The organism is Exiguobacterium sp. E4787, from assembly GCF_018618375.1.
Taxonomy (GTDB): Bacteria; Bacillota; Bacilli; order Exiguobacteriales; family Exiguobacteriaceae; genus Exiguobacterium; species Exiguobacterium chiriqhucha.
The window spans coordinates 1-56,339 of sequence record NZ_JACSLY010000001.1 but is presented as its reverse complement, the minus strand read 5'-3'; the positions used below and the strand labels follow the sequence as shown (position 1 = coordinate 56,339).

The 56,339-nt window shown below is 52.8% G+C and carries 60 protein-coding genes, 1 tRNA gene, 1 other RNA gene and 2 riboswitches (1 of these 64 running past the window's edge); of the genes, 33 read left to right on the top strand and 29 right to left on the bottom strand.

Going from position 1 to position 56,339, the window contains the following annotated elements; genetic code table 11:
- From plsY to KNP80_RS00295, 4 genes are all read left to right on the top strand, one after another.
- On the top strand, positions 1–35 hold the end of the coding sequence (plsY, locus tag KNP80_RS00310; RefSeq protein ID WP_214720214.1) for a glycerol-3-phosphate 1-O-acyltransferase PlsY. Its footprint begins 580 nt before the window's first position; only the last 35 of its 615 coding nucleotides appear in the window; the start codon falls outside the window, past its left edge; its stop codon occupies positions 33–35.
- A gap of 240 nt (positions 36–275) precedes the next feature.
- The gene (locus KNP80_RS00305) at positions 276–1,046 is read left to right on the top strand and encodes a DeoR/GlpR family DNA-binding transcription regulator (protein ID WP_214720213.1); all 771 of its coding nucleotides are present in this window, start codon (positions 276–278) and stop codon (positions 1,044–1,046) included.
- Positions 1,047–1,060: 14 nt separating this feature from the next.
- A complete protein-coding gene (locus tag KNP80_RS00300) occupies positions 1,061–1,723 on the top strand; it encodes a copper homeostasis protein CutC (protein ID WP_214720212.1) in 663 nt (220 codons plus the stop codon).
- A gap of 59 nt (positions 1,724–1,782) precedes the next feature.
- A complete protein-coding gene (locus tag KNP80_RS00295; RefSeq protein ID WP_214833398.1) occupies positions 1,783–2,433 on the top strand; it encodes a DUF975 family protein in 651 nt (216 codons plus the stop codon).
- Between the two features lie 15 nt (positions 2,434–2,448).
- Here KNP80_RS00295 and KNP80_RS00290 read toward each other — a convergent pair whose 3' ends face one another.
- Genes KNP80_RS00290 through KNP80_RS00280 form a run of 3 tightly spaced genes read right to left on the bottom strand, consistent with a single transcriptional unit; the run spans position 2,449 to position 5,331 of the window.
- Positions 2,449–2,682 carry a DUF2188 domain-containing protein gene (locus KNP80_RS00290; protein WP_021067563.1) on the bottom strand — a complete coding sequence of 78 codons (234 nt, stop codon included), beginning with the start codon at positions 2,680–2,682 and terminating at the stop codon, positions 2,449–2,451.
- A 46-nt stretch (positions 2,683–2,728) separates the two neighbouring features.
- Positions 2,729–3,601 carry an NAD(P)-dependent oxidoreductase gene (locus tag KNP80_RS00285; RefSeq protein ID WP_214720210.1) on the bottom strand — a complete coding sequence of 291 codons (873 nt, stop codon included), beginning with the start codon at positions 3,599–3,601 and terminating at the stop codon, positions 2,729–2,731.
- Positions 3,598–5,331: an ABC transporter ATP-binding protein gene (locus KNP80_RS00280; RefSeq protein ID WP_021067561.1), complete on the bottom strand. Its 1,734-nt coding sequence runs from the start codon at positions 5,329–5,331 to the stop codon at positions 3,598–3,600. Before KNP80_RS00280 ends, KNP80_RS00285 begins: the two co-directional genes overlap by 4 nt.
- Before the next feature lie 105 nt (positions 5,332–5,436).
- Here KNP80_RS00280 and KNP80_RS00275 point away from each other — a divergent pair, with 105 nt between their 5' ends.
- From KNP80_RS00275 to KNP80_RS00255, 5 genes are all read left to right on the top strand, one after another.
- Positions 5,437–6,543 (top strand): exonuclease SbcCD subunit D, encoded by a 1,107-nt coding sequence (locus KNP80_RS00275; protein WP_058763788.1) that lies wholly within the window; start codon positions 5,437–5,439, stop codon positions 6,541–6,543.
- The gene (locus KNP80_RS00270; RefSeq protein WP_214833395.1) at positions 6,540–9,551 is read left to right on the top strand and encodes an AAA family ATPase; all 3,012 of its coding nucleotides are present in this window, start codon (positions 6,540–6,542) and stop codon (positions 9,549–9,551) included. The genes KNP80_RS00275 and KNP80_RS00270 overlap by 4 nt, the downstream gene beginning before the upstream one ends.
- A gap of 5 nt (positions 9,552–9,556) precedes the next feature.
- Positions 9,557–10,339, top strand: coding sequence for an AAC(3) family N-acetyltransferase (locus KNP80_RS00265; protein ID WP_214833393.1), 783 nt, complete (start codon positions 9,557–9,559; stop codon positions 10,337–10,339).
- Positions 10,340–10,379: 40 nt separating this feature from the next.
- Positions 10,380–11,267 (top strand): alpha/beta hydrolase, encoded by an 888-nt coding sequence (locus KNP80_RS00260; RefSeq protein WP_214720205.1) that lies wholly within the window; start codon positions 10,380–10,382, stop codon positions 11,265–11,267.
- Between the two features lie 70 nt (positions 11,268–11,337).
- Positions 11,338–12,186 (top strand): sulfite exporter TauE/SafE family protein, encoded by an 849-nt coding sequence (locus KNP80_RS00255; RefSeq protein WP_214833390.1) that lies wholly within the window; start codon positions 11,338–11,340, stop codon positions 12,184–12,186.
- Positions 12,187–12,315: 129 nt separating this feature from the next.
- Here KNP80_RS00255 and KNP80_RS00250 read toward each other — a convergent pair whose 3' ends face one another.
- The 7 genes from KNP80_RS00250 to KNP80_RS00220 all read right to left on the bottom strand — a co-directional run bounded on the left by KNP80_RS00250 (position 12,316) and on the right by KNP80_RS00220 (position 19,364).
- Positions 12,316–12,504 carry a hypothetical protein gene (locus KNP80_RS00250; RefSeq protein ID WP_214833387.1) on the bottom strand — a complete coding sequence of 63 codons (189 nt, stop codon included), beginning with the start codon at positions 12,502–12,504 and terminating at the stop codon, positions 12,316–12,318.
- 63 nt (positions 12,505–12,567) lie between these two features.
- Positions 12,568–13,098 carry a biotin transporter BioY gene (locus KNP80_RS00245; protein ID WP_214833383.1) on the bottom strand — a complete coding sequence of 177 codons (531 nt, stop codon included), beginning with the start codon at positions 13,096–13,098 and terminating at the stop codon, positions 12,568–12,570.
- 111 nt (positions 13,099–13,209) lie between these two features.
- The gene (gene argH / locus KNP80_RS00240; protein ID WP_214833380.1) at positions 13,210–14,592 is read right to left on the bottom strand and encodes an argininosuccinate lyase; all 1,383 of its coding nucleotides are present in this window, start codon (positions 14,590–14,592) and stop codon (positions 13,210–13,212) included.
- Entirely contained in the window at positions 14,585–15,796 is a 1,212-nt protein-coding gene (locus KNP80_RS00235; RefSeq protein WP_214833377.1) for an argininosuccinate synthase, read from the bottom strand. The genes argH and KNP80_RS00235 overlap by 8 nt, the downstream gene beginning before the upstream one ends.
- 125 nt (positions 15,797–15,921) lie before the next feature.
- A complete protein-coding gene (locus KNP80_RS00230) occupies positions 15,922–17,070 on the bottom strand; it encodes a CapA family protein (protein ID WP_251132303.1) in 1,149 nt (382 codons plus the stop codon).
- Positions 17,071–17,195: 125 nt separating this feature from the next.
- A complete protein-coding gene (gene putP, locus KNP80_RS00225; protein ID WP_214720199.1) occupies positions 17,196–18,683 on the bottom strand; it encodes a sodium/proline symporter PutP in 1,488 nt (495 codons plus the stop codon).
- Between the two features lie 123 nt (positions 18,684–18,806).
- On the bottom strand, positions 18,807–19,364 hold the full coding sequence (locus tag KNP80_RS00220) for a DNA-3-methyladenine glycosylase I (protein ID WP_214720198.1): 558 nt from the start codon (positions 19,362–19,364) through the stop codon (positions 18,807–18,809).
- Between the two features lie 101 nt (positions 19,365–19,465).
- Between KNP80_RS00220 and KNP80_RS00215 the strand changes: the two genes are divergently transcribed.
- The gene (locus KNP80_RS00215; protein WP_214720197.1) at positions 19,466–20,095 is read left to right on the top strand and encodes a DedA family protein; all 630 of its coding nucleotides are present in this window, start codon (positions 19,466–19,468) and stop codon (positions 20,093–20,095) included.
- A gap of 48 nt (positions 20,096–20,143) precedes the next feature.
- Here KNP80_RS00215 and KNP80_RS00210 read toward each other — a convergent pair whose 3' ends face one another.
- Complete coding sequence (locus tag KNP80_RS00210; protein WP_214833374.1) at positions 20,144–21,319, bottom strand: cation:proton antiporter; 1,176 nt, start codon at positions 21,317–21,319, stop codon at positions 20,144–20,146.
- Positions 21,320–21,359: 40 nt separating this feature from the next.
- The gene (locus tag KNP80_RS00205; protein ID WP_214720195.1) at positions 21,360–21,779 is read right to left on the bottom strand and encodes a GNAT family N-acetyltransferase; all 420 of its coding nucleotides are present in this window, start codon (positions 21,777–21,779) and stop codon (positions 21,360–21,362) included.
- Between the two features lie 126 nt (positions 21,780–21,905).
- On the opposite strand from KNP80_RS00205, the gene KNP80_RS00200 reads away from it, so the two are divergent.
- From KNP80_RS00200 to KNP80_RS00180, 5 genes are all read left to right on the top strand, one after another.
- Positions 21,906–22,454, top strand: coding sequence for a glycerol-3-phosphate responsive antiterminator (locus tag KNP80_RS00200; protein ID WP_214720194.1), 549 nt, complete (start codon positions 21,906–21,908; stop codon positions 22,452–22,454).
- A 49-nt stretch (positions 22,455–22,503) separates the two neighbouring features.
- The gene (locus KNP80_RS00195) at positions 22,504–23,208 is read left to right on the top strand and encodes an SDR family NAD(P)-dependent oxidoreductase (protein ID WP_214720193.1); all 705 of its coding nucleotides are present in this window, start codon (positions 22,504–22,506) and stop codon (positions 23,206–23,208) included.
- A gap of 112 nt (positions 23,209–23,320) precedes the next feature.
- Positions 23,321–24,175, top strand: coding sequence for an HD domain-containing protein (locus tag KNP80_RS00190; protein ID WP_353047953.1), 855 nt, complete (start codon positions 23,321–23,323; stop codon positions 24,173–24,175).
- Between the two features lie 207 nt (positions 24,176–24,382).
- The gene (locus KNP80_RS00185) at positions 24,383–25,384 is read left to right on the top strand and encodes a sodium:calcium antiporter (protein WP_214833368.1); all 1,002 of its coding nucleotides are present in this window, start codon (positions 24,383–24,385) and stop codon (positions 25,382–25,384) included.
- A 102-nt stretch (positions 25,385–25,486) separates the two neighbouring features.
- Positions 25,487–26,548, top strand: a complete 1,062-nt coding sequence (locus KNP80_RS00180; RefSeq protein WP_214833365.1) for a bifunctional glycosyltransferase family 2/GtrA family protein — start codon at positions 25,487–25,489, stop codon at positions 26,546–26,548.
- A 43-nt stretch (positions 26,549–26,591) separates the two neighbouring features.
- On the opposite strand, the gene KNP80_RS00175 is transcribed toward KNP80_RS00180, so the two are convergent.
- From KNP80_RS00175 to KNP80_RS00165, 3 genes are all read right to left on the bottom strand, one after another.
- A complete protein-coding gene (locus KNP80_RS00175) occupies positions 26,592–27,158 on the bottom strand; it encodes a 3'-5' exonuclease (protein ID WP_214720189.1) in 567 nt (188 codons plus the stop codon).
- A 65-nt stretch (positions 27,159–27,223) separates the two neighbouring features.
- On the bottom strand, positions 27,224–27,556 hold the full coding sequence (locus KNP80_RS00170) for a four-helix bundle copper-binding protein (protein WP_021067537.1): 333 nt from the start codon (positions 27,554–27,556) through the stop codon (positions 27,224–27,226).
- A gap of 115 nt (positions 27,557–27,671) precedes the next feature.
- A tRNA-Ala gene (locus KNP80_RS00165) sits at positions 27,672–27,744 on the bottom strand.
- Positions 27,745–27,878: 134 nt separating this feature from the next.
- On the opposite strand from KNP80_RS00165, the gene KNP80_RS00160 reads away from it, so the two are divergent.
- Entirely contained in the window at positions 27,879–28,742 is an 864-nt protein-coding gene (locus KNP80_RS00160) for a GRP family sugar transporter (RefSeq protein ID WP_214720188.1), read from the top strand.
- Positions 28,743–28,771: 29 nt separating this feature from the next.
- On the opposite strand, the gene msrA is transcribed toward KNP80_RS00160, so the two are convergent.
- Complete coding sequence (gene msrA / locus KNP80_RS00155) at positions 28,772–29,284, bottom strand: peptide-methionine (S)-S-oxide reductase MsrA (RefSeq protein WP_034806547.1); 513 nt, start codon at positions 29,282–29,284, stop codon at positions 28,772–28,774.
- A 64-nt stretch (positions 29,285–29,348) separates the two neighbouring features.
- Positions 29,349–29,449: riboswitch (SAM riboswitch) on the bottom strand.
- Positions 29,450–29,493: 44 nt separating this feature from the next.
- Positions 29,494–29,655: a hypothetical protein gene (locus KNP80_RS00150; RefSeq protein WP_021067534.1), complete on the bottom strand. Its 162-nt coding sequence runs from the start codon at positions 29,653–29,655 to the stop codon at positions 29,494–29,496.
- Positions 29,656–29,766: 111 nt separating this feature from the next.
- Here KNP80_RS00150 and KNP80_RS00145 point away from each other — a divergent pair, with 111 nt between their 5' ends.
- The 9 genes from KNP80_RS00145 (at position 29,767) to KNP80_RS00105 (ending at position 38,393) form a co-directional block, all read left to right on the top strand.
- Positions 29,767–31,170 (top strand): amidase family protein, encoded by a 1,404-nt coding sequence (locus KNP80_RS00145; protein ID WP_214833362.1) that lies wholly within the window; start codon positions 29,767–29,769, stop codon positions 31,168–31,170.
- A 69-nt stretch (positions 31,171–31,239) separates the two neighbouring features.
- Positions 31,240–32,301, top strand: coding sequence for a dual-specificity RNA methyltransferase RlmN (gene rlmN, locus KNP80_RS00140; protein WP_214720186.1), 1,062 nt, complete (start codon positions 31,240–31,242; stop codon positions 32,299–32,301).
- 176 nt (positions 32,302–32,477) lie between these two features.
- Positions 32,478–33,359: an SMP-30/gluconolactonase/LRE family protein gene (locus tag KNP80_RS00135; RefSeq protein ID WP_214720185.1), complete on the top strand. Its 882-nt coding sequence runs from the start codon at positions 32,478–32,480 to the stop codon at positions 33,357–33,359.
- Positions 33,360–33,371: 12 nt separating this feature from the next.
- Positions 33,372–33,635, top strand: coding sequence for a hypothetical protein (locus tag KNP80_RS00130; protein ID WP_021067530.1), 264 nt, complete (start codon positions 33,372–33,374; stop codon positions 33,633–33,635).
- A 103-nt stretch (positions 33,636–33,738) separates the two neighbouring features.
- Positions 33,739–34,932 (top strand): GTP-binding protein, encoded by a 1,194-nt coding sequence (locus tag KNP80_RS00125; RefSeq protein WP_214833359.1) that lies wholly within the window; start codon positions 33,739–33,741, stop codon positions 34,930–34,932.
- A 61-nt stretch (positions 34,933–34,993) separates the two neighbouring features.
- Positions 34,994–35,094, top strand: a riboswitch (TPP riboswitch).
- An 82-nt stretch (positions 35,095–35,176) separates the two neighbouring features.
- On the top strand, positions 35,177–35,770 hold the full coding sequence (locus KNP80_RS00120) for a YkoF family thiamine/hydroxymethylpyrimidine-binding protein (protein WP_214720183.1): 594 nt from the start codon (positions 35,177–35,179) through the stop codon (positions 35,768–35,770).
- The gene (locus KNP80_RS00115) at positions 35,763–36,338 is read left to right on the top strand and encodes an ECF transporter S component (protein WP_214720182.1); all 576 of its coding nucleotides are present in this window, start codon (positions 35,763–35,765) and stop codon (positions 36,336–36,338) included. The genes KNP80_RS00120 and KNP80_RS00115 overlap by 8 nt, the downstream gene beginning before the upstream one ends.
- Positions 36,331–37,659 carry an ABC transporter ATP-binding protein gene (locus KNP80_RS00110; RefSeq protein WP_214720181.1) on the top strand — a complete coding sequence of 443 codons (1,329 nt, stop codon included), beginning with the start codon at positions 36,331–36,333 and terminating at the stop codon, positions 37,657–37,659. Before KNP80_RS00115 ends, KNP80_RS00110 begins: the two co-directional genes overlap by 8 nt.
- Positions 37,659–38,393: an energy-coupling factor transporter transmembrane component T family protein gene (locus tag KNP80_RS00105; protein WP_214720180.1), complete on the top strand. Its 735-nt coding sequence runs from the start codon at positions 37,659–37,661 to the stop codon at positions 38,391–38,393. The genes KNP80_RS00110 and KNP80_RS00105 overlap by 1 nt, the downstream gene beginning before the upstream one ends.
- Positions 38,394–38,408: 15 nt before the next feature.
- Here the strand turns inward: KNP80_RS00105 and KNP80_RS00100 are convergent, their stop codons facing one another.
- Positions 38,409–38,996: a DUF1643 domain-containing protein gene (locus tag KNP80_RS00100; RefSeq protein WP_021067524.1), complete on the bottom strand. Its 588-nt coding sequence runs from the start codon at positions 38,994–38,996 to the stop codon at positions 38,409–38,411.
- A 34-nt stretch (positions 38,997–39,030) separates the two neighbouring features.
- Positions 39,031–39,723, bottom strand: a complete 693-nt coding sequence (locus KNP80_RS00095; protein WP_251128793.1) for a lytic transglycosylase domain-containing protein — start codon at positions 39,721–39,723, stop codon at positions 39,031–39,033.
- Positions 39,724–39,801: 78 nt separating this feature from the next.
- Here KNP80_RS00095 and KNP80_RS00090 point away from each other — a divergent pair, with 78 nt between their 5' ends.
- Positions 39,802–40,500 (top strand): CPBP family intramembrane glutamic endopeptidase, encoded by a 699-nt coding sequence (locus KNP80_RS00090; RefSeq protein ID WP_214720179.1) that lies wholly within the window; start codon positions 39,802–39,804, stop codon positions 40,498–40,500.
- Here KNP80_RS00090 and KNP80_RS00085 read toward each other — a convergent pair.
- Complete coding sequence (locus KNP80_RS00085; RefSeq protein WP_021067521.1) at positions 40,457–41,356, bottom strand: alpha/beta hydrolase; 900 nt, start codon at positions 41,354–41,356, stop codon at positions 40,457–40,459. The two genes, KNP80_RS00090 and KNP80_RS00085, sit on opposite strands and share 44 nt — an antisense overlap.
- Positions 41,357–41,500: 144 nt before the next feature.
- Here KNP80_RS00085 and KNP80_RS00080 point away from each other — a divergent pair, with 144 nt between their 5' ends.
- On the top strand, positions 41,501–41,968 hold the full coding sequence (locus KNP80_RS00080) for a hypothetical protein (RefSeq protein WP_214833356.1): 468 nt from the start codon (positions 41,501–41,503) through the stop codon (positions 41,966–41,968).
- Between the two features lie 54 nt (positions 41,969–42,022).
- Here the strand turns inward: KNP80_RS00080 and KNP80_RS00075 are convergent, their stop codons facing one another.
- The 5 genes from KNP80_RS00075 to KNP80_RS00055 form a co-directional block, all read right to left on the bottom strand.
- The gene (locus tag KNP80_RS00075; protein ID WP_214720177.1) at positions 42,023–42,670 is read right to left on the bottom strand and encodes an ABC transporter ATP-binding protein; all 648 of its coding nucleotides are present in this window, start codon (positions 42,668–42,670) and stop codon (positions 42,023–42,025) included.
- Positions 42,667–43,674: an ABC transporter permease gene (locus KNP80_RS00070; protein ID WP_214831763.1), complete on the bottom strand. Its 1,008-nt coding sequence runs from the start codon at positions 43,672–43,674 to the stop codon at positions 42,667–42,669. Before KNP80_RS00070 ends, KNP80_RS00075 begins: the two co-directional genes overlap by 4 nt.
- A 67-nt stretch (positions 43,675–43,741) precedes the next feature.
- Positions 43,742–45,088: a sensor histidine kinase gene (locus tag KNP80_RS00065; protein ID WP_214720175.1), complete on the bottom strand. Its 1,347-nt coding sequence runs from the start codon at positions 45,086–45,088 to the stop codon at positions 43,742–43,744.
- Positions 45,085–45,750 carry a response regulator transcription factor gene (locus tag KNP80_RS00060; protein WP_214720174.1) on the bottom strand — a complete coding sequence of 222 codons (666 nt, stop codon included), beginning with the start codon at positions 45,748–45,750 and terminating at the stop codon, positions 45,085–45,087. Before KNP80_RS00060 ends, KNP80_RS00065 begins: the two co-directional genes overlap by 4 nt.
- 62 nt (positions 45,751–45,812) lie before the next feature.
- Entirely contained in the window at positions 45,813–46,703 is an 891-nt protein-coding gene (locus KNP80_RS00055; protein WP_214720173.1) for a hypothetical protein, read from the bottom strand.
- 169 nt (positions 46,704–46,872) lie between these two features.
- On the opposite strand from KNP80_RS00055, the gene KNP80_RS00050 reads away from it, so the two are divergent.
- Together KNP80_RS00050 and KNP80_RS00045 are read left to right on the top strand one after the other, a co-directional pair.
- Positions 46,873–47,280 (top strand): hypothetical protein, encoded by a 408-nt coding sequence (locus tag KNP80_RS00050; protein WP_214720172.1) that lies wholly within the window; start codon positions 46,873–46,875, stop codon positions 47,278–47,280.
- 107 nt (positions 47,281–47,387) lie between these two features.
- A complete protein-coding gene (locus KNP80_RS00045) occupies positions 47,388–48,842 on the top strand; it encodes a S8 family peptidase (protein WP_214720171.1) in 1,455 nt (484 codons plus the stop codon).
- 38 nt (positions 48,843–48,880) lie between these two features.
- Here the strand turns inward: KNP80_RS00045 and KNP80_RS00040 are convergent, their stop codons facing one another.
- A complete protein-coding gene (locus tag KNP80_RS00040; protein ID WP_214720170.1) occupies positions 48,881–49,285 on the bottom strand; it encodes a hypothetical protein in 405 nt (134 codons plus the stop codon).
- Between the two features lie 121 nt (positions 49,286–49,406).
- Between KNP80_RS00040 and rnpB the strand changes: the two genes are divergently transcribed.
- Together rnpB and KNP80_RS00030 are read left to right on the top strand one after the other, a co-directional pair.
- Positions 49,407–49,774: RNase P RNA component class B (gene rnpB, locus KNP80_RS00035), an RNA gene on the top strand.
- A gap of 106 nt (positions 49,775–49,880) precedes the next feature.
- Positions 49,881–51,047, top strand: coding sequence for a THUMP domain-containing class I SAM-dependent RNA methyltransferase (locus KNP80_RS00030; protein ID WP_214720169.1), 1,167 nt, complete (start codon positions 49,881–49,883; stop codon positions 51,045–51,047).
- A gap of 66 nt (positions 51,048–51,113) precedes the next feature.
- Here the strand turns inward: KNP80_RS00030 and KNP80_RS00025 are convergent, their stop codons facing one another.
- On the bottom strand, positions 51,114–52,049 hold the full coding sequence (locus KNP80_RS00025) for a tyrosine-type recombinase/integrase (RefSeq protein ID WP_214720168.1): 936 nt from the start codon (positions 52,047–52,049) through the stop codon (positions 51,114–51,116).
- A gap of 419 nt (positions 52,050–52,468) precedes the next feature.
- On the opposite strand from KNP80_RS00025, the gene KNP80_RS15755 reads away from it, so the two are divergent.
- Positions 52,469–52,816, top strand: a complete 348-nt coding sequence (locus KNP80_RS15755; RefSeq protein WP_251128792.1) for a helix-turn-helix domain-containing protein — start codon at positions 52,469–52,471, stop codon at positions 52,814–52,816.
- Between the two features lie 22 nt (positions 52,817–52,838).
- Positions 52,839–53,366: an ImmA/IrrE family metallo-endopeptidase gene (locus KNP80_RS00015; protein ID WP_214720167.1), complete on the top strand. Its 528-nt coding sequence runs from the start codon at positions 52,839–52,841 to the stop codon at positions 53,364–53,366.
- Positions 53,367–53,767: 401 nt separating this feature from the next.
- On the opposite strand, the gene KNP80_RS00010 is transcribed toward KNP80_RS00015, so the two are convergent.
- Together KNP80_RS00010 and KNP80_RS00005 are read right to left on the bottom strand one after the other, a co-directional pair.
- The gene (locus KNP80_RS00010) at positions 53,768–54,745 is read right to left on the bottom strand and encodes a hypothetical protein (RefSeq protein WP_214720166.1); all 978 of its coding nucleotides are present in this window, start codon (positions 54,743–54,745) and stop codon (positions 53,768–53,770) included.
- A 45-nt stretch (positions 54,746–54,790) separates the two neighbouring features.
- Positions 54,791–56,149: an SNIPE associated domain-containing protein gene (locus tag KNP80_RS00005; protein ID WP_214720165.1), complete on the bottom strand. Its 1,359-nt coding sequence runs from the start codon at positions 56,147–56,149 to the stop codon at positions 54,791–54,793.
- Positions 56,150–56,339 lie beyond the last annotated feature (190 nt).

Genomic DNA, 56,339 nt, shown 5'->3' with positions numbered 1-56,339 from the left:
AGCCTAAAGTGCCGCTGTTTCAAAAGCGAAAGTAACAATCGATGACCATCCTGCTCGATATACAGAGAAGGGATGGTCGTTTTTTCATTAAATAACGAGAAGGTGAAACTTCAACCATTTTGATGAGGCTGTCTTTTTGTGGATTTCCGTTGATTTTTGCCGAAAAGTTCGAAAAAACTGTTGGATTTGCCCGTTCTTTACTTTCTGTTTACGTTAAATTTACATCCGTTCGCTACACTGAAAAAGGAAGCGATATTTGCGGAGGAGGCAGGGAAGTGTCTTTAATTGGAGAAGAACGTAAACAAAAGATTGTTGAATGGATTGAACGGGAAGGCAAAGTGAAGACGAGCGAGTTGATTGAACGGTTGAACGTCTCGGGGGAGTCAATTCGCCGCTACTTAGAAGAGCTTGAGAAAGAGCATCGAATCAAGCGGGTGTATGGCGGGGCGGTGCTCCATCAGAGCGTCTCATTCCAACCGATGATGATCTCGAACATGGACGGGATTCGTCGCATCGCCTATACGGCGTTTCAGCTCGTCGAGGATGATATGTTGCTGTATATCGGACACGGCGTCGCCCCAGAGCAAGTTGCGGCCAGACTTCGTGGACGAAATTTGACCGTCGTCACTCCGTCGCTCATGGTCGCCAAGGCGCTCTTTGAACAACGGGCCAAGGGCGTGTTTACTGGCGATATCCAATTACTCGGTGGGACGATTGATCCGAAACATCTCGTCACCGTCGGCGAGCACGTCCTGCAGCAACTGAAGGCGTACGTGTTCGATATGGCCATCCTGTCTGTCGAGGGCGTCGATGCCTCGCTCGGCTTGACGTGTGATGCCCATGGTCTCTCGACCGTGACGCAGGCGGTCATCGATCAATCGCGTCAATGTTACTTGCTCGCCGACCACACCCAGTTCAATCAACAAAAACGCTATCGGGTCTCCGACTTTTCAAAGGTGACGACCATCATCTCTGATTTTCCGGAACCGACGGATTGGAAGCGCGCCCTGGCGGAACATGAGGTCGAGTGGCGCTTCGCACCATAACGAGGAGGGATTTCATGATTGAAGTGATTGTGACAACGTTGACCGAAGCCAAGACGGCTGAACGGTTCGGGGCGGACCGGCTCGAATTGATTGCCGATCTGCCAGCCGGCGGGACGACACCGAGTTTCGGGACGATTCGTAACGTGCTCGAACAGGCTACCATTCCTGTGCACGTCATGATTCGGCCCCATGCGGACTCGTTCGTCTATGACGAGGAAGATGAAGAGACGATTTTGGCTGATATCGGTCTTTGCCGTGAACTCGGGGCCGATGGCATCGTCTTCGGAGCCTTGACGAGCGAAGGGCGTATCGATGAGGCGCTGCTCGGAGAAGTGATTAAACATAAAGGCGAGATGGTGCTCACGTTCCATCGGGCCATCGATGACGCGGCCGACTTGATGGACGCGATCACGGTGCTAAACGACTTCCCAGAAGTTGACCACGTCTTGACGTCCGGAGGACAAGCGACGGCACTAGAAGGCATAGACCGATTAAGTGCGATGCATGAGGTGGCGGAGATGAACGTCCTCCCGGGTGCCGGCATCACGGCCGATAATGTGGCGCAACTGATCGACCGGCTAGGCGTTGATTTCGTCCATGTCGGAAGCGGGGTACGGACCGAGGGCCGCTTGGATGAGCACAAGTTCAAGGCAATCAAACAACAGATGGCACGCTAAAAAAAGTCGGCTGACTGTTTTTTTGCTATAATGAAGAAAACGATACTGTAGGTGAAGTCATGCAATCATCAATCTATAAACAATTTGCTCTTCGGATGTTGTCCGGCAACTGGGGCATCTCGCTGCTTGCGGTCGTGGCGACGATGCTCGTTCAGGCGGTCATCACGACGCAGCTCGATTTGGAATCGACCGACCCGAGCGTCCTGTTCGTGTCAATCTGTCTGCTGTACGGTGCGACCGTCTTACTCGCCCCGCTCGAACTGGGACGCAACTGGGTGTTCCTCGATATCGCCAAAGCCGAGAAGCCATCGTTCGGGCTCTTGTTCGATGCGTTCGGTTCGCTCAAAGATTACGTTCGGTCCGTCACGTATTATGCCGTCTTTTATCTCGGGTTGAACGTGCTCATGCTGTTCTTGATTGTCCCTGGTGTCTGGTTCTATTTGACGTATCGCATGGTCCCGTTCGTGTTACGGGACCAACCGGAACTGTCTGCGTTTCAAGCAATGCGAGAAAGCCAGCGTCTCATGCGCGGCCATAAACGGACGATGTTGCGCTTGTATGCGAGTTTCATCGGCTGGTACGTCCTCGTCATGTTCACGGGCGGATTGGCCTATATCTTCGTACAGCCTTATATCAGTACGGCGCTCGCCGGGTTATATCTCGAAATCAAGGCACAGACAGATGCAAACGAACAACCGGTCGGCTCATGAGCCGACCGGTTGTTTTTATGTTCCGTGCCGATCCGACTTTTGTGGGTCAGGAGCGTCACGAAACTCAGATTTCTCTTCTTTTGAGGCATGTTCGTGCCATTTCTTCGCTTGTTCCGTGGCGATTGGAATCGCCTTTTGATCGGAGTAACCTTGGGCGAGCAAGGCGTTGGCGATATCGATGGCTTTCTTTTTGACGAGCGGGTCGAAGTTTTTCAGTGATTCCGGATAGTCTTTCATATTCCATGGCATCTGTAATCGCTCCCTTCTGTACTACTAATTCCACGAGCGGGACGATTCAAACGTCCTGATGCATGTAGTATTCGATGAGCGCCTGCGTCCCGTTCTCGCCGTAGCCGTTCTCTTCGAGGATGGAGTACAGTTTATACGCCAACTCGAGGCTCGGCAGTTTGATGTTCAACTGTTCGGCGCTCTCGAGGGCGAGTTTCATGTCCTTCAGGAAATGCTTGATGAAGAAACCAGGAGCATAGTCCTCGACAATCATCCGGGGAACAAGGTTCTCGAGCGTCCAGCTGCCCGCGGCACCGCCCCGAATCGTCTGGCGCAATTGATCGGGATTGAGCCCGGCCCGTTTCGTGAAGGCGAGCATTTCGGCGTTGCCCATCATGATGCCGGCGATTGCGATCTGATTGGCGAGTTTCCCATATTGGCCGCTTCCGGCATACCCCATCCGTTCAATCGATTGGCCCATCGCCTCGAACAGCGGTCGCGCCTTCGTGAAGGCGTATTCGCCGCCGCCGACGAGAATCGACAACGTGCCGTTCTTGGCACCGACGTCACCGCCCGTGACCGGTGCGTCGAGCGGGAGCAAGCTGCGATCGATTGCGGCATCAGCGATCCGTTCGGCCAGGAGTGGCGAAGACGTCGTCATATCAATGACGAGCGTTCCTGGCTCAGCCGATTGCAAAATCATACCGTCCCCGAAATAAAGACTCTCGACGTCAGACGGATAGCCGACGATGGTGATGACGGCATCGGCGTTTTGACAGACGGCTTCGACCGAATCACACCAACGGACACCTTCCGCAAATAAATCAGCCGCTTTCTCTTTCGTCCGCGTATACGCTTGGACTTCGAATCCCGCCTTCATTAAGTTTCTGACCATCGATTGACCCATCACACCGAGTCCGATAAATCCGACTGTCTTCATAGTTGATTGCCTCCTAAAAGTTGTTGTTTCACGAGTCGTTCATAGAGTACGTTGTCTCGAAGCAACTCTTGATGCGTCCCGAGCCCGCTGATGCCGCCGTCCTCGAGCACGACAATTTGATCGGCGTGTTGGACGGTCGAGAGCCGGTGGGCGATGACGAGTGTCGTCCGTCCTGTCATGAGCCGGTCTAGCGCTTCTTGCACGACGCGCTCAGATTCCGAGTCAAGGCTTGACGTCGCCTCGTCGAGCAGTAAGATTTGCGGGTCACGCAACAGCGCCCGGGCGATGGCGAGCCGTTGACGCTGACCGCCTGACAGACGGACGCCGCGTTCGCCGATCTCCGTGTCGAGCCCGTCCGGCATCGCCTCGATGAACGACCAGGCGTTGGCCATATCACAGGCGTGACGAATCTCATCCTCGGTCGCGGTCCGGGTCAAGCCGTATAAGATATTTTGCCGCACCGTCCCGGATAAGACGGGCGAATCTTGGGCGACGTAGCCGATGACTTGCCGCCATTCGTTGCGGCCGTAGGTTGAGATGTCCCGGTCCCCGTAATGGATGTGTCCGCTCGACGGAAGGTAGAACTGCTCGACGAGGGCGAACAGTGTCGTCTTGCCGGCACCGCTGCGTCCGACGATGGCTGTCGTGGCACCGAACGGGACAGTGAGGGACACGTCGTCAATGACAGGTTGGTCGCCATAGCGGAACGTCAGGCCCTCGAACGAGAGCGACGACTGTCGAATCGTCGACGGCTCATCCGTGTACGGTTCCGGCTCGATGGCGAGCAGTTCCGAGATTCGTTCGGTGGCCCCGCGTGCTTTTTGGAGCCGAGTGATAAACTCCGTCATCGTGATGAGCGGCGTGATGATTTGGAACAAGTACAGCATGAACGCGAGTAACGAACCGGTCGATAAGGCACCGGTCGAGACGCGATAAGCCCCGAAGCCGAGAATGGCGATCAGCATCGCCGTCAACGTGACGTTCAGGAGCGGAATCAAAATCGCTTGAATCCGTCCCTCGCGCACACCGAGGCCGAAGAGACGCTCAATGCGTCGTTTTCCTTCTGCGACCTCGACGGATTCGGTCGCCTGTGATTTGACGAGCCGGATCTCTCCGAGCAGTTCAGCGAAAAACCCGGACAAGTCACCGAGCTCATGTTGCGTCGCCTTGGCGATTTTCCGAAGTTTACGCCCGAGCGGGATGACGATAAGAAGTGTCGTCGGCACGGAGAACAAGATGACGAGCGTCATCTGCCAATCGAGCGTGAACAAGATACCAACGGCGCCGATGACCGAGACGAACGACGTCAAGAGACGGACGCTCTGTTCGGACAAGAGCTGCTGCAACGTCGTCGTGTCGTTATTTAACCGTGAGACGAGATCCCCTGATTTGACGCCGTCATAGAACGGGATCGGGAGGGCGACGAGATGCTCCCATAACGTCGTCCGCAAATTGGCGACGACCCGTTGTCCGACGATATGTAGCCAATAAATCGAAATCGCACTCGAGACGACTTGGATGAGAAACGCCGTCACGAAGATGGCGACGAGGCGGGCGTCGAGCGCGGCCTCGCTCCAATTGTCGACGACGCGTTGCAAGATGAGCGGAATGGCGAGTGAAGCCATCGCTTGAAGCAATGAAATCAATACGGCACCGATAAACAGACCTTTCGGTGGTTGAGCGACACGGAACAAGCGCAGAAAGGCTTGCCATGTAGATGTGGACTCCATGATACATCCCCCTTTCCTATTAACTTTCGCTGTTTCGAAAACAAGTGTCAAGACGTCGAATCGTACACCGGAATAATGCTAGAATGGAATCAGAGGTGAAGTCGCATGAAATGGATACATACGGCCGATTGGCATTTAGGTAAAATCGTCCACGGCCGCCATATGACAGAAGAACAACAAATCATTTTATTTGAGTCTTTCTTACACATCGTCGACGAGGAGAAGCCTGACGCCATCGTCGTCGCCGGTGATTTATATGATCGGGCCGTGCCGCCCGTTGAGGCCGTCGATCTGCTCGATGAGATGTGGCGCGCGCTCGTCCTCGAGCGGGGCATCCCTGTGCTCGCCATCGCCGGCAATCATGATTCGGCCGAGCGGCTCCAATACAGCTCCAAACTGTTGACGAAAGTCGGTCTCCATATCGTCGGAAAGGTTGACCCGGGCACAGGGCCGATTGTCGTGAACGACATCCCATTTTATTTGATGCCGTTCCTTGAGCCGGCGCGCATCCGTTATGCGTTCGGCGACGAGTCGATTCGGACCCATCATGACGCACTCGCCGCAGTCATTGACTCATACGGGGCGATTGATGCACGCGCGGTCGCCGTCGGCCACAGTTTCGTCGCCGGTGGACTCGAGACCGATTCCGAACGGCAGCTGTCCGTCGGGACGGCAGGGCAAGTCGCCAAAGGATTATACGCGCCGTTCGGCTATACGGCACTCGGACACTTGCATAACCGTGACGCCATCCGCGACGACCGGGTCGCGTACAGCGGCTCGCTTATGAAATATTCGTTCTCCGAGGCGTCCCATGTGAAATCGATCGACGTCATCGAATGGGACGGGACATGGACACGCCGTCGGCGCCCGCTAAAAGCGCGACGAGACTTGCGCATTTTGACCGGGACGCTGAACGAGCTACTCGACCCGTCGTTTTATCAAGATGAGGCCGTCGACGACTATTTGAAAATCGTCTTGACCGATGAACGTGCGTTATTCGACCCGATGGCCAAGTTACGGACCGTCTATCCGAACATTTTACACCTCGAACTCGAGTTGTTGCGTCGCCAAGACCAGACGTCTCGCTTCGAACGTGAGAAGCTCGAGCGGCAATCGGTCGAGGATGTATATATGGACTTCTTTAAAGCCGTCCACGGCCGCGATGCCGATGCGACGGTGCAACGTTTCTTAGAAGGGGAGGAATCGATTTGAGACCGGAACAATTGACCATCACCGCCTTCGGTCCTTACGCCGAGACGGAACAAATCGATTTTACGCAGCTTGAAGGACGTTCAATGTTCGTCATCAGCGGCAGGACCGGTGCCGGAAAGACGACCATTTTTGACGCGATGACGTTCGCGCTCTATGGTCGGGCCAGCGGGGCACTCCGGAACGCCAGCGATTTCCGAAGCCAATATGCGGACCCGGAACGGAAGACTGAAATCGACTTCACGTTCACGATTCGTGATGAACGGTATCGGATCGTTCGTCAGCCGCAACAACCGCATCCGAAAAACAAGACGCCGATTCCGCACGAGGCGGTGCTGTATGAATGGAAAGAAACATGGAAACCGTTGGCGACGAAAGTGAACGACGTCGAACAGACGATTGAATCGTTGTTGCAGCTAAGCTATGAGCAGTTCAGTCAAATCTTGCTGTTGCCGCAGAACCAGTTCCGTCAGCTCCTTGATTCCGATTCGACGAAGAAGCAACAGATTCTGCAATCAATCTTCAAGACGGAGGCGTACCGCTCCTTTCAGGAGGATTGGATCGAACGTTACGGCAAGTACCGCAAACGCGTCGAATGGGCGGTCGAGACGACGCGTTTAAAACTGTTGGAACTCGAAGACGAGGCCGTCGAGGACATGTCGACCCGCAACTTGCCTGAAATCGTGACGTGGCTCGACGCCCGGGAGGAGCGACTCTTGGCGGCGCGGGACACGTTACAGACTCAGCGCCGGACTGGTGAGGATCGGCTCGAGGCGCTGCGTCGAGAAGTGAATCAGGCGACCGTGCTCGCCGAGTTGATGGATGAGCGGGACGTGCGCGCGACCGCACTCCAAGCATTCCGTCAAGCGGCACAAGCACGCGAAGAACGCCAGGCGCTCATCTTGCGACTTGAACAAGTGGCGAGCGTCAGCCCGCTCTATCAACGTACCGAAACGGTGCGTCACGATATCGAACGGTTGACCCGTGAACGCGATGTATCCCGTCAACGAGACGAAGGCTACACGAGACAGTTGGAGGAGTTGAAGGCAGAAGCAGAGGCCATCACGACCATGCGCCAGGAGGCAGACCAAGCCACAAGTCGCGTCAATGCGATTGACGAGATGTTGCCCTATGTCGATGAATGGCACCGGGCCACTAGACGTCGGGATGACTTGAAACGCCAGTTGGAGCCCCTCAGTCTATTCTCAGAAGAAGCACGTCTCCAGGAGCTCCAAGCGACCGAAGGCGAACTTGTGGCTAAGCTGGAACACGCACCTGCCCCAGACCAACTCGTCGAGGCCGAACGACTGTATAGTCAGCTCCAACATCAGGTTCGACTCGAGTCGAAAGTGGCAGAGGTCACGGAACGGCTTGCCGCCTGTGAACGGAGCGGCAAGGACATCCAACGACAATTCACCGTCCAGACGGAACGAGTCGACCAATTCGTCGAGGCCGAGCATGCACGCATGGCCGACATGCTGCGCGAGCAGCTCGAGACGGGGGAACCTTGTCCGGTCTGCGGATCATTGACCCACGGACACGTCGAGCGGACAGAGACGTCGATTGATGAGGCCGGTCATCGTTCAGCCGTTGAGGCACTGAAACGGATTGAGGCCGAACTCCATGAGGCACGGGCGGATTATCGGGCGCTCAAACGACAACTCGATGAACTGATTCGTGAACGCGACCTTGCTCGGATCGAGTTGAAACTCGACGGTGCGGCTGCCACCGCGTTGCAAGACCAAGACGAACGTGTCCGACAGTTGCGTCAACAGGCCGAAGAACGTCAACGGATGGAGCGCCTGCTACGTACGACCACGACCGAATTGAAGCAACTCGAGACGGCCAAGCGTCTACAGGCGGACGAACGGCAGAAGCTGTTCGAACAGCTACAAGCCGTGCAAGAGAAACTCGAGTCGATGCGTCAACCGGATGGGACGACGTTAGAGATGCTGCAGACCGAGCGAAGTCAGCTCAAGACGCGACTCGACCGCATCGAACGGGACGTGGCGGCGTATGAACGTCGGCTCGAAGAACTGAATCGATTGAAGTGGGGGGAAGCGGAACGACTCCGTCTCCTTGGCGAACAACTCGAGTTCGAACATGCTCGTCTTTCCGAAGCGACGGCTGAACTGGAGGCCGCTTTCGAGAGAATTGAGTTGACTGAAGCTGTGTTCAAGGAGTATCGCTTGCGCGTCGAGCAACTGCCCGAACTACGCGAGCGCCAAGCGACTGAGCTTGAGGAAGGTGTCCGGCTCGAACACGCCGTCAAGGCGCTGAACGAGAAAATCGGGGACCGTCCGCGACCAGACCTTGAACGCCTCCAGGAGAAGTTGCACGAAGAGGGCCGTTCGTTCGAAACGCTGTCCGAACAACTCGTGACGGCGGACGGGCAATTGAAACGCCATCGTCACATCGTCGCCGAATGGAACGCGTTACGGGAGAAGACGGATGAGGATCAACGGAATCTGGAGACGGTCAAATTGATCGCCGACACCGGACGTGGTCTGAATCCGCAAAAATTGACGTTCGAGACGTACGTGCAGACGGCGTTCTTCGATCAAATTCTCCATGCGGCCAACGTCCATCTCGATCAAATGACGAGCGGACAGTTCCAATTGGAGCGGAAAATCGAGACTGCGAAAGGAAATGCCAAGTCGGGTCTCGAATTATTAGTCTTTGACGCCTATACCGGTCAGTCACGCCGGGTCCAAAACTTATCGGGCGGCGAAGGGTTCAAGGCATCGCTCTCGCTCGCCCTTGGATTGGCCGAGGTCGTCCAACAGTTGAGTGGCGGGGTCAGTCTCGAGACGATGCTGATCGATGAAGGCTTCGGGACGCTCGACGCCGAATCGCTCGATCAAGCGATTGAATTGCTCATGTCGCTGCAATCGAGCGGCCGGCTCGTCGGGGTCATCAGCCACGTCCAAGAATTGAAAGACCGGGTCGATGCCCGGATTGAAGTCAAGAAATCAAGGAGCGGGTCAACGATCCAGCTCATCGTGGAGTGAGACTGATGAAACATATGGAAACGAAAACAACGTTAGTGGCCCACCTGCAAGAGGCGGGCATTCGACGAGGGGACGCACTGTTCGTCCACACGTCGCTATCAAAACTTGGCTGGGTGTGCGGCGGGCCTCAGACGGTCATCGAGGCGCTCCAAGAAACGGTCGGACCGGACGGGCTCATCATGATGGCGACCCAGAGCGGGGATAATTCAAATCCCGCTGAATGGGAAGCCCCACCGGTCCCAGTCGAATGGTGGCAGACCATCCGTGATGAGATGCCAGCGTATGACTCGGCGAAAACAGCGACCCGAGGGATGGGTCGTGTCCCAGAGCTGTTCCGCTCGTATCCGGAAGTGTTCCGGAGCGATCACCCGATGTGGTCGGTCGCCGCGTGGGGACGGGACGCCGAACACATCGTGGCCGGACATACGCTCGACGTCGGCTTCGGGCCAGGGTCGCCGATTGAACGGATGATTGAGCGCGATGCGAAAATATTACATCTCGGTTCGCCGCTCGATGCGACAACGTTATGGCATTATGCCGAATACGGAATTGAGGGTCCTGTGAAGCCGTTCGAATGTGCGTTAATGGAGAACGGTCAACGGGTGTGGAAGACGTTCGAGCATACCGACGTCAACAGTGACCCGTTCGGTGCCATTGGAGAGAATATCGTCAAACGGGCGGACGTCAAGACGTTCACGATTCACGAGGCGACATGTTACGTCATCCCGTCTGAGACGTGGGAGCCGGTACAACATGCGCTCGTCGCCTTACGGAGCTGGCTCCGGTGAGACGGCTGATGCGAACTATACTTAGGAGAGGGGCACTGCGATGAATCGTTGGGTCAAATATATGGGAATCGCCGTCGGCGTATTGGTTTTCGTCGCGTTTCTTGCCGTCGTGGGCATCTCGGCCCACATCGGGGATCAATTGACGTCACCTGAACGGGAGACGTTGACGTTCACCCCTAAGACGCTAGGCGTCAAGTATGAGAACATCACGATCGAATCAGAGGATCAACAGGAATTATACGGCTGGTGGATCCCGCACCCGACGCCGCGTGCGACGATTGTCTTCGCGCATGGCTACGGGAAGAACCGTGAACAATCCGATTTGCCGCTCAAAGAATTGATTCCGGAATTCCATGAGCAAGGGTATCAGTTTTTGACGTTCGACTTTCGCGGCTCCGGAATTTCAGAAGGGGATCGCGTGACGGTCGGGGCAAAGGAGCAATCTGACCTTGCTGCCGCCATCGCGTATGCGAAAGAGCGCTCGGACGGGCCCATCGTCTTATATGGGGTTTCGATGGGTGCCGCGACGGCACTCGCGACGGCTGACGAGACCGATGTCGCCGCCGTCATCGCTGATAGCCCGTTCAGTGACCTCCGCGGCTATCTCGAAACGAATCTGCCGGTATGGAGCGATTTACCGAACTTCCCGTTCACACCGGTCATCATGACGGTGACGCCTTGGTTTACGGGGCTCGACGCGGATGTGGTCAAACCGATTGACGATATGGCTCAAATCGAGGCACCGGTGTTATTGATTCATAGTCAAGGTGACGATGCCATTCCCGTAAGCGAGAGCGAGCAATTGGCCAAAGCCGGCGAGGATGTCGAACTGTGGGTGACCGAGAATGATGGGCACGTGCAGTCGCATCGATCGTTCCAAACCGAATATCGCCGGACGGTATTCGAATTTTTAGAGCGTGTGTTGTAAGTGAGGGGCGCAACATGCGCTCCTTTTTTGTTATGATTAGTTATGAAAAGGAAAGAAAGAAGGTTTGTTCATGGACGTCACAGCATTACTATCGTTTCTTTTGCTCGGAACGCTCATCGGAATTTTGAGCGGATTCTTCGGCATCGGCGGCGGAATTTTACTCACGCCACTCCTGCTCGTTTTCGGATACGAGGCGAGTGCGGCCATCGCGCTCAGTCTCATGCTTACGCTCGGATCGACAACGGCCGGCACAATCTCCCACATCAAATTAAAAAACGTCAACCCGAAACATGCCCTCTTGATCGGTGTGTTCGGGGTCACCGGCACGTGGGTGGCGACGCCGCTCGTGTTATATCTCGAGACGCTCGACGGGGCGAAACCGGTCATCTCGCTCGCCTATATCGCGCTGTTAACGTATTTCGCCGTCTCGTTCTTCCGTTCGAAACAGCATGAGGAGGGCAGCGTCGGTTCGGAGTCGGTCCCGCGCCTCGGCTTCATTGGATTGTTCGGCGGATTCATCTCATCACTCATGGGTGTCAGTGGTGGCTTCGTGTTGACACCGCTTCAAGTCAAATTGCTCAACACCGAGATGAAACGGGCCGTCGGGACGAGCATCGCCGCGGCGTTCCTCATCGTCGTCTCGGGCGTGATCAACTATGCTGTCGCCGGCGCTGATGTGAATTATTGGCATGGTATCGCCTTAATCGCCGGGGCGATGATTGGTTCGCCGATTGGAGCGAAGCAGTTGCAGCGGTTCAGTTCGCAACTCGTCAAAAAGGCGCTCGGTGGCTTCTATGTCGCCGTCGCTATCAGTGTGGCTCTCAATTTGCTCGGCTATAATGACATTTCACTCGGACTGCTCGTCGTGCTCGCGCTCTCATTCATCGTCGCGCTGTTCATCCGACCGCGTTCGAAGTAATCCTAAACCCTCGTCTACGGACGGGGGTTTGTTTGTGGGAACCATTCCATTGGTATTCAAATCGACGAGACGTACCAAGCATTCTTAACCAGTTCAGCACAGTAAAAAACCCCGTCCGAGGACGAGGTTTTAACGTCTGGCAATATGGTCAATGTTTTCTTGAATCTCTCCGACTTTACTTTTCGCTTCCAGCAGACTTCGTTCGAACGCCTCGATATCGCGCTTCTCGTGCCGCGTCTCGTCTTTCCCGCGTCGTTGTCCTTTCGGAAAGCGATGGGTCGCTTTAGCCAAACGTTTTTTAAACGTCGAATCGCTCATAAGGACACCCCCTTCCATACTATATACGTTCCACCTATACTTTCCGCTGAAACGTTTGAACCTTCAAGAGGCGAGGGTTTTGCGCATTTGAGGGTTGGTGGACACTTTATAAGCGATAGCTGCCGCCAACACTGCTTTGATTAAGTCGCCGATGATGAACGGAATGTTCACTTTGAGCGCATCGATGAACGTCATACCAAACACGGCTTGCAACCCAAGACTGCCGAGCAAATAGACAAGACCGAGTCCAAATAAGACGTTGTAGCCGATGAGGGCAGGGAACGAACGATGCCGTTCCGATGACCAGCCAATCAAAAAGGCCACGATTGGGAAGGCGAGCAAGTATCCGACCGTCGGACCGACGAACGGTGCAAGTCCGCCCGAACCGCTCAACACCGGTAATCCGATTAAACCGAGCAAGAGATAGACGACGACAGCGAGTCCACCTTTTTTGGCCCCAAGGATCGAAGCGACGGTCATGATGCCGAGCATTTGCAGCGTGATTGGCACAGGGCCGATCGGGATAGCGATTGAACCGATGCTCGCGAGCAGGGCGGCGCCGATAGCGATTTGCGTTAAATCATGAATCTTCATTATGTAAACCCCTTTTCCGTTAACGTTAACTAAAACAAGGTTAACACCATTGGATAAGGTTGACAAGCATAAAATGAGCACCTGGTCTTAAGTGACCAAATGCTCTTTTATTTAAGTGCGCTGTGGCAGTTTTCCTGCCACCTCGTTTAGTTGGGTGCGAACCGAGTCGAAGCCCGTCCCGCCGTAGCTGTTGCGGCGTTTGACGGCCGTCACCGGTGAGAGTGCCTCGTAGACGTCCTGTTCAATCAATCCAGAGTGGGCTTGATACGTCTCAAGCGGGAGCTCCACCAAATACAGCCGATGGTCGATACAGTAGCGGACGAGTGTCCCCGTCACTTCATGCGCCTCCCGGAACGGCATGCCTTTCGCCGTCAAATAGTCGGCGAGCTCGGTTGCGTTCGAAAAATCGCGCTCGGTCGCTTGTTTCATCGTGTCCGTGTGGAACGTCATGTCTTGAATCATGCCGGCCATGATGCTGAGGCTTCCTTGGAGCGTCTTGACGGTGTCAAACATGCCTTCCTTGTCTTCTTGCAGGTCTTTATTATAGGCGAGCGGCAAGCCTTTCATAATGGTCAGCAGCCCCATCAGATTGCCGACGACCCGTCCCGACTTCCCGCGGACGAGTTCGGCCATGTCCGGGTTCTTCTTCTGAGGCATCATGCTCGATCCCGTCGAGAACACGTCAGAGATCGTGATGAACCGATACTCTTCACTGCTCCAAAGAATCAACTCCTCACAGAACCGTGACAAGTGCATCATGAGGAGCGACGCGTTCGATAAAAATTCCAAGATGAAATCACGGTCGCTGACGGCGTCCAGGCTGTTCGGATACACGTTTGCGAATCCAAGTAGTTCGGCCGAACGGTGGCGATCGATCGGGAAGGTCGTCCCAGCGAGAGCCCCGGCACCGAGCGGGCTCATGTCGATCCGTTTCAAGCTGTCACTGAAACGTTCCTTGTCTCGCTCGAGCATCCAGAAGTAAGCGAGCAAGTGATGGGCCAGCGAGACTGGCTGTGCCCGTTGCAAATGTGTATAACCTGGCATGATCGACTCGACGTTCTGAGCGGCGTGGTCATAGAGTGCCGTCTGCACGGCTTCAATCCCTTCGATTGTCTCGAGGACGCGGCGCTTTAAATAGAGGTGCATATCGGTCGCGACCTGGTCGTTCCGGCTACGGGCCGTGTGCATCTTTCCAGCGACGGGCCCGATCTCTTCATGCAACAACGCCTCGAGGTTCATATGAATATCTTCATGGAAGACGTTGAACGTCAATTCGCTCGCTTGTGCCTTCTTGGCTAGCGTCTTCAGACCAGCGACGATTTGCGCGACTTCATCTGCTGTCAAAATATGTTGCTCCCCGAGCATCGTCACGTGGGCGATGCTCCCTTCAATATCTTCTAACACGAGCTGGGCGTCGAAATGAATCGAGGCCCCGAACTCGTCGACCCATTCACTGGCCGTCAGTTCGAACCGGCCGCCCCATAATTTACTCATGCACCATCGTTCCTTTCTCGGCGAGCACTTCCGCTTGCACTTTCGTCGGCAGCCCCCAAAGTTTGATGAAGCCGACGGCCGCTTGCTGGTCGAACGTGTCGGCTGACGTGTATGTCGCGAGGTGTTCGTCATAGAGCGAAATCGGTGATTTCCGTCCGTCGACGATGGCCTGTCCTTTGAATAGTTTCATCCGGACCGTACCTGTCACCGTCTGTTGCGTCTCATCGATGAAGGCGAGGAGTGCTTTCGTCAATGGTGAGTACCATAAGCCATTATAAATCGTCTCTGTCAACTTCTGTTCGACGATCGGTTTAAAATGGGCGACTTCCCGGACGAGTGTGAGTGCCTCGAGCGCCTGGTGTGCGGTGATGAGCGTCATCGCACCCGGTGCCTCGTACACTTCCCGCGATTTGATGCCGACGACCCGGTTCTCAATATGGTCGATTTTCCCGATGCCGTGGGCCCCAGCGACGATGTTCAACTGCTCAAGAATGGCTGTGAACGTCGCCGCATGTCCATTGATGGCGACCGGTACACCGGCGTTGAATTCGATTTCGACATACGTCGGTTCGTTCGGTGTGTCTTCGAGTTGCGCCGTCAATTCGTAGGCACTCGCTGGTGGAGCGGCCCAAGGGTCCTCGAGGATGCCGCATTCGACGGCCCGGCCCCAAATGTTTTGGTCGATCGAGAACGGTTCTTCTTGGACGATTGGAATCGGGATACCGTGCTCGGCCGCATAGGCGATCTCTTCTTCCCGTGACCATTTCCACTCCCGCACCGGGGCGATAATTTCAAGCGACGGGTCGAGCGCATGGATTGACACTTCGAACCGGACTTGGTCGTTCCCTTTCCCCGTGCATCCGTGAGCGACGGCGATGGCGCCTTCGGCTTGTGCGACCTCGACTAGCTTCTTCGAGATGAGCGGGCGCGATAGGGCAGAGACGAGCGGATAGACGCCTTCATACATCGTATGTGCCTGCATCGAGTAACGGGCGAAATCGTTGACGAATTCATCGACCGCATCGATGACGACCGATTTGACGGCCCCGACTTTGAGTGCCTTCTGTTGAATGCGTTCCACGTCTTTTCCTTCGCCGACGTTCAAACAGCAGGCGATGACGTCATACCCTTGTTCATCCAACCATTTGATTGCGACCGATGTATCAAGTCCACCTGAATAAGCTAATACGAGTTTTTGTTTCATTTCCTTACACCCCTTATACATAATTATTCATCTGTATTTATAAATATACGAATTACTCTAACGTATGCTTCTCCGTAAAGCAACCTTTTTGGCAAAAAAAAGAATCACTTGTGAAAAGTGATCCTTCATTGGACGATTTCGAGCTCGGGCATCCATTGGGACATGTGTTGGCTCGTGGCCTCGAACAGCTCCGGCTTGCCGGTCTGGAGCGGTACGACCTCGAACGGACCTTCCACGCTAGAGCGGCGAGTGAACGTCGGATAAAACATCGGGTTGGCGAGTTCAATCGTCTCCTTATCGTCCTCGACCGTCTTGACGACGTCGATGCCGACGATGCCACCCGTATTCCGGTCGTCCCCTTGTTGGCCGGACAGGAAGTTGCCGAGCGAGTAGGCAACGAACGTCCGATTCCCTTCAGCGCCATTCACCCAGGCCACCGGTTGGAGGACGTGCGGATGATGGCCGATGATGAGGTCGACCCCGAGGTCGGACAGTTGTTGGACGAGCGTCTGTTGCGCCTCGTTCGGGAGCGTCTCATATTCGTTCCCGAAATGAAGCGAGACGACCGTGATATCGGCCGCTTGTTCGGCCGCTTCGATTTCAGGGGTCATCGCCTCGAGATCGATATAATTGACGTGATAGGGTTGCTTCGGGACGACACCGTTCGTGCCGTACGTATAGGCAAGGAAGGCAAATGAGATGTCATTCTCAGTCAGCGTCCGAAGCTCAGACTTGTCCGCCTCCGATAAGAAGGAGCCAGTGTACGGCATGCCAATCTCGTTCCAGTGCGCGATCGAGTTCTCGATGGCCGTGACTCCTCGGTCGAGCGTATGGTTGTTTGCCGTCGTCACCAAGTCGACTCCAGCGTCTTGGAGCGCGTCGCCGACTTCATACGGACTGTTGAAGGCGGGATAACTCGATAACCCGATCTCACTGCCGCCGATCATGCTCTCCTGGTTGGCGATGGCGATATCGGCCTCGGTCAAAATCGGGGCGATCGGTTCGAAGGCGGCGGTGAAATCATAGCCGTCTCCGCTCTTGGCGGCGTTATACACGCTGTCATGTAACAAGATGTCGCCGATTGCATAGAGCGACGTCGTCGTCACGACGGGTTCTGGTTCTTCCGGAACGGGTGCCGGGGCTTCCGCCTCGGTCTCTGGAGCCGGGGTCTCCGTTTGCTCTGGAGACGTCTCGACGTCGGCGGTCGCGCAGCCGAACAGCAGGAGGAGGGGCAAAGTCAACATCGTTTGTTTATATCGGATTACTCGTTTCAACGGACGAGTCACTTCCTTTCGTGTCATTCAAACTGGACTACTCCATTCATTCGCCATGGAAGAAGAATATCCTTGTCAGGGAATAAGAAAAAGTGCCAGGCGATTGTAGCCTGGCACGCTGTTTGTTAAATTCGTTCTGTCTTCAAGATGTGTTCCATCTCCTCGAACTCGTTCGTGATAATCGAGCTCGGCGGTGGTGTCATCAAACTGACGACGTAGATGGCAAGGCTCGACAACAAGAACGCTGGAATCATCTCATACAGTTCGCCGAAGGTCCCGAACCAATCGGCAGCAAAGTTTTTCCAGACGATGACGATGAACGCACCGGTCAACATGCCTGCCAGCGCACCTTGACGCGTCGTCCGTTTCCAGAACAGGCTGAACAAGATGAGTGGACCGAATGACGAGCCGAATCCGGCCCAAGCATAGCCAACCAAGTTCAAAATCGTGTCATCCGCCCCGAACGCGAGCCAAATCGAAATCAACGAGACGAGGATGACGGTAATTCGGCCGACCATGACGAGTTCGCGGTCGCCGGCGTCTTTTCGGAAGAACTTCTGATAGAAATCGGTCGTCGCGGCACTCGATGAGACGAGGAGCTGTGACGAAATCGTCGACATGATAGCTGCAAGCAAGGCTGCGAGCAACACCCCGGTGATGAGATCGACGAACAACAAATCAGATAAATTGATGAAAACATTTTCCGGGTTGTCGATTTCAAGTCCGCGCTGGGTGTAGTAGGCGAGGCCGAACAATCCGGTCGCCATCGCCCCGACGACGGTGAACAACATCCACGAGATGCCGATGCGTCGTGCTTTCTTGATGTCCTGCAACTTCTCGATGGCCATAAAACGGACGATGATATGCGGTTGTCCGAAGTAACCGAGTCCCCAAGCGAATAGCGAGACGATGCCGATGAGCGATTGCCCCGTCAATGGATCGAGTAGCGCCTCATCGATATCACCGATCGTCTGGAACGCGGCGCTCACCCCGTCGGTCGCCGTGATGGCGATGGCCGGTACGAGGATGAGAGCGAACAACATGATGAGCCCTTGGACGAAGTCGGTCCAACTGACGGCCAAAAAGCCACCGATGAACGTATAGATGATGATAATCGAAGCCAAAATGACGACCCCGGTCCCGAAATTGATATCAAAGACGGCTTCGAACAAGCGACCACCGGCCACGAACCCGCTCGTGGCATAGAGTGTGAAGAATACGAGTGTCACGGCCGCCGAGAACGTCCGGAGCGTCCCGCGTGAATCTTTAAATCGTTTCTCAAAGAAATCTGGAATCGTGATGGCATCCTCGGACAAATACGAATATGTCCGTAAGCGAGGTGCGACGAGCAACCAGTTCAAGTACGCACCGATCGTCAACCCGATGACGATCCATCCGCTCGAGAGACCGGTCGCGAACATCGCCCCCGGCAACCCCATCAACAGCCAACCACTCATATCGGAAGCACCGGCCGACAAAGCCGCCACGGCCGGACCAAGGCCGCGTCCTCCGAGCATATAGTCGCCGATGCTCTCAGTACGCCGATAGGCGATGACACCGAGTAACACCATGAGCGCCATATACACTGTAATCGAAATCAATACACCGTTCATACAACATCCCCCTCATTCGTAATGAAAACGCTTTCAAAATCTATGGATTGCACCATGACAAAATTTTGTCACAAAAATGAATGAAGTGCACGATTTTGTTTAGGGATTGACCAAATAATCAAATTATTTGGCGAAGCAAGAGGCGAGATGGTCATTGATGAGGCCCGTCGCTTGCAGGTGGGCATAGACGGTCGTCGGTCCCAAAAATTTGAATCCGCGGCGCTTCAAGTCTTTGCTCACTTGATGGGACAATTCGGTCGTGGCAGGGATGTCGTCGGTCGATTCCCACTCGTTGCGAATCACTGTGTTGTCAACGAATGACCAAATGTAGGCATCGAACGACCCGAACTCTTGTTGAATCTCGATGAATCGCTTGGCGTTGTTGATGGATGCCTCGATTTTACGACGGTTTCGGACGAGACCAGGATTGGTCAGCAACCGTTCCACGTCCGTCTCGTCGAACGTCGCGACGGTCGCGACGTCAAACCCGGCATAGGCGTCCCGGTAATGCTCGCGTTTCCGTAAGATGGTGATCCAGCTGAGACCGGCCTGGGCGCTCTCGAGCGTCAAACATTCGAAGTGCTTATGATCATCATGGACGGGTTTGCCCCATTCCTCATCGTGATAACGAACGTACAACGGGTCGGTGCCGCACCATGGGCAACGTGTTACTTCAGTCATGTCATGTCCTCGCTTTCCTTCAAGTACTTCATTTTAACATGCTGTTTCGGTTTTTGACCGGGCGTGACGGGTATAGTAGGAACTATTGGAGGGTGAAGCACATGAGAGACTGGATGATCCAAGTCATTGAACAGTTCGGTTACTTCGGTATCGCGTTCATGATCTTTATTGAGAACGTGTTCCCGCCGATTCCTTCGGAAGTCGTGCTCTTGTTCGGCGGATTTTTCGCCGTGAAGACCGATTTGATCGTCCCGCTCGTCATCTTCGCAGCGACGGCAGGCGCCATCCTAGGAGCGGTCCTGCTGTATGGTATCGGACTTTATTTGGATGTCGAACAAATCGAGAAGTGGACGAAACGGTACGGCAAATGGATTCGGCTCGACATTGCCGACGTGCATCGGGCCGACGCCTGGTTCGACAAATACGGAGGATGGATGGTGTTCTTTGGCCGCTTGATGCCGGTCGTGAGGAGTTTGATTTCAATCCCGGCCGGTATGTCGAATATGCCGTTCTTGAAATTTTTATTGCTCAGTACGGCGGGGACGGTGATTTGGAATACAATTCTCATCTATATCGGCATTCGCGTCGGTGAGAATTGGGAATCGATTTTAAGCTATTTGGATGTATACTCGTACGCCATTTACGGACTTTTGGCAATCGGGGTGATCGTTTTTTTCGTTTGGCGAAAAAAACGGAAGAAGAAGCAGGACAAACGGGCCTCTTCTTTCTAAACGACAAGGACCAATCTTCTCGAGAAGATCGGTCCTTTATATCACGTTTCATTTGTTCGAATCATCCTTGTTCTCGTCAGGCAAGACTCTTTCAAGTTTTTCTTCCGTTTTGGCGGCTAAAATCTCAGAGAAGCGAAACAAGACGATTCCGATGATAGCCGAGACGAAAATATATAGTCCGACGAACAGGTTGATTGCCCCGTTCGATAGGGCCGTGAAAAGAATCGAGAACTCCCCGCGCGGAGCGAGCGAGAAACCCGCCTCGTTGGCTTGGACCCGTGTCAGGCCATACAGACGGCCCCCGACGCGGCCGACAATCCATTTCGATAACACCCCCCAGACGATTAAGACGAAGAAGAGCGTGTTGACGATGACGCCTTGTTCCAGGTTGATTGAAATTCCGAACGAGATGAAGAAAATCGGTAAAAACAAATCGCGAACGGGGACGGTCAACCGTTTCAACGGACGCACGTCGTGGATGCCAGCAAGCATGATCCCGGCAATGAACGCACCGAGAATCTCGGACAGTCCGAACACCATCCCGATTCCGGCGAAAAAGAGAATCAAGCCAATCAAGCCGATGCTCGCATCATCTTGTCGCAACAGATGTTTGGCGATTTTCGGCTGTTTTTTGACGAAGCTCGATCCAATAAAGAGTAAGACGCCAAAGATGAGAAAACCGGCGAAGACTTTCCCGATATCGGACACTTCAATCGGCTCATCTTGAATGATGAACGGGGCGACTGTCAAGATGAGCGGGGCGAAGATATCTTCAAAGATGAGGAGCGCCAAGACGAACTCTTTCACATCTTCATGTTTATCGGCATGCCGTTCAAGCAGGCGCGCGGAAATCGACGAGCTCGTCGCAAATAAAACGGCACCGATTAAAAAAGATTGTGAAAAATCGAGTCCGAACAGCATGGCAATCCCGATCGTGACGCCAAAGGCGAGCACGATGTCTAAGACGCCTGCCTTCCATACCCGTTTTAGGCGCTTCATCAACTCGCCGAGCGGAAACTTCAAACCGAGTAAAAAGAATAACAGGATAATCCCGATTTCGCCGGCGATTTTAAAGACCTCATTTCCGTCCCAGAAGAAGCCGACGGCGACGCCGATGGCGATAAAGGCAAGAATACTCGGAAAGAATAACCGCTCGATGATGAGACTGAGCACGGAAATGACGGCTAACGCTAAACCGAGTAAGAAGATCATATTCAGTTCCATATGACACCCCAGATATCAGACAGGATTACCGGGTAACAAATCAGTCTCGGTTCCATTGGTATTCCATCCCGACCGATTCCGGGCGCGAATAGTCAAAGCCGAATTGACGGTACAGTCCGTCGGCCGGGATATCCGCAATCAGGCTGATGATGGCCGTCTCGTCGGCTTCCTGTAAAATCCAGTCCATTAACTGCTCCACGATCAATTTTCCGAGCCCGAGCCCCTGACAATCCGGGTCGACGACGATATCGACAAGGTGGAACACCATTCCGCCGTCGCCGACGACGCGGCCCATCCCGACCATGTGATCATCTTTATATAGACAGACGCCATATAACGTGTTGGCCAGTCCTTTCACCGTCCCCGAGTCGGAACGTTTCGGCATCCCGGCGATGACGCGAAGGCGCTGATGTTCCTCCGGTGTCGGTGTCTCGATTCGTACTTCCACTTCATTGACCATATCGCTACTTCCTCTCTGTGCATAAGTTGAAATTATTTTCCCGCTATATTGAATCGGTAAACCTTGATTTCCGGTCCGCGTTATTCAAATAATGAAACCAGGATATGAAAAAAAGGACGTGTTCAGATGATAGATGGTCAAACGATTTTACCCGCCCTGCGTGATATGCGTGACCTCGAAAAATTTGTAAAAGGTCCGTTTAACATCGGTGTCCTGCTCGAAGTGCACGTCGCCCGGCTCGATGCCGTGTTTCAATTATTGGCGGCCCACGATAAACACGTCTTCGTCCATCTCGACCTGATTCAAGGATTGAAGGCAGATGAGTATGCGACCGAGTATATTTGCCAGACGTATCGTCCGTACGGCATCATCTCGACGAAAGGAAGCGTCATTTTAAAAGCGAAGCAAAAACAGGTCAAAACGGTCCAACGTTTGTTTTTAATCGATTCGAGCTCGCTCGAGCGAAGCTATCGCCTCATCAAGCGGACGCAACCGGACTATATTGAAGTGTTACCGGGTCTCGTCCCGAAATATATCCGGGCCGTGAAGGCGGAAACCGGAATCCCGGTCTTTGCCGGCGGACTGATTTCGTCGACCGAGGAAGTCGAGGCCGCCCTCGAGGCCGGTGCGACGGTCGTGACGACGTCCGACCAACGGCTTTGGACGAACGGATAGGACTCAAATCCATCGAATCCGGGTATGTGAGTGTGCAGGAGGGATGTATATGAAACAAGTTATGATTATCACAGGTGTCAGCCAAGGCATCGGACATGAATTGGCACGTCATTTCCGCGAGACGTATCACGTCATCGGACTCGATAAAAGCGATGATCCGCAACTGGACGGAGTGACGTTCCACGAGCTGGATTTGGGCGACCATGAGGCGATTGCTCACGTATTCACTGACATTCAGCGCCAAGTCGGTATCGCTCACGTGCTCATCAATAATGGCGGCGTCTCGTCACTCGTCAAACCAATGGCTGAACTTGACGTCGAGACGTTCAAGCAGGTGATTGACGTCAACCTCGTCGGGACGTTCGCTTGTGCCAAGGCGTTCTTAACGTTGAACGAGAAAGCTGAATATGGCCGCATCATCAACCTGGCCTCGACGCGCTCCCTTCAAAACGAACCAGATTGGGAAGCGTACGGCGCGTCCAAAGGCGGCATCGTATCATTGACCCAATCGATGGCGGTCTCGCTCGCGGAACGCCCGATCACGGTGAATGCGATTAGTCCCGGTTGGATCCACACGTCGGACGAGTCGCTCCGTGACATCGATCATGCGCAACATCCGTCGGGCCGGGTCGGGAAACCGGATGATATCGTCCGTGCGGTCGCCTATTTGATTGATGAACAGAACGATTTCGTCAACGGGCATAACCTCGTCGTTGACGGCGGGATGACGAAGAAGATGATTTATGAGCCGTAATTCGTCTAACCGGGACCATTACCCTATGTTTTAACAACAGATGTGAGTAGATAGGACTAGGCACGGGTAAAGGATGGGGACGCTTTATCAACCCATTGAAGGAGGAATCGCCGTGCACCAGTTGATTGAAGAGGCACTCCGATTCGCGGCCGTCCGACACGACGGACAGTTTCGAAAAGGAACGAATATTCCCTACTTGACCCATCCCGTCGCCGTGTCGATGTTGCTCGTCGAAGACCGGCAACCGGTCCCGGTCGTGGCGGCCGGCCTGCTCCACGATTTGCTTGAAGACACGTTGACGACACCTGAAGAGATCGAGGAACGATTCGGAAGCGAAGTGAGACGACTCGTCGAAGCAGTGTCCGAACCCGGGAAGCACCTGTCATGGGAAGAGCGGAAACGGATGACGGTTCAACACGTCCAGACGATGCAGTATGATGAAGTGGCGCTCTTGGCGGCGGACAAGTTACATAACCTTCGTTCGATTCGACTCGACGTCGAGTCTGCCGGGAGACAAGTGTGGGACCGGTTCAGACGACCGCTCCGCGACCAGTCATGGTATTATCACGAACTGCTCCAAGCGTTCCGACCGTTTAGACAGACGACGACGCTCATCGAGTCATTCGAGACCGAGCTGAACTTATTGTTTTACGGCGTCGCCGACGAGCGGTTCGAGAAACTCGGGAAATTGTTTGATGTCATACAGCACGGATTTCACGAAGAGGACTGGCTTCAAGAGACGACGACGCTCTGTCATACCGCCTATGAGTTACACGAGGCAATGCGCGAAGGCTATCGCCACGGCACGGACGTCAATCAACCGGAGCTCGACGGCTTGTCCGCACAATTGAAAGAAGCGGGGCTTTGGAAACCGTTGCCGCTCCCGATACTCCAAGCGATTGATGAACTGTCTTACCGGACGGCGATGCCAGTCGATGACGTCGTCGCCCATTTAAGGGTCAATTGATTGTCAAATGAATTGTAACGTGATATATTCGTCGTGAACATAAGAGGGGGAGTAGCGACCACAGCTGTGGTCGATGGGTCGTCATTACGGTGCAACGCACTCGGTCCATCGAGCTTCTTACCAAGTCCGCAAGACCTTTTTATGGATGCTTTTTCGGCGTCCATAAAAAGGTCTTTTTGAATTCACGAAAAGGGGAGATTTATTCAAATGGTATTTATTTATTTCATCTTGGCCGCTGCCATCACCGTGTATGCCGCCATGAAACTCTCGACTTACGCTGACGTCATCAGTGAGAAGTCGACGATGAGCGGGATGCTCGTCGGGACCGTGTTACTAGCCGGTGCAACCTCGCTGCCGGAAGTGACGACAAGCGTCTCGGCCGTCATGATCAACAACCCGGACATCGCCATCGGGAACATGCTCGGGTCGAACTTGTTCAACATCTTCATCTTGGCGATGTTCGATCTCTTCTATCGTCAGAAACGCTTGTTCAATGAAGCGAGCCGAGATCATCTCTATACGGCCGGTCTCGGTCTCATGTTGACGCTCGTCACGATGATTGCACTGATCGTCCGCATCGATTTCACGATTCTCGGCATCGGGATTGATGCCCTATTGATTGCGGCATTGTACGGAATCGGGATTTACTATATCGGGAAACGACCGCAACAACCCGCCGTTGAGCGCGAAGCTGCCCATGAGGCCGTACAAGAAGTCGGCGCCAGTGCGACGAGTTCGATTACGGTCAAACGTGCGGTCATCGGCTTCATCATCGCCGCACTCGTCATCATGGCGGCCGGGACAGCTCTCTCGGTGCTAGGTGATCAAATCGCCGTCGTCACGGGCCTCGGTTCGAGCTTCGTCGGTAGCTTCTTGATTGCCGCGACGACCTCGCTCCCGGAAGCGGTCGCCGTCTTCGTCGCCTTGAAGCTTGGAAACGTCAACTTGGCGTTCGGTTCGATTTTAGGAAGCAACATCTTTAACATGCTCATCATCGCCATGTCGGACGTGTTTTACCGCAACGGTTCGATTTTGGCCGACGTGTCGGCGTCTCACTTGGTGACAGCGATTGGGATTACCATCTTGTCGGTACTCGTCATGTATACGCTCCTTCGTAAAGACGTGACGTCGAAACTGCGTTACATCTTGCCGTCAGTGCTCGTCGTGCTCGTCTACTTCGCTTCGTCTTACTTCATCTTCATCGGTTAATCTGGCACGGTGTCTTCCGAGACACCGTGTTTTTTGTTTACCTTGATTCGAGGAATCACTTTTCATCGTCTAGGGTATAGAAGGAGGGAAGGAGGGGTGGCGATGCAAATGCACTCTGTGGAACGTCTAGATGAGTATGTCGTCGTGATTCCGGCCTATAATCCGGATCAAGCGCTCGTCACACTTGTCCGCGAGCTGAAAGCGACCGGGTTTGTCCATGTCATTGTCGTCAACGATGGAAGTGTTGAGACGTCCCTGCCTGTATTTGAGGAGGCCGGGAAGTGGGTGACGTCCGTCCTCGTCCATGAGCGGAATCAAGGCAAGGGCGCAGCATTGAAGACGGGGATTCGTCACGTCGTCGAACAGTTCCCGGGCACGCACGGGGTCATCACCGTCGATGCCGATGGACAACACCTGCCGGAAGATGTCCGCCATGTATATGAGGCGGGGCTTCATTGGCCACATCATCTGGTCATGGGTTGCCGTGATTTCTCGGGGGCGCACATCCCGTTTCGGAGCCGATTCGGGAATCAAATGACACGAGGAGTCATGCTCGTCGGCAGCGGGCTTCGACTGAAAGACACCCAAACCGGTCTACGGGCCGTTCCGTTGCGCTATGCGGAACAGTTGCTCGACGTGCCCGGGAACCGCTATGAGTTCGAGATGAACATGTTGACGTTCACGAAACGTTGGCAAGTCCCGATTCAACAGATTCCGATTCAAACCGTGTATGTGGCCGAGAACGCCTCATCCCATTTTCGTCCGGTCATCGACTCGATTCTGATTTATCGCATGTTTTTAGCCTATTCGTTATCCTCGGTCGCCTCATTTTTATTAGATATCGGCGCCTATGCCTTTTTCATCATTTTATTGAATCCGTGGTTCGAGACGACCCATGTCTTAATTGCGACGGTATTGGCCCGCATCATCTCGTCCTTATTCAATTACGTGGTGAATCGAAAAGTCGTGTTCGACTCGAAAGCGAGACGGGCGATGCCGAAATACTTCGGTCTCGTCGGCTTGCAGATGGCGTTGTCGGCCGGTCTCGTCTATGTATTGTTCCTGTTGTTTCGGGACGGGGAAGTATGGATTAAAGTGTTTGTCGACAGCCTTTTGTTCGTCGTCAGTTATTACATCCAAAAAAGATGGATCTTTAAACGCTAACAGGCCAAGACGATCGTCTTGGCCTGTCTGACGTACATTTCGATTAATAGGCAAGCTTCCCGAGCTTGACCGATGTAAAGCGGTGCAGTTCACGCGGGTCATGTATCCCGGTCTTCTGCATCATATCGCGCATGAGCAATGCGCAGACGCGGGCATCTTCAGCCGCATCGTGATGGATGAACGGGACGTTCAAATATTCCGCCATCGTATTCAGCTTGTGATTCGGCAGTCCAGGATACAGTTTTCTCGACAGCTTGACGGTACAGCCGTACTCGATCGTCGGAAACGTATATAAATCATATTTGGCGATTGCTTTCTTGAAAGCGCCCATATCAAATGAGGCATTGTGCGCCATGACGAGGTCGACATCCCGCAGCGTCGGATAGAGCTGTTCAAGCACCTCGGGTAAGGCTGGGGCGTCCCAGACGTCGCTCGGCCGGATGCCGTGGACGCGGATATTGCCTGCGTCAAAGTCTTCTTCTGGATTGACGAGTAGTTGGTTCGTCTCGATGATTTCACCGTCGACGAGTAGGCTCCAGCCGACAGAGCAGATGCTGCGACTATCGCGGTTGGCCGTCTCGACGTCGATGGCAAGAATTGAATATGACATAATCGGTCCCTTTCTCATAAAACAAGTATAAAAAAAGTCTAACATATCGTTAGACTAAAAAGCGATTATGCGGCCACGAGGTTGCGACACGCCTCTGCGCAGCGGAGACACGCTTCGGAACAACGTTGGCAATGGTCATGCAAGTGGCGGCCACATTCGACGGCGCACGTGTCGCACACCTGGGCGCAGAGTGCAGCAATCGGTTTGGTGAAAGCCGAATCGGTCTCGAGCGCGTTCAAGGCGAGCGCACACACTTCCGAACATTCTTTCGTCAGCCGGATACACTCGGCGACCATCAATAAATCCTCTTCTTGTAAACATTTTGAGAAACAGTGATTGCTTGCCCGCATACAGTCGATGACGGCTAAAATGGTCTCTTCGACAGAGGCACGATCCATAGTAAGTCCCCCTTAGAATAATGATGTCTTACAATCATTACCCGCTACCAGGTGACTTAAACCGGGCGGAGACGCAAAAAAAAGTCACCCCTCAAATGAGTGGTGACTTCCATAATGGAGCATAGCGGGCTCGAACCGCTGACCTCCACGCTGCCAGCGTGGCGCTCTCCCAGCTGAGCTAATGCCCCGTTCGAAAATTATTATATCATCCTAGTAAAACATTTGGCAATGGATATTTTTAAATTTTTTCGAACAAAGTTTAATCGTGCGTAAACGTGGGAAAATCATTGGTAATGTTATTCTACGAAAGCAGGTGTTATCTATGGAAATGATTTTACTCGCACTCTTACCTGCCTTGATGTGGGGGAGTATCCCGCTCATCGTGTCGAAAGTCGGTGGTAAGCCGATTCAACAGTTAATCGGGACGACGATTGGAGCGATGGTGATGGCGGTCATCATCGCACTCGTATTCAATCCGGAGTTCACGACGCTAGCAATCGTGACCGGCTTCATCTCCGGTGTGTTCTGGGCACTCGGGCAATATTTACAGTTCCAATCGTTCCAAATTTTAAGTGTATCGAAAGCGATGCCGATCAGCACCGGTATGCAACTCGTCGGGACGTCCTTGTTCGGCGTCATCGTGCTCGGTGATTGGCAGACGTCGACCGAGTTATGGCTCGGTTTTTCTGCGCTCGTGTTGATTATCATCGGGGCGGCACTGACGTCATATCAGCAGAACAAAGACGGCGACAGTAGCGGGGCCTTGAAGAAAGGCTTGCTCGTCCTGCTCGTGTCGAGTATCGGTTATGTGACGTATGCCGTCTTGACGAACTATTTCGAGGTCGACGGCATCACGGCCATCTTGCCGCAATCGGTCGGGATGTTCATCGCAGCGCTCTTGTTCAGCTTGCGCGAGAAAGATGTCAAGAAGTTCGACCCGAAGACGTTCAAAAACATCTTGGCCGGTCTCGCCTGGGGGATTGGGAACTTCGGGCTGTTCGTGTCGAGCGGTGAGGTCGGCATCGCGACGTCGTTCGCCTTGTCGCAATTGAACGTCGTCGTGGCGACGCTCGGTGGGATTTATCTATTGAAAGAAGAGAAGACGACGAAAGAACGGGTCTTCGTCTTTATGGGAATCGGGCTCATCGTCGTGGCCGGATTCATGCTCGGGATTGCGAAAAGCTAAAAAGACGGGTCAGACGACCCGTCTTTTGTTTACCAGGCTTGCTCGATGAATGCGTCGCGCCCAGATTTCTTCCGGTCCTCTTTATAGTGGGCCGGATTTTTTTTATGGAAGTCTTGATGGTATTCCTCGGCCGGATAGAACGTGTCGGCCGGTAGAATCTTCGTGACGATTGGCTGTTTGAATCGTCCGCTCGCCGCGAGCGCGTCGCGACTCTGCTCTGCTTTCACGCGTTGTTCTTCAGTATGATAGAAGATGGCCGGCGCATATTGGCTGCCGCGGTCTTGGAACTGGCCGCCGTCATCGGTCGGATCGGTCTGAATCCAATATAGTTCGAGCAGGCGCTCATAAACGAACAGCGTCGGGTCGAACGTGATCTCGACGACCTCATAATGTCCCGTCGTCCCTGTTTTCACTTGTTCATACGTCGGGTCATCGACGTGACCTCCCGTATAACCGGATACGATTGACTCGATGCCAGGTTGCTCCTCGAACGGCGTCACCATGCACCAAAAACAGCCGCCTGCGAATGTTGCTTTTTCCATTAGTAAGTCCCCCTCGATCAATTTTCCCAAAAAAAGCGCTCATGTCATCGACATGAGCGCTCTGTCATATCGGCCAAGGCACATGCCTTGCTGGAAGTAGCACCTTGCCGAAGCAGGTTGCTGTGAAGTCATAGAGCCAGGTCTCTCGTTCACTCAAGATATCGATATGTAGTTGGTGAGAGCATCATACCATCAGATTTGAAGCGGCGTCAACGGTTTGGTTTGCGTCGAAGTTGGAACAAGGTGGCGCCGAGAATCAAGATGACGAGGACGATGGAGAGCGGTAGCGTATACGGAGCGTCCCCGGCATATAGCTGTAAGAAGAACAAGGCAAAGACGGACAATAAGACGAGTACGTACGAACGATTCATAGTAACCTCCCTTTTCTTTCAGTGTACCAAGTTACATATTCGTTGGCGAACGAAAACAGGAAATCATCTGGAGATAGCGAATACCATCGAGTGACCAAAGGAGGAATCTATATGACTGAACCAAACACATGTTTCGAACTCGATATCGAGACCGCCCAGCGCGGATATAAAGAAGGAACGTTCACGGCGCGTGACGTGACGGCCTACTATTTGACACGGATCGCCCAGTTGAACGACAAGCTGAGAGCGGTCATTCAAGTGAACCCGGACGCCTTGTTCGAGGCCGAGGCGGCCGACCGGGCGTTTCGACGAGGTGACCGCTTGCCGTTGCTCGGCATCCCGGTGTTGATTAAAGACAATGTCGAGACGGCGGGATTGATGAAGACGACGGCCGGGGCCGTCGCCCTCGCGCATCACTTCGCCGGCCGGGACGCCCATCTCGTTCAAAGCCTGCGCGCGAATGGGGCCATCATCCTCGGAAAAGCGAACTTATCCGAATGGGCCAACTTTTTGACTGAGGGCATGCCGAACGGCTGGAGTGGGGTTGGTGGCCAGACGCTCAATCCATATGGGGACAAGCTCGATGTCGGAGGGTCGAGTTCAGGTTCGGCGTCGGCGGTCGCTGCCAACTTGACGTTGCTTGCCGTCGGCAGCGAGACGAGTGGCTCGATTATCCACCCGAGCGTCCATAATGGAATCGTTGGCATCAAACCGACCGTCGGTTTGATTAGCCGCAGCGGCATCATCCCGATCTCCCGGTCGCAGGACACGGCCGGCCCAATGGCACGGACACTACGGGATGCGGTGCTCGCCCTTGAGGCGATGGTCGGGGAAGATCCCGCTGACCCAGCGACGACGCATCTTCCGGCCGGTCCGCCTTACCGGACTTGTCTTGATGAGCGGCAAGCAGTCGGTATGCGTGTCGGCGTCGTCAAGACCGATCTGTCTGAAGAAGAGCAGGTGCTCTACGACGAAGCGATCGCATTGCTGAAACAGAGCGGCATCGAGGTCGTCACCGTCGAACTGCCGTCGAAAGCAGGGCTCGACCAAGGGGATATCCTGTACCATGAGTTCAAGCTCGGAATCGAGGCGTATCTCGCCTCGACGACGCTCCCGTATGAGACGTTGTCGGATTTGATTAACTGTAACAACAGTCATCCCGAGACGATTCCGCATGGACAGAAGACGTTCGAGAAAGCGGATGAACAATCGGGCCGCTTGATTGAGGACGCCTATTTGACGCGCCGCCTCGACGACGTTTATCTCGCCAAGACGGACGGCATCGACCGATTGTTGGCCGAGCAGGAACTTCATGCCCTCGTCTTGCCGCATGACCACAATTATGACATGGCGGCGAAAGCCGGCCATCCGACCGTCACGATCCCGTATCGCTTGAAGGCGAGCGGGGCCCCGTTCGGTCTATCGTTCACCGGGACGAGCTATGCCGAATGCGACTTGATTCGTCTCGCCTACGCGTTCGAGCGTCATGTGACACGTCCCGTCCCACCGTTATAAGAACGTTGCACCGGTCGTCCACGTCCGCTACAATGGTACGTATGCGGATTGAAGAAAGGACAGATAGCAATGAAACCATCTATATACGGGCTGACATTCGATCAGCTGTCGGAAGCGTGCGTCTCTTGGGGATACAGTGCCTTCCACGCGAGACAAATCTGGGACTCACTCTATATCGACCGAGTCAAGCACATCGAGGACATCTCGGTTCGCGCTGAAGTGCGTGAGGCGCTCGCCGCCGAATACGTCATCTCGACGCAAGACCTGTTCGTCAAACAAGAAGCGGGCGACGGGACGGTCAAATTTTTACTTAAATTACACGACGGGCACTATATCGAGACGGTGCTCATGCGTCACAAATACGGACGTTCGGTCTGTGTGACGACACAGGTCGGCTGCAATATCGGCTGTAGCTTCTGTGCGAGTGGTCTGTTGAAGAAGACACGCGATTTGACGGCCGGTGAAGTCGTCGAACAAATCATGACCGTGCAACACTACTTGGACGAGGTCGGGGAAGGTGCTCGCGTCAGCCATATCGTTGTCATGGGAATCGGGGAACCGTTCGATAACTTCGACAACTTGGTCGACTTCCTCCGTGTCGTCAAGGACGAGCGCGGCCTCGCGATCGCACCGCGTAAAATCAACGTGTCGACGAGCGGACTCGCCGACAAGATTTACAAGTTCGCGGACCTCGATTTGCGCATTAATTTGGCGCTGTCGCTCCACGCGCCGAACGACGCGCTTCGGACGCAAATCATGAAAATCAACCGGGCGTTCCCGCTCGACAAGCTCATGCCGGCCATCCGTTATTACGTCGAAACGACGAACAAGCGGATCACGTTCGAATATATTCTCTTATCGAAAGTGAACGATTTGCCTGAGCACGCCGAGGAACTTGCCGACTTGATTGACGATATTAAAGACAAGTCATACGTCAACTTGATTCCGTACAACCCGGTCAACGAGCATATCCAGTATGAGCGGAGCACGTCCGAGGACATCATGGCGTTTTATGACGTCTTGAAGAAACGGGGCATCAATACCGGGGTCCGCCTCGAGCACGGGACCGATATCGATGCGGCCTGTGGCCAGTTGCGCAGCAAGCATATGAATGTCGAAGGCGCAAAATGACAGAGACTCCTTGAATCTCATGATTCAAGGAGTTTTTTTGTCTTCTGCCCTAGAAGGATGCCGGCCCGGTTCAATATTTTTCTTCCGAGCGGTTGCTATTTTGGGAAATGTTGAATAGAGATTGCCCCCTCAGGGAATAGTCACTTGAAATCAATGTAGAGAGTGGAGGCAATTCAATGGAGACAGTAAACGCTGCGTTATGGATTCGAGTTCGAAATACGCTTGGGGAAGGGCCGTGTTGGGATGCGGAACTGAAACGCTTCTATTGGGTCGATATCGAGGGACATACACTCTGGTGGTACGATGAGAAAGAAGATGAACTGTCGTCGTTCGATATGGGACAACAGATCGGGTTCGCGGTCCCGAAAGTGACGGACGGCGTCGTCGTCGGCTTGAAAGACGGGATTTATGAGTGGGACGAGACGTCAAAAGAGCTCGATAAAATCGTCGAACTCGACGACCCAGAAGGAAAGCTCCGCTTCAATGACGGCAAAGCCGACCCGTACGGACGCATCTTCGCCGGCACGCTCCATCTTGAAGACGAGGCGGAACAAGCGACGCTATACCGTCTGAATCGCGACGGCACGACCGAGGTCATGTTGAGCGAGTTGACATTATCGAACGGACTGACATGGTCACCCGACCATTCGACGTTCTATCATATCGATACACCGACCGAGACGGTCCGTAAATACGCCTTTGACTTGAAGACGGGTACGCTCGGCGAAGGGGAGGCCATCATCGATTTCACAGTCGAAGAAGGATTCCCGGACGGCATGACGTCCGATGAGGAAGGGTTCTTATGGATTGCGCACTTTGCCGGCGGCCGCGTCTCGCGCTGGAACCCGGAGACGGGTGAAAAAGTGCTCGAGGTGCTCGTGCCGGCCCCGAACGTCACGTCGTGCTGTTTTGTCGGCGACAACTTGAACCAACTCGCCATCACGACGGCTCGTGAAGGGATGGATGACGAGGCGCTCAAAGCCCATCCGGACGCAGGGTCGGTCTTTAAAATCGATACAGACGTGAAAGGGATGCCGCTCTATCGGTTTGGACGATAAGGAGGTAAAGAAATGGTGAAGCGATTGCTCGTTCGTGCAGGCATCGGTTTGGCACTCGCGGCAGTGGCCCGGGTCGGGATCCAAAAACTATTGGATGCGAACCGGGAAGACGACCACACGTATTTGAATCCGCGCTGGGATGAGGCCCCGAGTGTCGATGCCGATAAGGATGAGGATGAGGTCGGTCTGACGCAGCTCGATTCGATTTATCGGGCCGAGTGGCAGGCGAACACGTATCCCCGCTCCGAGGCGGAACGCAAGGCGTTGGAAGAATAGGGAAAGGAACACGTCTGGGAACGGGCGTGTTTTTTTCTTGACAAGACAATGGTGACCCGTCATTATCTAAAAAGTAATGATTACGATTTAGGAGTGGGGATATATGAAACGAATTCCAATCACGGTGCTGTCCGGTTATTTAGGGAGCGGCAAGACGACGTTGATGAATCATCTGTTGAACAATCGGTCAGGTAAGAAATATGCGGTCATCGTCAACGACATGAGCGAGTTGAACATCGACGAACGATTGATTGAGCAGGGCGGTTTCTCGCGGACGGACGAAAAATTGGTCGAGCTATCGAACGGCTGCATTTGTTGCACGCTTCGTGAGGACCTGCTCGAAGCGGTACAGGACATCACGAACGACCGTGAACTCGACGGGATTATCATCGAATCATCCGGCATCTCAGAACCGATTCCGGTCGCTCAAACGTTTACATACGCCGATGACGCCCTCGGGATCGATTTAACGAGCCGCGTCTATATCGATGCGATGGTGACCGTCGTCGATGCATATCGATTCTTGAAAGATTTTAACTCGGGCGAGTCACTCCATGAACGCAAGCAGGCCATCGATGAGACGGACGTCCGTGAAGTCGTCGATCTGCTCGTCGATCAAATCGAGTTCGCGGACATCATCGTCTTGAACAAGGCGGACCGCGTGACAGAGACGGAAGTCGACGAGATGGCCGGGCTGTTAAAGGCGCTCAATCCTACCGCCAAACTGTTGACGTCGGTCCTTGCGAACGTAGAATTGACCGAGCTGTTAGACGTCAATCTGTTCAATTTCGAGCAGGCGATGCATGCCGCCGGCTGGATTCACGAGCTTGAGGCGGAAGTACATACGCCGGAGACAGAAGAGTACGGCATCAGCTCGTTCGTCTATCGTCGACGCCGTCCGTTCCACCCGGAGCGGCTTCATGCGTGGATCGAGGCGTTCCCGGAACAAGTCGTCCGCGCCAAAGGGTTCTTATGGATTGCTTCTCGAAACGACCTCGCCTGCCTGTTCTCGCAAGCGGGGTACGCCTCGACGCTTGAACACGCAGGACGTTGGCTCGCGACGCTGCCGAAGGAAGAGCGTCGTCTTATGTTCGCAGCAGAACCCGAGCTCGCCGCCGATTACGTCGAGCCGTACGGGGACCGTCAGACGGAGCTCGTCTTGATTGGGCAGCGGATGGAGCGTTCGGTCATCGAGGCCGGACTCGACGCGTGTCTGTTGACAGACGAGGAGATGACCCTCGATTGGACGACGTTGCAAGATACGCTTCCGGGGAACGGTATCGTGACTTTCACATAAACCGTTTACAAATCCGGAGTGGTCGTCTATACTTTTCGTTGCATAGACAACCGCATACATTGGACTACACTAGGGGTGCTTCGGCTGAGATGTGAGCATGGCTCCAATCCCTTATGACTCGATCCGGGTAATACCGGCGTGAGGAAGTGTGGCACTTTTTCTAATGGATTTGTAAATTGGACGAGTGGCCGCATTCTCATGGATGCGGCTTTTTTGTGTACATACAATTAAGGGGGAATAGAACATGAACAATCAATGTGAAAGGAGTCCGATCGTCGGATTCCGCTTTACGCTGAGCCCAATGACGTCTGATTTTGTGAGTGTCATCAAAGGGGCATTGAAGGAGACGAACTTGCAAAACGTCTGGCGACATACCGACGACGTCTCGACGGTCATCCGTGGACGAAGTGAGCATGTGTTCGATGTGGCCAAAGCCGTCCTGTCACATGCGACGAAGACAGGAGAACATGTGTCGATGAGCGGGACGTTCTCGGTCGGCTGCCCAGGCGACACGGCAGGAGACAATCTGCTCGACGTGACGACTGAGCCGGGGAATGGCACGGCGGGCTCGCAGTACGTATCTTCACAATTTGCACTCTATCCGCTCGGGGACCCGAAGTATATGGACATCATCTACGAAGAAATTGCGTTTGCGAAAGAGCGTGGCGTTTTCAATGACTCGATGCATTATGCCTCGGGTATTCACGGCGACATCGAACCGGTGTTTTCATTTTACGAGGCGACGTTCGACCGCGTCCGTGCGAAGACGAGCCATGTCGTCATGACGGTCACGTTCAGCGTGAACAGCCCGTCACACGAGGGACAGCAGCATGCTTAAGTCGTGGAAGTTAAAAGAAATCGTCTTGTTGGCCATTTTATCGGTCGTATTCGCTGTCGTCTATTTGGCGTTCGTCCATGTCGGGAATCTATGGGCAGGCTTGATTGGACCAATCGCGTACGAATGGATTTTTGGGATTTGGTTCATCGTCTCGATTATTGCGGCTTATATCATCCGCCGACCTGGCGCAGCATTTTTGTCAGAAGTGCTTGCGGCGACGATTGAGATGATGATTGGTAACGCGATTGGACCTCGTATTATTTTAGTCGGGATCATTCAAGGACTTGGTGCTGAAGCGGCGTTTGCGGTCACGGGCTACAAGCGATATGACCTTTGGGTGCTCATGCTGGCCGGATTTGGTGCAGCTGCGACGAGTTTCGCGTATACGTATGTCATGGGTGGACTCGTTGCCCTCAGTCCGACATACGTAGCGACGATGTTCGCGTTACGTGCGACAAGCGGAATGCTCATTGCCGGTCTGGGAGGTAAGATTTTGAGCGACTTGTTGCTTCGTACGGGTGCGCTCGAAGGGTATGCCCTCGCGCGTAAGGGACGAGTACATGGTTGAGGCAGAACAGCTGGCGTTCCGCTATCCGGACAAACAGCGCGAAGTATTGACAGACATCACGCTTCAATTAACGGCTGGGAGGACGCTCATCACAGGGGCGAGCGGATCGGGGAAATCGACATTGTTCTCTTTGATGAATCGTCTGTACCCGGATAACTGCGATGGCATCGTGACAGGCAAATTACATTTGTTTGACCGCTCTTACGACACGTATACAGCTGGTGAGGTGAATCGTCGTGTTGGAACGGTGTTTCAAGATCCTGACAGTCAATTCGTCATGCAGACGGTCGAGGAGGAATTGATTTTCACACTTGAAAATTTTGCCGTGGCGAGGGACGAGATGATGGCGCGTGTGGCCACGATTTTAGCGGAATTGCAGTTGACCGATTATCGTGACCGAGTCATTCATGACCTGTCAGGTGGTGAAAAGCAACAAATCGCTGTCGCCTGTGCTTTGATCGGGAAGCCGGAATGGCTACTACTCGATGAGCCGCTAGCGCACCTTGATCCCGAAACCTCAACCCGTTTCGTTCAGTGGCTCGACAACGTCGCACAGACGGTAAACGTTGTCGTCATCGAACATCGACCCTTCCTATGGGGCGGGTTCTTCGATAGAGAAGTGGAGCTCGTGAACGGACGCATCAACTATGACGGACCGTTCGTTGCCCGCCCGGATTATACGTTCTCTCCGGTTAAGGTGACACAAGGAAATACTGTTTTATTTCACGTACCGCAATTGAAACGAATAACATTCAAACTAGCAGCGAGCGAGCTGACCGTCGCCGAGGGTGATCTCATTGCCGTACTTGGTCGAAACGGCAGTGGCAAATCGACTTGGCTCAAGAGCCTTGCCCGCGAACATCAAGAAGTCGGACTCGTCCCACAATCTCCGGCTCGTCTGTTTATCACGAGTGATGTGACACGTGAACTCGCATATGGCCATAATCGTCCGATTGAGGACATCATGAACCGGCTCGGGCTTGGACCGTTTCGTAACGACCATCCACTCTCGCTTAGTCACGGTCAAAAACGAAGGCTCGCCATCGGGGTGATGATGCTCTCGAATAAACGGCTCATCGCGTTCGATGAACCAACTGCTGGACAGGATGAGATATCGCTTCGTGCGCTTTATGAATTGATGGTTGAACGAACCCGCGCCGGCCAGACGGTTCTGTTTGTGACGCACGACCTTAGTTTCGCCAGAATCGCGAACACATATTACTTGATGCGTGAAGGTTACTTGAGTGGGCCATATGATGCATCGCTCTGGAATGAGACAGAGCTTCTACAAGCTCACGGTTTATTGCTGGAGGAATCGTGATGACGTTTCATGAGATGAACCCGACGATTAAATTTCTGACCGTCACGTTGCTCATGTTCGGTCTCGCCTTTATGTACAATCCATGGACGCCGCTTGCTGTATTCATCGGAACGCTTATACTTCAAATTCTCTTTTCTAACGTGAACTGGAAACGCTGGGGGCTGTTCATGATTCCGTTTTTATTCACCGCGCTCGGGACATTGTGGACGACGCTCGTCTTTGGAAAAGAGGCGGGCGGGGAGGTCATGTTCACGCTGTTCGGCAACGACGTGACCGTCGAAAATGTGATGCTAGCATCGACGCTCTCCTTACGGGTATTAGCATTCACCGCGTTATCACTCCTATTCACACTGACGACGGACCCCAAACGGTTCGTCTACAGCTTGATGCAACAAGGGAAGTTGTCGCCTAAAATCGCTTACAGTGTCTTCGTCGGCTTTCGTTTCTTTCCGATTTTGAAGCATGAACTGATGCAGCTGTATGAAACGCATGCTTTGCGAGGCGTTCGTTTAGAGACGCGACTCGATCACATTCGGCACGTTCCGAATTTAATCATCCCGCTTCTGGCAGGATCGATCCGACAAGCGGAACGCATCGCGTTCTCGATGGAGGCACGCGGGTTCACGGGCGAACCACGAGCGACGTATGAAGTCGTCGCCATCACTCGGTACGACTTTCTGTTGGCGTCGCTCTTGATTGTATTGTTCGGAGTGAGCGTATGGATTGGCATATAAACGAAACAAGACGACTCACTCGGAGTCGTCTTGTTTCGTTTCTTTCACGATTCTAAACTTCGGTTTGACCGATTCGTTATTGAACGCCTCGAGCACAGTGTTCTCGTTGGCCATACGAATCTGTTGCGGCTCGCCTTTGGACGTCGTACCGATACAGAACATATGAGCCTCATGGTCGGCGAACAGCGTCTTATACGGAGTCGCATGGTGCATCAAGCGTCCTGGAGAGCCCCAGCCGACGATGATCATCCCGCCGGTCGCCTCAACCTCGTCGAGCGTTTCCTCCACGTAATGAAAGTTGACCTCGTCAAGCTGAGACTCGACGTAAGGCAGATTGTCATTGATGGCAAGCGTCGGGACGAGACTGATAACGCGCATCTCACGAATTGGTTGATCGAGATGGTTACGCATGAGCATATACGCCCGCTGCGTGGTCGTGCCGGACAAGAAGGCATCGCTCATCCGGGGCGAGTAGATAATGACGGCACAGATGACGCCGTCGACGACATCGGTGAATTCGTACGTTCGCATATATCGTTTCGTCTTGTCCTCATTGAAGACCGACTTGACGCGAATCGTCACTTCCTCGATATGGGTGTTCATAATGTTTCCTCACTTTTGCTCAAATAGTGCCAGGTCAGACCCAGCCGGCGAACCATTCCAAATAGCGAATCGTATAGCGGGCGACTTGTTGCGTCGCCGACGCCTTGTCATCTGGTAAATAAGACACGTCAGTTTGATATGACTCATAAAACGACATCACATCGTTGACATACTGCTCACTTCGGTTGTACTCGAAGATGGCGTTCCGAATCGAATCCGTCGAGTCTGCCGTCGTCCCACCGTGCTCACTCAAATAATATGCGGCCGTATGGGCCGAATCGACGAGACTGTGCGGGTCGGCCTGACCGTCGTTGTTGCCGTCCCGTCCGAGACCGCCATACTGTTCGATAAGGGCGAGGTCTGTCAAATCGACTTCATCCTCGGGGACATCTCCTTTTTGGTCGTTGGTGTCGTACTGCCAACCGAGCCACGTCCGCGGCATGAATTGGAACGGACCAATCGCCCCGACCGATGAACGCATCGATGAGCTATGGGAGAAAATCGTCTCGACGCGATGGACCGCGGCGAGGAGTCGCCAATCGACGTCATAGGTCGCCGCCGCATCCTCATAAACGTCACGATGGACGGCGGGGATGCCATGATCCCCGTAATAGGCCCGGTAAAGGGCGTTGTTCACTTTATCATGTTGACCAAACCAGCCGATTGCGCCGAGGCACAGCACGATCACAAGCAAGAGACCGGTCAGTCGCAAAATCAATCGTTTCAAGATTCCGCCTCCTAGCTTTCTAGACAATACCCGAATAGTGTAGCATATAGCTAACAGGAAGGACAGGAGTGGATATTCATGCTCGAACAGGCCGTCTTTACCATCATTCTCGTGTACTTATTGATTGTCCAGTTGTTCAACGCCCGGTTGATGAAACCGATGATTGAAACGCTCGGGCGAAGCCGCGTGTACGATCAGACCATCAAATCGGCGTGGGGACTCTGCTTGCTGTTGCTCGCCCTCGTCTTTTTGTTCCAGGTCCCGCCTGAAGCAGTCGGGCTTGGCTTCGCCCCGGCTGAAGGGGATTTGCGCGCCTGGCAGTTCTTCTTTTTGACGAGTGTCCTCATCTCGGCATTGATTGCGTTCTATCTGCTCGTGAAAACGTCCCCAGGTTTGCGGCGCCGGTTACGGCCATATTATGAGCTCGAGATTGAACGGTTGCTGTTGCCTCAGACGATTCAGGAGGCGAGAGCGTGGGGCGCCGTGTCTTGGACGGCCGGAGTGACCGAAGAGTTCATCTTCCGTGGCGTGCTGCTCTATACGGTCACATTGTGGGTGGACGTCTCGCCCCTGATGCTCGCCTTGATCGGCGGAGCGTTATTCGGGTTGGCCCACGCTTATCAAGGTGTCCGAGGCATCCTCGTGACCGGTCTCGTCGGGTGGGGGCTCGGTTATTTATATGTGGCGATGGGTATCCTCTGGCCGGTGATGATCGTTCATGCCTTGCTCGATTTTATTGCTGGACCGATTCACGTCGTCGATTCAGAAACTGACTGACGGCCGCCTCATACGCGGGCTGGTCTTTCAAAATACAGTTCGTATGTTCCGCGCCGTGGATGAGGGCGATCTCATTTTTGCGATTGAGCGCATTCATCTCGACGGACATCCAGGTAGGGACGAAATCATCCTCTGTCCCATGGATGAACAAGACCGGCACATCGATTGCCGCGAGCGCTCGTTTCGGTCGGACTTGGTGCATCCGGAATCCGGCTCGCGTCCAAAGGAAGTAATTGATTCCCGGCAACAACAAATCACCAGGCAGTCGGTGTAAGACGTTCAACTGATGGCGCATGAGTTGTCTCATGTCGTCGAACGGGCACTCGGCAATCAAAAAATCGACATCTGTCAATGGACCGGCCTGTAAAATCGAGGCGGCGCCCATCGACACGCCATGCAGCCCGACCTCGGAGACGGACTCATTAACCCGCAACCAGTCGACCCAATCTACGATGTCATGTTTCTCATGATAGCCGTACGAGGCGTACACGCCCTCGGATTCGCCGTGGGACCGCAAATCGACGGCGAGCAGATTGTAGCCGAGGCGATGGAACATCGCCAAATGCGGGGCCATGAAGCTGTGGGACGCCGTATAGCCATGCACGAAGACGATCCACTTCGATGAGCCTTCGTTTCGGTAGACACGCCCATAGAGGCGATATCCGTCTTGCGAGCGGAGCGAGACGTGCTCAAATGGCACGTCGTGATAAAAGGATTGATCTTCCTTCGTGTAGGGGGCCAACAGCATCTCGGGCGTCTTGCGTTTCCCTCGTGTCATGCGTTTGAACGCATAGTAGCTGATGGCATAATAGCCAGTGAATAATGTTGCGAGTCCAACCTTCCATCTCTTCTGCATGTGAACCGCTCCTTTCTCCATTATTGTACCCGAAAACGCGTTCCCAATTCACGTGCCATATGGATCATGGTGAGTTTTCAATGACGGAACGCCAAGGCTTATGTAAGATAAGACACATTGTGCCGAATAGAGTTGCCACATATGATGGTAGCGAATAGTCACCAAGTGGGAGGATATGAACCGATGGAGCGACAGGCGATGTATCAATTTTTACAGGCATGTTTGATGGGACAGACGGATTATACGACGACTGACGGGGTGACGTTTTATCGCGCTCCGACGAACGGGGAACGGCAACATGGAATCGTCTTGGACGTGTTAATTGACCGCTACTTATGTCGGCCTGGGCAGGCAATCGAACTATCGGTCCCGGACATCGCCGTTTCCATCGACGTGTCGGCGGACGAAATTGTCCGGTCTGTGCTCGCGCTCGCCCGCATTACTCTCGTCTCGCAACATATCGAGGAGAGATTGATTCGTGTCGTCTCGGCGGGCATCGATGAAGCGGGTCGATTGACGCTCGTCATCGGTTTCAACGCTTGGCTGACGCATCATTTGGACCATCTATCGGGCGAGTGGGTCGAGCTGCCGCCTCGCGTGCACGCCATGTGACATACTTGAACAACAAAAAGGGAAGGCCGCGACCGACGCGGTCTTCCCTTTTTGTTAGTGTCGGGGCGAGGGTTGAAGCTGTCCGTCCTGAAGCAACAGGACCCGGTCGCAGACGTCTAGCATGCGTTCATCGTGAGTGATGACGAGGACTCGACGTCCGTGATTACGTGCTTCAGCGACGAGCAACTCCATGACCCGGCGCCCGTTCTCGAAATCGAGGCTCGCTGTCGGTTCATCGGCCAACAAGAGCCGAGGCCGATTGATGAGGGCACGGGCGACGGCGACACGCTGCCGTTCGCCGCCCGACAAGTGTTTCGGCAGTTGATTGAGGCGATGACTCAGACCGAGGACGTCGAGCAGGTGGAGCGGGTCTTGTTTGGATTCGCTGTCGGCCTGGACGAGCTCGAGTTGTTCTCGAACCGTCAAATATGGAACGAGGTGGGCCTGCTGAAACACGAAGCCGATTTCATTCAAGCGAAGCAAGCGTCGTTCTTCTTCACTCGCAGCGAGCAACTCCCGTCCCTCAAGCTCGATGTGCCCAACATCAGGTTGTTTCAATAAACCAAGAATTTGGAGCAACGTGCTCTTCCCGCTCCCGCTCGGTCCGATGATGCCGATACATTCCCCGGGCTCGACCTGTAAATTGATGCCACGCAAAATGGGCTGTCCGTCATACGTATGGCAAATATTCGTCAATTTCATTGTCCAATTCCTCCTAGCGCGTCGGCGGCGTCAAGCCGGCGTAATTTCCAAAGTGGCAACAGCGTCCCGATGAGTGAGAGGACGGCCATGATCGCACCATATGCGAGCACGTTGCCCAAGTCGAACCGGAACGGGATGGCGTCGGGGACGAACGTGCCGGTGAGCCCTGTCAGCACCGTGGCTAGCAGGCTCGCCGTGAGCACTGTGACCATGACCTGGATGACGAGTGCCGTGCCGATCACACGGGGACGAATCCCGATTGCTTTCAAAATCCCGAGCTCCGGGAGCTTTTGGAGCGTCAACATATAAAAGAACGCGGTCAAGATGAACGCTCCGATGAACAGCAAGAAGCCGCGCATCATCATGAATGTGCCTTGCTCTGCCGTATACCCAGGGACGGCCTCAACGACTTCCTGTTTCGTCATCGGCGCGAGTGAGGTGTCAGCCTTCCCGAGCCAGGCCGAGACGTAGGCGGGCTGACCGCTAGACGTCTGGAACGCTTTCCACGTGTCCTGTGTTGCCCAGATGACCGGGGCGTGGCTATAGCGACCGTCCGTCGTCCCGACGACGGTGAATGCATACCCGGACGTAAAGTCGCGAACCGTATCTCCGATCTCGACGTCACCGAGAAAACTTGGGTCGACGAGCACGTCCCCGACGGCGAGGTCAAGCTCGGGGCCGATTGTCGAATCTTTCGGTAGTGTGAATAATGTGGCATCCTGTTTTTTCGTCCCATGGACGAGCGTCATCGATTTGACGCCGAGCGGGGTGAGCGCATCGGGCGTCGGCAGTTCGATGAACGAGCGGGTCAATTGCCCGTCGGCATCATCGGCCAGTTGAAACGACTCGACATCGAGTTCACGCAAGGTGGCCCCGTTATCATAAGCCAGGCCGTCCGCGAGTCCGGTGATCAATGTCGACAACAAGACGATGAGTAGCGTGATCACGAAGATGAGAGAAAATTTTCGTTTTTGCCGCCACATTTCTTTCAATCCTAAATTCATAAAAAAAGCCTCCTTCATAGCGATGAAGGAAGCATAACCGACCAAGATGAACGGAATATGAACATGACTACAACGTGACGTAAAAGACGGTACCCGACCCGAGCTGAGATTCGACCGTCAACGTGCCGCCGTGCAGGTGGACGATATCTCGGGCGATGGCGAGGCCGAGCCCGGTGCCTCGTCCGGATCGTGAGGTGTCTCCTTTATAGAAACGTTCGAACAGCCGTGCCTGCGTCGCTTCATCCATGCCGACACCAACGTCTTGAATCGAGACGGTCGGGCGTTCGCCTTGATACGCCTTGATGGTAATGAGGCCACCGTCTGCAGAAGCGTGAATCGCGTTCGTCAGCAAGTTGGACCACACTTGTGCCAGTAACAGCGGGTCGCCGGTCACGATGAGCGTCGAATCGAGTTCTGTGGCGACAGCAATCCCTTTCTCGTCGAGTTGGAACGTGTGCCGGCGGATGACATCCTCGATGGACGCACGCACATCGACCGGTTTCGTTAACGACACGTTGGCCTCGTCGAGCCGGGCGAGGAGCAGTAACTGTCTCGTCAGCTCGGACAGGCGCGAAGCCTCGTCACGAATGATGGCGGCATGCGCCTTCGCGTCACCGTCGGTTGTCCCGACGAGTTCCGAGGCGTAGCCTTTGATGGAAGTGAGAGGGGTCTGGAACTCATGGGAGACGCTCGAGACAAATCGTCTGCGCTCGCCTTCCGATTTTTCAAGCGAGTCGACCATATCGTTGAAGCGACGGGAGAGCGTGCCAATCTCATCGTTGCGCTCGAGCGGGAGGTCACTCGGCCGTCCCCCGGACGCGACCGAATCGGTCGCCGCGGTCAACGTCCGCAACGGGCGGACGAGTTGACTCGTCGACAAGGCAATCAAGATGAAGGCGAGCCCGGTCAACAAGGCGAAGAATAACCCGACGAATAAATGCAGCTCGCGAATTTGGGCACTCAGGTCGGGACGGATGAAGACGGCATCCTCACCATCGATGCTAAATCCGTACGTATTGACGACCTCGTTGTCGAAGAGTCCGAGCAAAAACAAGTGGAACGGATAAGTGCGCATCCCGTCGTAGGTTTCGCCGGTCCGGATGGAGGCGATGACGTCGGTGTCGAGCCGCTCATCCCGGAACGCTCCGCCATAGCGTTCAATCGTATCGTCCGGTCGTACGACGAACAACTGATAGCCGGTCTGAGCGAGCAGTGTATAAAACATAGACGTCTCACCATCGGTATGGGTCTCGAAGTACGATTTCGCGGCTTCAGCCGTCTGTTCGGTCTTGTCGCTATAGGACGGTTGCCACCACACGTAGTAGGCGACGTTGCTGACGAGCAGGGCGATGGCGCCCGACAACAATAAAATCATAAACACGGTCAAGACAATCCGTGTGTATAGCGTCTTCATGGCGTCACCTTGAGCGTATACCCGACGCCTCGCACCGTCCGAATCATGTTGCCTTCGTCACGGAGGCGACCCCGCAATCGCTTGATGTGGACGTCGATCGTCCGGTCATCGCCTTCAAACTCGAGGCCCCATACTTGCTCAATCAATTCATCTCGGGTGAACACGCGACTTGGAAATGCTGCCAACTGATAGAGCAGCTCGAACTCTTTTTTCGGCAAGTGGATCGTCTCCTCATGAAGTTCGAGCCGATAATCACGCAAGTCGAGTTTGAGCGGTCCGGCAGTGACAACCGTGGCCGCATTCTTGGCGTAACGTTTCGCAACGGCTTGGAGCCGGAAGAGCAGTTCTTCCGGAATGAACGGTTTCGTCATGTAATCGTCAGCCCCGTGCTCAAAACCGCTCCGTTTCTCCTCCCATTCCCCGAGGGCGGTCAATAGGATGACTGGGATATCTGTCAATCGTTTCAGCCGTGAACAGAGCGTTCGCCCGTCTTGGCCCGGCAACAGGATGTCAATCACGGCAGCATCTGCAGGTCGCTCTAAAAACAATCGCTCGGCGACGTTTCCGTCCATGGCCGTGGTGACGGTGTGACCGGCCCGCTGCAGCGTCGTTTCAATCAGATGCAAGATGGCCAGGTCGTCTTCTACAATCAGTACGTGCATGACTCTCTTCCTTTCTCGTGAAGACATCGAAAACAGGTGACCTTTGTCAGGTCACCTGGCCGTTATGTCGTTTTGGTCAGTTCTTTGTGTAGTGCCCGGAGCGCCCGCAGGAAGGCATCTTTGAAATATTTGTCTTCTTGTGCCTCGAGCGTCTCGAGCGCGGTCGTATCGCCGGCGCTCGCTTTGACGAGCAGGTTGACGACCGTTCCCCAGCGCTTGACGTGCTCGGGCTTCGGATGGTCCATCGCGACGGTCAGCGTGAACCAATACGGTTGGTCCCGACGCTGCAACGTGGCAATCATCTGTTTGGCCGTCTGTGCCTCCGCCTCGGACGGCAGCGTGGCCGTGGCGAACCAGCCGAGCAGTCCGGCACTCATCGCTTCGAGTCGAGCCTTGGCTTCTGGCTCGATCGGTTCGCGTCCGAATTCGGAGATGTTGACGAAGACGAGACGGTCCTTGCGATCGAGGTGGGTGATCCATCCTTTGACCGTCTTGAGCTTATCCTTGTCTTTCGACTGGGCTTTGACCGTGTAGCCGTTCAGTTTGCCGATATAAATCCGGAACTGGCCGCGGTCGAGTTGCTTATCGACTTTGAACTCGATGTCCTGACCGACCGTGAACGGTTGGTTCTGTTTGTTGAGCGTCTCGCCTTTTTTCAGTTCTGGCCGACGGACGATGTAGCGGAGCGCTTCTTGCTCGGTCTTGTCGTCGAGCGTCCATAGATTGTTCGGTGTGACATTCTTGAAACGATGCCGGCGGACGAAGATGTATTGATCGAGCGCCTCTACGGCGTCGGTGACGGAATTTTTTCCGCTCAAATAATCGTCGGCGATATCTCGGAGTGTGATTGATTCGAGACGGTCGATATGCCCAACGTACGGGACGTGTCCGACGACGAACAAGGCGGTGGCAATCAATTCACTCTCGCGAGGGGTCAGAGGACGTTTGGCCATGTTGCACTTCCTTTCTTGCATTCATATGAATTAGTATACCAAAAACAAAATTCGACATGTTGTACGAATCGACCAGATGGAAAATTTTACAGGCATACAGGATTTCGTGGATTGATTGCGAATACTTGAATATGATAGAGCTATGCGGATGTTGAGATGAGGTGATGAGATGAAGCTATCGATAGAACCGGGGGATTATGTCGTGTTGATTGAAATCAACAAGGAAGTATTAAAATGTACGTCCCTTGATCAGGCCGACTATGTCGACCGAGACCGCTATGAACTGGTCGGCCGGATGAGTGAACGGCTCCCGGCCGAGGTGATCGTCCCTTCCATCATCGACTATATTCGGTTCGGTAGTGGATATATCGGCGATAATATCGTCTGGGACAAAGAGACGGAATCGTTTTTCTGTCAACAGTTCGAGACGATTGACGGCTCTCCGCTCGGTGAGGACCTCGACGGGTTCACACCCGATCCATATCGGATAGAACTGGCGCGTTATTATACGTATTTGACCATCGGAAAGATTGTCGACTATGAGATGGACGAGCCCGACGAACCGAACTATTGGTGAGCGTCGGAAAAATGTCACAATCTATTTTTCGAAAAAAAAAGGGAAATTGATTCCGTAATTTGAGATAATGGTGGTATCTTAGGAAGTTTGGAATGGAGCGGTAGGCGATGAAGAAAATGATGCTTATGGCGGCGCTTGCGCTGCTCGTGCCGACGTCGGTGGACGCGGCGAAACCGGTCGTGTTGGAGAAACATGGTTACGTCGTGGCCGAGCCGAGGGTTGGGAACCAATATTATATCAAGCAAACGGGCACCGATTTGGCGTGGAACACGACGCGTGGTGCTTCAGACATCGTAATCGCTCTGATTGACTCGTCGGCAGACCGTAGTCATAAAGAACTCTATAATGTCCCTCGCGTCGTCAATTCGATGAAAGGGCCATACAGCGTCGATTATCATGGGACGCATACGGCCGGCATCATGGCGGGTCGTCATAACAAGTTTGGGATGGCCGGACTTGCTCCGAACGTACGCTATCATTTTTATAACGTCTTCTATGGGAAGAACTCGGAGTACACAGATTCTTGGACCGTCGCCAAAGCGGTTGATACGGCCGTGGCGAAGGGGGCGAACATCATCAACCTGTCGCTCGGCGGACAAGATTACGATCAAGTCCTTGCCGATTCGATTCGCCGGGCCCGAGCTAAAGGAGTCATCATCGTCGCGTCGGCCGGAAACGATGGGAAGAAGACCGTCTCGTTCCCGGCCAATATGAAGGAAGTCATCGCGGTCGGGGCGATTGATGCGAACCGTCGCGTCGCTAACTTCAGCAATATGAGCAGCCAAGTCAAAATCGTTGCACCAGGCGTGAATGTCCTCTCACTCGGAGTGAAAAATAGTTTTGTTTATATGGACGGCACGTCAATGGCCGCGCCGATGGTATCGTCGGGTCTCGCGCTCGTCAAGTCGGTCAATCCGTTCTTGACACCGGCCGAAGTGGAAGGCTTGATTCAAAAGATGCCAAAGGCTAGTGGTAAGACATATACGGAGTTGAACACGAAGCGGCTCCTCGATCACACACCGAGACCGATTACCATTACGGCACCTTTAGTAATTAAAAGTAACTACGTTAAGGAAGCAAGAATGACGACTATGAAGAAACAGAACTTAAAATCAACGTATGCACTTTATCAGGGAACTCGAAAAGTTAAGACTCTTTCAATTTCAGATTCACCGTTTACAATGTATGCATCTGGTGACTGGTTACCTTCTGGAAAGTATACCTTGCAAGGCGCAGTAACCGATGGAAAGTATAAACGCTCTTTTACTCGCTCATTTTCTTATATTAGTCCGGTTAAGACAATGGTTTCGATTAAAGCTACAGAAGTCGGTATGTTCGAATTGGCGACGACGCGAAAAGGGGTCGTCACCGTAATCGATGCGAACAAAAAAGTCGTCTATGAGGCGCTTCATGTACCAGGCAAGTTCCCGGTCCGGAGCAACACAAGCGTCGCTTACACGGTTGTCTTGAAACCGACCGACGTCTCTGAGAAAGTGGTGACGGTCAAGTATGCGCCACAACCGGTCCAAGCCGAGACGGACACCTCGGCGGAATCGACATGAAAAAACACCCGGAGCCAGCGCTGGCTCCGGGTGTTGATTTATACTTTCGTGATGGCTTCACCGCTCCAACGAATGTTCGCTTCTAAGACGTTGCCGTTGTCGTCGATATGTTCAAAACTCAGTTTCCCGTCGACGATAATCTCACAGAGACCGACACGGACATCCTCGCTCCATGCGCGACGTGTCTGAGTCGACGCGTCGAACGTCGGAATCGATTCAGGAAAACGTTCCTGTAAGTGGGCCAAGTTATGATGGTCGAAGTGATACGGGCGTTTAGACAGTTCATTCGGTGCTTTAATGTCAAACGGCTCGAATCCTCGGACGAGTCGATTATTCCGGTAGAAGGCGAACACGCCGTTGTTCGGGTGGAGCGCTTTAATGTCATCGATTTCAATCACATAGGTCAGTCGTTGAATCCAACCGTTTTTTGCATCTTGACGCATCAAAATCCCTCCTTGTTCAATGGAACACGCCTTATTTTAGCGCTGACGCCGGTGAAAATCAAGTTCAGGTTCTCGGTTGTCATTTCACGGGTTATCCGCTACAATGGGTAAAGTGACTATGAGGTCTGGGCAATCGCGGGACGCAAGTCTTGAGGAAAGTCCATGCTCGCACAGCCTGTGATGGCTGTAGTGATCGTGCTACACGAAAAGATAAGTGTAGGCAACGCAAGTTGACGGCAGAAGAAGCACCTAAGTCCTCGGATATGGTGCAAGCTTCTTGAAAGTGCCACAGTGACGGAGTCTGATCGGAAACGTTCAGAGTGGAACGAGGTAAACCCCACGAGCGAGAAACCCAAACTATGGTAGGGGAACTTCCTGACTGGAACCGAACGGGACGGAAGGCGCCAATCGGCGCAGATAGATGATTGTCACTCCATCGTGCCAGGGAGACCGTTATGAGCACCGGAGTACAGAACATGGCTTACAGGGCAGCATAGTCTCTCATTTAACATTGACCAGGAGTTCAAGCAATCCTACTTGAGCTCCTTTTTACATGACCATTTTAGGAGTAACACTTATAGAAAGTAGGGATAGTATGGCAAAACGAAAACTGATTGCCACCGCAGCGATGGGCATCGAAGCACTCGTCGCCAAAGAAGTGCGCGACCTCGGCTACACGTGTGAGATAGAGAACGGACGCGTCTATATCGATGCAGAAATGGAAGACATTCCGCGATTGAACCTATGGCTCCGGACGGCAGACCGCGTCAAGCTCGTCGTCGCCGAGTTCAAAGCGACGACGTTCACGGAACTGTTCGACGGTGTCGTCGAATTGCCTTGGAAGGATCTCATGCCGTGGGACGCTCGATTCATCGTCGACGGCCGCTCGGTCAAGTCGAAGTTGTTCTCGATCCGCGACTGTCAGAAAATCACGGAGAAGGCGATTGTCGACGCGATGCAACGCGGATACGATAAGCCGGGCGAGTGGCTGCCGAAGACGGGCGCCTACTATCCGATTGAAGTCGCCTTGTTGAAAGATGTGGCGACGATCACGATCGACACGTCAGGTGACGCGCTTCACCGTCGTGGTTACCGTGAGCTCCACTCACAGGCACCGCTCAAAGAGACGATGGCTGCGGCAATGATTCAGCTGACGAACTGGAAGCCGGACATGCCGTTCTACGACGTCTTCACCGGTTCGGGGACGCTCGCCATCGAGGCGGCGCTCATCGGCCGCAACATCGCGCCGGGTCTCAACCGTGAGTTCTGTTCACAAGACTGGCCGTGCGTGCCGAAGAAGGCCTGGTATGATGCCATCAATGAAGCAAACGATACAGCCGAGTGGGACAAACCGCTTAAAATCTACGGCATCGACCTCGACCCACGCATGGTCAAGCTCGCCAAGGATAACGCCGAGCTCGCCGACGTCCGTGACGCGATCACGTTCGTCCACAGTGACGCGGCTGCCTTGAAGCCGAAAGAAGAGTACGGCGTCATCATCGGGAACCCGCCATATGGGGAACGGTTGCAGACCGAAGAAGAAATTATCGACCTGTACGAGCGGATCGGGCAACAGTTCGCCAAGTATCCGGGTTACAGCGTCTATATGTTGACGAGCTATGAGGACTTCGAGAAAGCGTACGGCCGTCCAGCGACGAAACGCCGTAAGCTGTACAACGGAAATATTGAGACGCAATACTACCAGTATTATGGTTTACGTCCAAAAAGACGCTCAACAGAGACGTTTGTAGAGGGTAAGTAATCACCCATTGCACACTAATTGCACACTTTTTATTTTTTTCTGCCGCAGACACACGAAAACCGCTCCCTAGAGCGGTTTTTTTACGTCCTCGATCATGGTGGAGAAGAGCTCGGCCGTATCTCCCTGAGTAGTGTGCAATACGTGAGCGTAGATATCCATCGTCGTCTTGGCATCGGCATGCCCCAGACGTTCTTGGATGACCTTCGCATGGACACCGGCCTTGATGAGCAGCGTCGCATGGGTATGTCGTAACTCACGCATCGTGATCTCAGGAATCTCGGCCGTTTTGACGGTCAGGGTATGGCGTCGTCGCAATCCGGAATACCAGACATAGGCGCCCTTGATGCCGAGGCAGACAAGGTCCTCGTCGTTGCGCCATCCGAACTTGACCATGTCATACTTCTGACGAAGCCGCGACTTCTCGAGGAAGCGGATCAACTGGTCGGGGATGGTGACGACCCGCACCTTTTTCCCTTTGGTCTGCTCGAACGAATAGCCGCCCTTCGTCTCGATGGCGGTACGGGCAATCGTGATCTGTTTCCGGTCGAAGTCGATGTCGGACCAACGGAGGGACGTCGCCTCGCGGGCACGCATGCCGGTATAGGCGATCAGGTGGACCGCTGTACGATAACCATTCGCCATCGTCTCATCCGCCGTCTCGAGGTAACATCTCAGCTCATCAGGCGTGAGCGTCTTGTATTCTTTTAAGCCCTCCGACAGTTTCTCGACGGCAGCCATCGGGTTGTCACCTTTATAATAGCCCAGACGGCGCGCCCAGGAGAAGAAGCCGACATAGACGCTCCGGCGAATGTTGACGGTGTTCGGCTGTAAGCCAGAGTCGAGGTATTCACGGAGTAAACGTAGGCAGTGCTGCGGTTTCACGTTGTCCATGTTCAGGCGCTTGAACCAACCCGGCACGTTCTCGACTAAACTCGTGTATGAGTGGTACGTCGTCTTGGCCATCGTCGTCTTGATGTAAAACTCGAGCCAGCCATCGAGCACCTCGCCGACCCGTCCTTTCGGACGTACCTTGACGAACTCGCCTTCCTTCTGCGCTCGGATTTGGTCGGCGACCTAATATTCGACCGTCTTCTTTCGCTCGTCGGAGAAGTAGCGCTGCACGCGCTTGCCTTCCTCGTTGAACCCCGGAGAGTCGAACCTCCCATTTGCCGGTCTTCTCGTTCTTCTTGCTGTTTGCCATGATGTTCACTCCTTTGGAATAAGTTTATAAGACGATACGATTTTAAACAAATCGAAAATAAAAAAAGTTAGTTCAACAAATTTGTTGAACTATAAATTATAAGTGTTGACTAGTTCGGTTAGTTAGGTTTATATTATACATAGAAAGTGCAAAATGACTTTCTAAGTCGATAATAACCGACTGCCTCAAAAATTTATCATCAACATTAGGAGGAACTATTATGCTTACTCCATTCGGGAAGTTTTGTCGCAAGCTTCGAATTGATCGCAATGAAATCTTGAAAGACATGGCTTCCAAACTCGGTGTGACCGTATCGTATCTATCGGCGGTCGAACATGGTAAACGTCCTATCCCTAACGAATGGGAAACATCAATCCCGCTTCTGTATCAATTTGACGATATCCAACGATGGGAGCTCAAAGAATCCGTCATCGAGACAGAAAATCTCATCGCCTTTAATTTGAACGAGACAGGCGAGAACAACCAAGTATTGCTCAAAGCATTAGCTAGAAAATCCGAAGACATTTCTGAGGAACAACTGAAAAAAGTCTTTGACATCCTTAAATAATTCCAATAACCCGGAGGTTACGATGACACAATCACAATATAAAACGAAGCCACTATCACGAAAAGACATCAGAGATATAGCGTTTGTATTAAGAGGAATCTTTGGGCAAGGAATGAATATGAATCTAGACATCATTGATGTACTTGAGGCTGGGATGTTCAATTTCTTTGGGGAAGCGTACGAATTGCAAATTGTAGATAGAGATGAAATGCACGAGTACGCTCTGTATCTACCGGATATAAAAACAATTGTGATTCGCGAAGATGTTTATGAACAAGCTCTCAAAGGAAATCCGAGGCACCGTTTCACCATCGCTCATGAAATTGGTCACGCTGTGCTGCATAATGACATTAGGAAGCTTGCACGTATTCAAGGCAAGCTTCCTAATATCAAGGCTTACGAAAATCCGGAATGGCAGGCCAACGAATTCGCTGGTGAATTGTTAGCTCCGGCACATCTAATTGCAGATTTGGACGTTGATCAGATTGTTGAGCAATGCGGAGTTTCTTGGTCTGTAGCGTCGCATCGTTTTAATAACATCCGAAAGTGAGGAGAAAAAAATGGGCAAAAAAAATAGCCCTTGTAGAGGGCCGACGAACTAAGATACATCATTTTGTTTGCTGCATCATGTTCTTGTACATACTTTGCCGAGTGGTGTACTTAAATATGATAACAAAATATTCGGCCCTTCTACAAGTAAAAACTTGTAAAGAAGGGACATGATATATATGTCGAAAATGGTATACAGTGAGAAGTTTGGTTGCTACGGAGTTTTTCGTGCATGGAGAATTGACCCTCGCACCCAACAAAAGATTTATGCGAAGACATATGGCAAGAGAGCCTGGTTCATCCCTGTGGACGAACTTGAATCAGAAACTGAAAAGTAATTAAAAGAAACCTTTTACGTATCTTTGCAGCAAGATTACGTAGAAGGTTTCTTCTTTTTTTCGTTTAATCTTGAAGTAAGTCAGGCTTCACATCTTCGATTATTTCCTCACTGAGGTAGTTAAATGAGATTTTAAATGCTACACTCGCACTTACAACTGACTCTATTTTTGTCTCTGTTACACTCATTTTATATTTAATTAGTAAGGATGAATTAGTTTTCAATTGTTTTTCTGTCTTGTATTTTACATTGAGTGTTAAATTATTGATTAAATTAATATAGTCTGCCTCTTCAAAACTTCTTAAAACAGGTGACATTGTCTCTGATAATGATCCCTCTACTTTTTTTGCAACGTACTGATGAAAATAATTTTTTCGTCTGAGAGCATGATCAACTATAATCACCTGAGCAAACGAAGGGAAATTCACTTTAAAAGTTTCATTGTTCCTCAAATATGTATTATAGTTTTTAGAATCATCTATAGATAATCTTCTAATCGAATCCTCGTCAATAAAAGTTATATTCAAGGTGTCTACAAGTCCGATTACTTTAGTTTTATAATCTTTTTCGAAGCGAAGTAAATAGCCACTTGAGTTAAAAAGTTGATTATATAATACGCCAGATTTTATTGGATTATGTTCAAACAAGAAATCTTTATCTTCTAAGTTGAACCAAGAGTTTATATTGTACGCATTTCCTTGTCCGATGTTTACTAAAGAAAAATGTATAGTACCAGTGTAAGGATTTAGATCTTCTTTGGAGTAAGAAGTAATGGATTGAAGATTAAGTTTTGCGTGTGTTTGTATAGGGAGAACGGTCGGAAGCTGATTATACTCCAATTCTTCTCTCATTAATTTTGTTTGTTCATCAGCTAGCAAAGCAGCTGCACTAGATATTTCTGCAGACTTTTGGGCACTTTTTGATGCTTTGGCACTTATGAAAACAGCAATTAAAGTTAATATAGCAGCTATTGCACTGATCAAATCAGACCAACCAAAGTCTCCGTTCCACTTAAAAAATTGAACATCCATTAAAATTTGCACTGTAAATTCTCCCCTTGTTTCAAAACGTAAAATTTATTAATAAGCTTAATACACTGCAACCTTCTTTTCAGAGATGATTTGAAGCGTTCGATTATACTCTTCAGCCTGCGCGAGCATAGTGATTTCAAGCGTCTGATCGAATTCCTGCTTGATGACGTCGGCGACCTCGTCGATGTTGACCTTGAAGAACTCCTTACGGAAGTTGACCTGGTTCACGCGACGGTCAGTGAAACGTTTGTGCAGCTTGTTCTCGAGGTTCGGTGCATCCTCTGAGAAAATCATGGCATGGATGTCGAACGTGAACGGAACCGATGCGCTCCCGAGCTCACGGATCCGATCGAGCGGCTCGAGACGACGGGTCATGCTGATTTTGTAGACATGTTCCCCGAATGACCCGATGTTCGAAATGACATAGACGTAACCGGCGCGCGTGTTGCGCTCACGATTCTCGATGTCGCCTTTGATCTCTTCGACTTCTTGAAGTTTCGCCTCAAGTTCCGCGATCTTCGCCTCGAGTGCCGTACGCTCAGACTCGCTCGCGTTCTCGATCTTGGTGCGTGCAGCGAGTAGGGCGGCCTTGAAATGAGTCTCTTCTTTTTCGACCTTTTTCCGAGCCTCCTCAATCTCTTTCAAGACACGAGCTTCTTCACGCATCTGCTCTTTGATGGCTTGTTGCTCCTCTTTCTCTTCCTGCTTCTTCACGCGATATTTATACATTATAGTAAGTTCATCGACTTTTAGTTTTTTGTACTCTGTTGTCATGAAGACTGTTTGCATATCTGTCAAGGAGTTCAGCTGATGAAAACTTTTTTGAACTTTTTCGACAGATCGTTCAAAATTTGTGTGTTTGACTCCAGAAATAATCACATCACACTCGTTATTAAAAGCTCGTAGTAACAATTTAATTGTGTCGTTAACAAATTCCTTACCTTTCTTTTTGTCGCCATCAACTGTGTAAGCAGGTGGATGTGTAGTTGCATTTTTATTTTTAATAAGAGCTTTTTGTTTAGCGCGCACAGAGCCGAGTTTAGCTTTCAACTTCTCCGATGAATCTTCATCGCTTAAATAACGCGGTGGTGAATAAAGTCCATGCTCAAGTGAATTCAATATTCCTTCGTATTCGCCAATATCAGATTTCAATAGAACACATTTACTCTGCAACGAAGAAATTTCATTACGAAGTTTACCATGTTCTAATTTCAAAGCTTCTGTAATAGACTCCAGTTCTTCTTTATGAGACTGAAGATTTTTTTGATTCTCCCACTTGATGAATTCTGATTCCTTTTTCAGGTCTAAATACTGAACCTCTTCCTTCGTCAGCTCAATCCGTTCGATCTCTTTAGTCAAACGCTCGACTTCCTCCCGGTTCTGCCGGGCGTTCATGATATCTTGCCACCAACCCATGTAATTCATCTCCCTCCAAAGTTTTACTGAACATGAAAAAGTGGCAGGACGATTGTTTCGCCTTGGGCTAACCTAAATTTTTGAGACAATATAAAAACACCTTCGCAGTGGTACACTTAAAAAAAGTGCTAGCATCGGAGGTGTTTTTGCGTGGGCAAAAACGTATATTCAAGTGAAGTGAAATGGGCAG

Coding starts and splice junctions, on each gene's coding strand:
- KNP80_RS00135 (WP_214720185.1), top strand. CDS start 32,478: ATGGAGACAGTAAACGCTGCGTTATGGATTCGAGTTCGAAATACGCTT.
- msrA (WP_034806547.1), bottom strand. CDS start 29,284: ATGGAAAAAGCAACATTCGCAGGCGGCTGTTTTTGGTGCATGGTGACG.
- KNP80_RS00200 (WP_214720194.1), top strand. CDS start 21,906: ATGATAGATGGTCAAACGATTTTACCCGCCCTGCGTGATATGCGTGAC.
- KNP80_RS15755 (WP_251128792.1), top strand. CDS start 52,469: ATGCTTACTCCATTCGGGAAGTTTTGTCGCAAGCTTCGAATTGATCGC.
- KNP80_RS00280 (WP_021067561.1), bottom strand. CDS start 5,331: ATGGAGTCCACATCTACATGGCAAGCCTTTCTGCGCTTGTTCCGTGTC.
- KNP80_RS00085 (WP_021067521.1), bottom strand. CDS start 41,356: ATGCAGAAGAGATGGAAGGTTGGACTCGCAACATTATTCACTGGCTAT.
- KNP80_RS00115 (WP_214720182.1), top strand. CDS start 35,763: ATGCTTAAGTCGTGGAAGTTAAAAGAAATCGTCTTGTTGGCCATTTTA.
- KNP80_RS00175 (WP_214720189.1), bottom strand. CDS start 27,158: ATGTCATATTCAATTCTTGCCATCGACGTCGAGACGGCCAACCGCGAT.
- KNP80_RS00210 (WP_214833374.1), bottom strand. CDS start 21,319: ATGGAACTGAATATGATCTTCTTACTCGGTTTAGCGTTAGCCGTCATT.
- KNP80_RS00130 (WP_021067530.1), top strand. CDS start 33,372: ATGGTGAAGCGATTGCTCGTTCGTGCAGGCATCGGTTTGGCACTCGCG.
- putP (WP_214720199.1), bottom strand. CDS start 18,683: ATGAACGGTGTATTGATTTCGATTACAGTGTATATGGCGCTCATGGTG.
- KNP80_RS00060 (WP_214720174.1), bottom strand. CDS start 45,750: ATGCACGTACTGATTGTAGAAGACGACCTGGCCATCTTGCATCTGATT.
- KNP80_RS00065 (WP_214720175.1), bottom strand. CDS start 45,088: ATGAAGACGCTATACACACGGATTGTCTTGACCGTGTTTATGATTTTA.
- KNP80_RS00110 (WP_214720181.1), top strand. CDS start 36,331: ATGGTTGAGGCAGAACAGCTGGCGTTCCGCTATCCGGACAAACAGCGC.
- KNP80_RS00195 (WP_214720193.1), top strand. CDS start 22,504: ATGAAACAAGTTATGATTATCACAGGTGTCAGCCAAGGCATCGGACAT.
- KNP80_RS00235 (WP_214833377.1), bottom strand. CDS start 15,796: ATGAAACAAAAACTCGTATTAGCTTATTCAGGTGGACTTGATACATCG.
- KNP80_RS00180 (WP_214833365.1), top strand. CDS start 25,487: ATGCAAATGCACTCTGTGGAACGTCTAGATGAGTATGTCGTCGTGATT.
- KNP80_RS00215 (WP_214720197.1), top strand. CDS start 19,466: ATGAGAGACTGGATGATCCAAGTCATTGAACAGTTCGGTTACTTCGGT.
- KNP80_RS00255 (WP_214833390.1), top strand. CDS start 11,338: ATGGACGTCACAGCATTACTATCGTTTCTTTTGCTCGGAACGCTCATC.
- KNP80_RS00070 (WP_214831763.1), bottom strand. CDS start 43,674: ATGAATTTAGGATTGAAAGAAATGTGGCGGCAAAAACGAAAATTTTCT.
- KNP80_RS00265 (WP_214833393.1), top strand. CDS start 9,557: ATGAAACATATGGAAACGAAAACAACGTTAGTGGCCCACCTGCAAGAG.
- KNP80_RS00030 (WP_214720169.1), top strand. CDS start 49,881: ATGGCAAAACGAAAACTGATTGCCACCGCAGCGATGGGCATCGAAGCA.
- KNP80_RS00090 (WP_214720179.1), top strand. CDS start 39,802: ATGCTCGAACAGGCCGTCTTTACCATCATTCTCGTGTACTTATTGATT.
- KNP80_RS00045 (WP_214720171.1), top strand. CDS start 47,388: ATGAAGAAAATGATGCTTATGGCGGCGCTTGCGCTGCTCGTGCCGACG.
- KNP80_RS00150 (WP_021067534.1), bottom strand. CDS start 29,655: ATGAATCGTTCGTACGTACTCGTCTTATTGTCCGTCTTTGCCTTGTTC.
- KNP80_RS00100 (WP_021067524.1), bottom strand. CDS start 38,996: ATGAACACCCATATCGAGGAAGTGACGATTCGCGTCAAGTCGGTCTTC.
- KNP80_RS00145 (WP_214833362.1), top strand. CDS start 29,767: ATGACTGAACCAAACACATGTTTCGAACTCGATATCGAGACCGCCCAG.
- KNP80_RS00260 (WP_214720205.1), top strand. CDS start 10,380: ATGAATCGTTGGGTCAAATATATGGGAATCGCCGTCGGCGTATTGGTT.
- KNP80_RS00245 (WP_214833383.1), bottom strand. CDS start 13,098: ATGAAGATTCATGATTTAACGCAAATCGCTATCGGCGCCGCCCTGCTC.
- rlmN (WP_214720186.1), top strand. CDS start 31,240: ATGAAACCATCTATATACGGGCTGACATTCGATCAGCTGTCGGAAGCG.
- KNP80_RS00015 (WP_214720167.1), top strand. CDS start 52,839: ATGACACAATCACAATATAAAACGAAGCCACTATCACGAAAAGACATC.
- KNP80_RS00055 (WP_214720173.1), bottom strand. CDS start 46,703: ATGGCCAAACGTCCTCTGACCCCTCGCGAGAGTGAATTGATTGCCACC.
- KNP80_RS00120 (WP_214720183.1), top strand. CDS start 35,177: ATGAACAATCAATGTGAAAGGAGTCCGATCGTCGGATTCCGCTTTACG.
- KNP80_RS00220 (WP_214720198.1), bottom strand. CDS start 19,364: ATGACTGAAGTAACACGTTGCCCATGGTGCGGCACCGACCCGTTGTAC.
- KNP80_RS00205 (WP_214720195.1), bottom strand. CDS start 21,779: ATGGTCAATGAAGTGGAAGTACGAATCGAGACACCGACACCGGAGGAA.
- KNP80_RS00040 (WP_214720170.1), bottom strand. CDS start 49,285: ATGCGTCAAGATGCAAAAAACGGTTGGATTCAACGACTGACCTATGTG.
- KNP80_RS00005 (WP_214720165.1), bottom strand. CDS start 56,149: ATGGGTTGGTGGCAAGATATCATGAACGCCCGGCAGAACCGGGAGGAA.
- KNP80_RS00185 (WP_214833368.1), top strand. CDS start 24,383: ATGGTATTTATTTATTTCATCTTGGCCGCTGCCATCACCGTGTATGCC.
- KNP80_RS00250 (WP_214833387.1), bottom strand. CDS start 12,504: ATGAGCGATTCGACGTTTAAAAAACGTTTGGCTAAAGCGACCCATCGC.
- KNP80_RS00075 (WP_214720177.1), bottom strand. CDS start 42,670: ATGAAATTGACGAATATTTGCCATACGTATGACGGACAGCCCATTTTG.
- KNP80_RS00285 (WP_214720210.1), bottom strand. CDS start 3,601: ATGAAGACAGTCGGATTTATCGGACTCGGTGTGATGGGTCAATCGATG.
- argH (WP_214833380.1), bottom strand. CDS start 14,592: ATGAGTAAATTATGGGGCGGCCGGTTCGAACTGACGGCCAGTGAATGG.
- KNP80_RS00160 (WP_214720188.1), top strand. CDS start 27,879: ATGGAAATGATTTTACTCGCACTCTTACCTGCCTTGATGTGGGGGAGT.
- KNP80_RS00300 (WP_214720212.1), top strand. CDS start 1,061: ATGATTGAAGTGATTGTGACAACGTTGACCGAAGCCAAGACGGCTGAA.
- KNP80_RS00080 (WP_214833356.1), top strand. CDS start 41,501: ATGGTAGCGAATAGTCACCAAGTGGGAGGATATGAACCGATGGAGCGA.
- KNP80_RS00105 (WP_214720180.1), top strand. CDS start 37,659: ATGACGTTTCATGAGATGAACCCGACGATTAAATTTCTGACCGTCACG.
- KNP80_RS00290 (WP_021067563.1), bottom strand. CDS start 2,682: ATGCCATGGAATATGAAAGACTATCCGGAATCACTGAAAAACTTCGAC.
- KNP80_RS00295 (WP_214833398.1), top strand. CDS start 1,783: ATGCAATCATCAATCTATAAACAATTTGCTCTTCGGATGTTGTCCGGC.
- KNP80_RS00050 (WP_214720172.1), top strand. CDS start 46,873: ATGAAGCTATCGATAGAACCGGGGGATTATGTCGTGTTGATTGAAATC.
- KNP80_RS00170 (WP_021067537.1), bottom strand. CDS start 27,556: ATGGATCGTGCCTCTGTCGAAGAGACCATTTTAGCCGTCATCGACTGT.
- KNP80_RS00125 (WP_214833359.1), top strand. CDS start 33,739: ATGAAACGAATTCCAATCACGGTGCTGTCCGGTTATTTAGGGAGCGGC.
- KNP80_RS00275 (WP_058763788.1), top strand. CDS start 5,437: ATGAAATGGATACATACGGCCGATTGGCATTTAGGTAAAATCGTCCAC.